The sequence below is a fragment of the Labedaea rhizosphaerae genome, assembly GCF_004362825.1.
GTDB classification, from domain to species: Bacteria; Actinomycetota; Actinomycetes; order Mycobacteriales; family Pseudonocardiaceae; genus Labedaea; species Labedaea rhizosphaerae.
On the sequence record NZ_SNXZ01000003.1, the window covers coordinates 661,839 to 718,384 of the forward strand.

Annotated in this window: 54 protein-coding genes, 2 tRNA genes and 1 pseudogene (2 of these 57 cut by a window edge); 29 read left to right on the forward strand and 28 right to left on the reverse strand. The window is 71.3% G+C overall.

Features of this window, described 5'->3' with window-relative positions:
- Positions 1–626, reverse strand: partial view of a glycosyltransferase family 4 protein gene (locus EV186_RS20240; RefSeq protein ID WP_133850883.1) — the 5' portion only. The gene continues 541 nt to the left of window position 1, outside the view; 626 of the gene's 1,167 nt are visible here — the first part of the coding sequence; its start codon is at positions 624–626; the stop codon falls past the left edge of the window.
- Positions 623–1,897 carry a serine hydroxymethyltransferase gene (locus EV186_RS20245; RefSeq protein WP_133850884.1) on the reverse strand — a complete coding sequence of 425 codons (1,275 nt, stop codon included), beginning with the start codon at positions 1,895–1,897 and terminating at the stop codon, positions 623–625. The genes EV186_RS20240 and EV186_RS20245 overlap by 4 nt, the downstream gene beginning before the upstream one ends.
- Before the next feature lie 101 nt (positions 1,898–1,998).
- Here EV186_RS20245 and EV186_RS20250 point away from each other — a divergent pair, with 101 nt between their 5' ends.
- From EV186_RS20250 to tsaD, 5 genes are all read left to right on the forward strand, one after another.
- The gene (locus EV186_RS20250) at positions 1,999–2,658 is read left to right on the forward strand and encodes an L-threonylcarbamoyladenylate synthase (RefSeq protein ID WP_133850885.1); all 660 of its coding nucleotides are present in this window, start codon (positions 1,999–2,001) and stop codon (positions 2,656–2,658) included.
- 71 nt (positions 2,659–2,729) lie between these two features.
- Positions 2,730–3,215 (forward strand): tRNA (adenosine(37)-N6)-threonylcarbamoyltransferase complex ATPase subunit type 1 TsaE, encoded by a 486-nt coding sequence (tsaE, locus tag EV186_RS20255; protein WP_166659243.1) that lies wholly within the window; start codon positions 2,730–2,732, stop codon positions 3,213–3,215.
- Positions 3,212–3,862 carry a tRNA (adenosine(37)-N6)-threonylcarbamoyltransferase complex dimerization subunit type 1 TsaB gene (gene tsaB, locus EV186_RS20260; protein ID WP_133850887.1) on the forward strand — a complete coding sequence of 217 codons (651 nt, stop codon included), beginning with the start codon at positions 3,212–3,214 and terminating at the stop codon, positions 3,860–3,862. Before tsaE ends, tsaB begins: the two co-directional genes overlap by 4 nt.
- Positions 3,859–4,443: an L-threonylcarbamoyladenylate synthase gene (locus tag EV186_RS20265; protein WP_208115697.1), complete on the forward strand. Its 585-nt coding sequence runs from the start codon at positions 3,859–3,861 to the stop codon at positions 4,441–4,443. Before tsaB ends, EV186_RS20265 begins: the two co-directional genes overlap by 4 nt.
- Positions 4,440–5,432: a tRNA (adenosine(37)-N6)-threonylcarbamoyltransferase complex transferase subunit TsaD gene (tsaD, locus tag EV186_RS20270; RefSeq protein ID WP_133850888.1), complete on the forward strand. Its 993-nt coding sequence runs from the start codon at positions 4,440–4,442 to the stop codon at positions 5,430–5,432. Before EV186_RS20265 ends, tsaD begins: the two co-directional genes overlap by 4 nt.
- A 60-nt stretch (positions 5,433–5,492) precedes the next feature.
- On the opposite strand, the gene EV186_RS40530 is transcribed toward tsaD, so the two are convergent.
- Together EV186_RS40530 and EV186_RS20280 are read right to left on the reverse strand one after the other, a co-directional pair.
- Entirely contained in the window at positions 5,493–5,855 is a 363-nt protein-coding gene (locus EV186_RS40530; protein WP_133850889.1) for a ClpX C4-type zinc finger protein, read from the reverse strand.
- A 9-nt stretch (positions 5,856–5,864) separates the two neighbouring features.
- Positions 5,865–6,254, reverse strand: coding sequence for a winged helix-turn-helix transcriptional regulator (locus EV186_RS20280; RefSeq protein WP_133850890.1), 390 nt, complete (start codon positions 6,252–6,254; stop codon positions 5,865–5,867).
- Positions 6,255–6,327: 73 nt separating this feature from the next.
- On the opposite strand from EV186_RS20280, the gene EV186_RS20285 reads away from it, so the two are divergent.
- Complete coding sequence (locus tag EV186_RS20285; RefSeq protein ID WP_243754155.1) at positions 6,328–7,056, forward strand: SDR family NAD(P)-dependent oxidoreductase; 729 nt, start codon at positions 6,328–6,330, stop codon at positions 7,054–7,056.
- Between the two features lie 12 nt (positions 7,057–7,068).
- Here EV186_RS20285 and EV186_RS20290 read toward each other — a convergent pair whose 3' ends face one another.
- On the reverse strand, positions 7,069–7,902 hold the full coding sequence (locus tag EV186_RS20290; protein WP_133850892.1) for a tetratricopeptide repeat protein: 834 nt from the start codon (positions 7,900–7,902) through the stop codon (positions 7,069–7,071).
- Between the two features lie 123 nt (positions 7,903–8,025).
- Here EV186_RS20290 and EV186_RS20295 point away from each other — a divergent pair, with 123 nt between their 5' ends.
- On the forward strand, positions 8,026–8,787 hold the full coding sequence (locus EV186_RS20295) for a hypothetical protein (protein ID WP_133850893.1): 762 nt from the start codon (positions 8,026–8,028) through the stop codon (positions 8,785–8,787).
- On the opposite strand, the gene EV186_RS20300 is transcribed toward EV186_RS20295, so the two are convergent.
- Positions 8,784–9,848, reverse strand: coding sequence for a helix-turn-helix transcriptional regulator (locus EV186_RS20300; protein WP_133850894.1), 1,065 nt, complete (start codon positions 9,846–9,848; stop codon positions 8,784–8,786). The two genes, EV186_RS20295 and EV186_RS20300, sit on opposite strands and share 4 nt — an antisense overlap.
- A 71-nt stretch (positions 9,849–9,919) precedes the next feature.
- Between EV186_RS20300 and EV186_RS20305 the strand changes: the two genes are divergently transcribed.
- Complete coding sequence (locus tag EV186_RS20305) at positions 9,920–10,498, forward strand: dihydrofolate reductase family protein (RefSeq protein WP_133850895.1); 579 nt, start codon at positions 9,920–9,922, stop codon at positions 10,496–10,498.
- Positions 10,495–11,043: a YceI family protein gene (locus EV186_RS20310; protein WP_133850896.1), complete on the forward strand. Its 549-nt coding sequence runs from the start codon at positions 10,495–10,497 to the stop codon at positions 11,041–11,043. Before EV186_RS20305 ends, EV186_RS20310 begins: the two co-directional genes overlap by 4 nt.
- Positions 11,044–11,046: 3 nt before the next feature.
- Here the strand turns inward: EV186_RS20310 and prmC are convergent, their stop codons facing one another.
- The 10 genes from prmC to argS form a co-directional block, all read right to left on the reverse strand.
- Complete coding sequence (gene prmC, locus EV186_RS20315) at positions 11,047–11,916, reverse strand: peptide chain release factor N(5)-glutamine methyltransferase (protein ID WP_133850897.1); 870 nt, start codon at positions 11,914–11,916, stop codon at positions 11,047–11,049.
- Positions 11,917–11,925: 9 nt separating this feature from the next.
- On the reverse strand, positions 11,926–12,999 hold the full coding sequence (gene prfA / locus EV186_RS20320; RefSeq protein ID WP_133850898.1) for a peptide chain release factor 1: 1,074 nt from the start codon (positions 12,997–12,999) through the stop codon (positions 11,926–11,928).
- Positions 13,000–13,077: 78 nt separating this feature from the next.
- Positions 13,078–13,296 (reverse strand): 50S ribosomal protein L31, encoded by a 219-nt coding sequence (gene rpmE, locus EV186_RS20325; protein ID WP_133850899.1) that lies wholly within the window; start codon positions 13,294–13,296, stop codon positions 13,078–13,080.
- Positions 13,297–13,440: 144 nt separating this feature from the next.
- Positions 13,441–15,456: a transcription termination factor Rho gene (gene rho / locus EV186_RS20330; protein ID WP_133850900.1), complete on the reverse strand. Its 2,016-nt coding sequence runs from the start codon at positions 15,454–15,456 to the stop codon at positions 13,441–13,443.
- 550 nt (positions 15,457–16,006) lie between these two features.
- A complete protein-coding gene (gene thrB, locus EV186_RS20335; RefSeq protein WP_133850901.1) occupies positions 16,007–16,879 on the reverse strand; it encodes a homoserine kinase in 873 nt (290 codons plus the stop codon).
- A gap of 247 nt (positions 16,880–17,126) precedes the next feature.
- A complete protein-coding gene (locus tag EV186_RS20340) occupies positions 17,127–17,714 on the reverse strand; it encodes a hypothetical protein (RefSeq protein ID WP_133850902.1) in 588 nt (195 codons plus the stop codon).
- Between the two features lie 17 nt (positions 17,715–17,731).
- Positions 17,732–18,787 carry a threonine synthase gene (gene thrC, locus EV186_RS20345; protein WP_133850903.1) on the reverse strand — a complete coding sequence of 352 codons (1,056 nt, stop codon included), beginning with the start codon at positions 18,785–18,787 and terminating at the stop codon, positions 17,732–17,734.
- On the reverse strand, positions 18,784–20,082 hold the full coding sequence (locus EV186_RS20350) for a homoserine dehydrogenase (RefSeq protein WP_133850904.1): 1,299 nt from the start codon (positions 20,080–20,082) through the stop codon (positions 18,784–18,786). Before EV186_RS20350 ends, thrC begins: the two co-directional genes overlap by 4 nt.
- Complete coding sequence (lysA, locus tag EV186_RS20355; protein WP_133850905.1) at positions 20,079–21,506, reverse strand: diaminopimelate decarboxylase; 1,428 nt, start codon at positions 21,504–21,506, stop codon at positions 20,079–20,081. The genes EV186_RS20350 and lysA overlap by 4 nt, the downstream gene beginning before the upstream one ends.
- Positions 21,507–21,512: 6 nt before the next feature.
- Entirely contained in the window at positions 21,513–23,177 is a 1,665-nt protein-coding gene (gene argS, locus EV186_RS20360; protein WP_133850906.1) for an arginine--tRNA ligase, read from the reverse strand.
- 188 nt (positions 23,178–23,365) lie between these two features.
- On the opposite strand from argS, the gene EV186_RS20365 reads away from it, so the two are divergent.
- Positions 23,366–24,250 (forward strand): DUF3105 domain-containing protein, encoded by an 885-nt coding sequence (locus EV186_RS20365; protein WP_133850907.1) that lies wholly within the window; start codon positions 23,366–23,368, stop codon positions 24,248–24,250.
- A 6-nt stretch (positions 24,251–24,256) separates the two neighbouring features.
- Positions 24,257–25,018, forward strand: coding sequence for a DUF305 domain-containing protein (locus EV186_RS20370; protein ID WP_243754156.1), 762 nt, complete (start codon positions 24,257–24,259; stop codon positions 25,016–25,018).
- Between the two features lies 1 nt (position 25,019).
- Here EV186_RS20370 and EV186_RS20375 read toward each other — a convergent pair whose 3' ends face one another.
- A complete protein-coding gene (locus EV186_RS20375; protein ID WP_133850908.1) occupies positions 25,020–25,943 on the reverse strand; it encodes a cation diffusion facilitator family transporter in 924 nt (307 codons plus the stop codon).
- Between the two features lie 131 nt (positions 25,944–26,074).
- Here EV186_RS20375 and EV186_RS20380 point away from each other — a divergent pair, with 131 nt between their 5' ends.
- Positions 26,075–28,795, forward strand: a complete 2,721-nt coding sequence (locus EV186_RS20380; RefSeq protein WP_133850909.1) for an AfsR/SARP family transcriptional regulator — start codon at positions 26,075–26,077, stop codon at positions 28,793–28,795.
- 54 nt (positions 28,796–28,849) lie between these two features.
- On the opposite strand, the gene EV186_RS20385 is transcribed toward EV186_RS20380, so the two are convergent.
- Positions 28,850–29,323 (reverse strand): nuclear transport factor 2 family protein, encoded by a 474-nt coding sequence (locus EV186_RS20385; RefSeq protein ID WP_133850910.1) that lies wholly within the window; start codon positions 29,321–29,323, stop codon positions 28,850–28,852.
- A gap of 134 nt (positions 29,324–29,457) precedes the next feature.
- On the opposite strand from EV186_RS20385, the gene EV186_RS20390 reads away from it, so the two are divergent.
- The 4 genes from EV186_RS20390 (at position 29,458) to EV186_RS38995 (ending at position 34,582) form a co-directional block, all read left to right on the forward strand.
- Positions 29,458–29,724 carry a hypothetical protein gene (locus EV186_RS20390; protein ID WP_133850911.1) on the forward strand — a complete coding sequence of 89 codons (267 nt, stop codon included), beginning with the start codon at positions 29,458–29,460 and terminating at the stop codon, positions 29,722–29,724.
- A gap of 51 nt (positions 29,725–29,775) precedes the next feature.
- Positions 29,776–33,489, forward strand: a complete 3,714-nt coding sequence (locus EV186_RS20395) for an ATP-binding protein (protein WP_133850912.1) — start codon at positions 29,776–29,778, stop codon at positions 33,487–33,489.
- A 152-nt stretch (positions 33,490–33,641) separates the two neighbouring features.
- On the forward strand, positions 33,642–34,181 hold the full coding sequence (locus tag EV186_RS20400; RefSeq protein WP_133850913.1) for an acyl-CoA thioesterase: 540 nt from the start codon (positions 33,642–33,644) through the stop codon (positions 34,179–34,181).
- The gene (locus tag EV186_RS38995; protein WP_166659245.1) at positions 34,178–34,582 is read left to right on the forward strand and encodes a nuclear transport factor 2 family protein; all 405 of its coding nucleotides are present in this window, start codon (positions 34,178–34,180) and stop codon (positions 34,580–34,582) included. The genes EV186_RS20400 and EV186_RS38995 overlap by 4 nt, the downstream gene beginning before the upstream one ends.
- A gap of 139 nt (positions 34,583–34,721) precedes the next feature.
- On the opposite strand, the gene EV186_RS20410 is transcribed toward EV186_RS38995, so the two are convergent.
- Positions 34,722–35,342, reverse strand: a complete 621-nt coding sequence (locus EV186_RS20410) for a helix-turn-helix transcriptional regulator (RefSeq protein WP_133850915.1) — start codon at positions 35,340–35,342, stop codon at positions 34,722–34,724.
- Positions 35,343–35,503: 161 nt separating this feature from the next.
- On the opposite strand from EV186_RS20410, the gene EV186_RS20415 reads away from it, so the two are divergent.
- The 6 genes from EV186_RS20415 (at position 35,504) to EV186_RS20435 (ending at position 42,027) form a co-directional block, all read left to right on the forward strand.
- Positions 35,504–39,049 carry a BTAD domain-containing putative transcriptional regulator gene (locus EV186_RS20415; RefSeq protein ID WP_243754157.1) on the forward strand — a complete coding sequence of 1,182 codons (3,546 nt, stop codon included), beginning with the start codon at positions 35,504–35,506 and terminating at the stop codon, positions 39,047–39,049.
- A gap of 236 nt (positions 39,050–39,285) precedes the next feature.
- Entirely contained in the window at positions 39,286–40,002 is a 717-nt protein-coding gene (locus EV186_RS20420) for an HAD family hydrolase (RefSeq protein WP_133851372.1), read from the forward strand.
- A gap of 103 nt (positions 40,003–40,105) precedes the next feature.
- Positions 40,106–40,177, forward strand: a tRNA-Gln gene (locus EV186_RS20425).
- A 43-nt stretch (positions 40,178–40,220) separates the two neighbouring features.
- Positions 40,221–40,293, forward strand: a tRNA-Glu gene (locus EV186_RS20430).
- A gap of 633 nt (positions 40,294–40,926) precedes the next feature.
- Positions 40,927–41,076, forward strand: coding sequence for a hypothetical protein (locus tag EV186_RS39000; RefSeq protein WP_166659246.1), 150 nt, complete (start codon positions 40,927–40,929; stop codon positions 41,074–41,076).
- 96 nt (positions 41,077–41,172) lie between these two features.
- Positions 41,173–42,027 carry a slipin family protein gene (locus EV186_RS20435; protein ID WP_133850916.1) on the forward strand — a complete coding sequence of 285 codons (855 nt, stop codon included), beginning with the start codon at positions 41,173–41,175 and terminating at the stop codon, positions 42,025–42,027.
- A 26-nt stretch (positions 42,028–42,053) separates the two neighbouring features.
- Here EV186_RS20435 and EV186_RS20440 read toward each other — a convergent pair whose 3' ends face one another.
- From EV186_RS20440 to EV186_RS20455, 4 genes are all read right to left on the reverse strand, one after another.
- Entirely contained in the window at positions 42,054–42,257 is a 204-nt protein-coding gene (locus EV186_RS20440) for a DUF1707 SHOCT-like domain-containing protein (protein ID WP_243754159.1), read from the reverse strand.
- 588 nt (positions 42,258–42,845) lie between these two features.
- Positions 42,846–43,349 (reverse strand): DUF5994 family protein, encoded by a 504-nt coding sequence (locus EV186_RS20445; protein ID WP_166659212.1) that lies wholly within the window; start codon positions 43,347–43,349, stop codon positions 42,846–42,848.
- Between the two features lie 165 nt (positions 43,350–43,514).
- Positions 43,515–44,711 (reverse strand): hypothetical protein, encoded by a 1,197-nt coding sequence (locus tag EV186_RS20450; RefSeq protein ID WP_133850918.1) that lies wholly within the window; start codon positions 44,709–44,711, stop codon positions 43,515–43,517.
- A gap of 91 nt (positions 44,712–44,802) precedes the next feature.
- Entirely contained in the window at positions 44,803–45,066 is a 264-nt protein-coding gene (locus EV186_RS20455) for a hypothetical protein (protein ID WP_133850919.1), read from the reverse strand.
- 240 nt (positions 45,067–45,306) lie between these two features.
- Between EV186_RS20455 and EV186_RS20460 the strand changes: the two genes are divergently transcribed.
- Positions 45,307–47,364 carry a phosphocholine-specific phospholipase C gene (locus tag EV186_RS20460; RefSeq protein WP_133850920.1) on the forward strand — a complete coding sequence of 686 codons (2,058 nt, stop codon included), beginning with the start codon at positions 45,307–45,309 and terminating at the stop codon, positions 47,362–47,364.
- Between the two features lie 47 nt (positions 47,365–47,411).
- Here EV186_RS20460 and EV186_RS20465 read toward each other — a convergent pair whose 3' ends face one another.
- The gene (locus EV186_RS20465; RefSeq protein ID WP_133850921.1) at positions 47,412–47,702 is read right to left on the reverse strand and encodes a DUF6355 family natural product biosynthesis protein; all 291 of its coding nucleotides are present in this window, start codon (positions 47,700–47,702) and stop codon (positions 47,412–47,414) included.
- 355 nt (positions 47,703–48,057) lie between these two features.
- On the opposite strand from EV186_RS20465, the gene EV186_RS20470 reads away from it, so the two are divergent.
- Genes EV186_RS20470 through EV186_RS20490 form a run of 5 tightly spaced genes read left to right on the forward strand, consistent with a single transcriptional unit; the run spans position 48,058 to position 52,520 of the window.
- Positions 48,058–48,780, forward strand: coding sequence for a class I SAM-dependent methyltransferase (locus EV186_RS20470; RefSeq protein ID WP_243754160.1), 723 nt, complete (start codon positions 48,058–48,060; stop codon positions 48,778–48,780).
- Complete coding sequence (locus tag EV186_RS20475) at positions 48,777–49,928, forward strand: thiolase family protein (RefSeq protein WP_133850922.1); 1,152 nt, start codon at positions 48,777–48,779, stop codon at positions 49,926–49,928. The genes EV186_RS20470 and EV186_RS20475 overlap by 4 nt, the downstream gene beginning before the upstream one ends.
- Positions 49,929–49,931: 3 nt before the next feature.
- A complete protein-coding gene (locus EV186_RS20480) occupies positions 49,932–50,333 on the forward strand; it encodes a Zn-ribbon domain-containing OB-fold protein (protein WP_133850923.1) in 402 nt (133 codons plus the stop codon).
- Entirely contained in the window at positions 50,320–51,138 is an 819-nt protein-coding gene (locus tag EV186_RS20485) for a TIGR03084 family metal-binding protein (protein ID WP_133850924.1), read from the forward strand. Before EV186_RS20480 ends, EV186_RS20485 begins: the two co-directional genes overlap by 14 nt.
- Positions 51,135–52,520 (forward strand): MFS transporter, encoded by a 1,386-nt coding sequence (locus tag EV186_RS20490; protein WP_208115698.1) that lies wholly within the window; start codon positions 51,135–51,137, stop codon positions 52,518–52,520. Before EV186_RS20485 ends, EV186_RS20490 begins: the two co-directional genes overlap by 4 nt.
- Before the next feature lie 39 nt (positions 52,521–52,559).
- Here the strand turns inward: EV186_RS20490 and EV186_RS20495 are convergent, their stop codons facing one another.
- Positions 52,560–52,946, reverse strand: a complete 387-nt coding sequence (locus EV186_RS20495) for a hypothetical protein (protein ID WP_243754161.1) — start codon at positions 52,944–52,946, stop codon at positions 52,560–52,562.
- 197 nt (positions 52,947–53,143) lie between these two features.
- On the opposite strand from EV186_RS20495, the gene EV186_RS20500 reads away from it, so the two are divergent.
- Positions 53,144–54,193, forward strand: a complete 1,050-nt coding sequence (locus EV186_RS20500) for an aldo/keto reductase (protein WP_133851377.1) — start codon at positions 53,144–53,146, stop codon at positions 54,191–54,193.
- Positions 54,194–54,256: 63 nt separating this feature from the next.
- Here the strand turns inward: EV186_RS20500 and EV186_RS39490 are convergent.
- From EV186_RS39490 to EV186_RS20515, 3 genes and pseudogenes are all read right to left on the reverse strand, one after another.
- Positions 54,257–54,697 (reverse strand): annotated as a pseudogene (locus EV186_RS39490) (transposase); the annotation flags it as partial.
- Positions 54,687–55,820 (reverse strand): HNH endonuclease signature motif containing protein, encoded by a 1,134-nt coding sequence (locus tag EV186_RS20510; RefSeq protein WP_133850925.1) that lies wholly within the window; start codon positions 55,818–55,820, stop codon positions 54,687–54,689. The gene EV186_RS20510 and the pseudogene EV186_RS39490, both read right to left, overlap by 11 nt.
- 255 nt (positions 55,821–56,075) lie before the next feature.
- Positions 56,076–56,546, reverse strand: the 3' portion of a protein-coding gene (locus tag EV186_RS20515; RefSeq protein ID WP_133850926.1) for an SDR family oxidoreductase. Its footprint extends 210 nt past the window's final position; the window shows 471 of its 681 coding nt (coding positions 211–681); its start codon lies beyond the right edge, outside the window; the stop codon is at positions 56,076–56,078.

A 56,546-nucleotide genomic window follows, 5' to 3' on the forward strand; every position in this document is an offset into this window, starting at 1 on the left:
TTCAAGGCGAACGCGCACGTGGCGATGGCGGCGATCAACCCGATCCCGGCGGCCAGACCGTCCAGGCCGTCCACGAAGTTCATCGCGTTGATCATCGTGACGACGAGCAGCACGGTGAGCAGGCCACCCTGGTTCTGGTCCAGCGAGAGCAGCGAACCGAGGCTGCCGTTGTCCCCGCCCCACGGCACCCAGAACAGGAACCACTGCAGGCCGAGCAGGACCAGCACGCCGGCCGAGGACGTCTGCCCGGCGAGCTTGGTGATCGAGTCCAGCTCGAACCGGTCGTCGAGCATGCCGATGATCACGACCATGCCGCCGCCGATGAGCACGGCGACCGGGTCGAGGGTGTAGTCGAACGCCCGGCGCAGCACCGGCAGCTGGTGGGCGACGAGCATGCCGCCGCACACGCCGAGGTACATGGCCAGCCCGCCCATGCGCGGCATCGGCACCACGTGCACGTCGCGGGTGCGCGGGTACGCGACCGCGCCGATGCGGATGGCCAACAGTCGGACCGGGCCGGTCAGCAGGTAGGTCAGCGCCGCGGTGATCAGCGCGACGAGCAGGTACTCGCGTACCGGCAGGCCCTCGCCGATCGCGGTCGCGGGGAGCGGGTTGGCCGGGTTCACGGGTACGCCGGGAAGTTCTCGGCCAGCGCGCGCACCCGGTCGCCGACGGCCGCGACGGCATCGGCGGCCTCGGCGGCCTCGTTCTCGCCCCGCACCGCCGCGCCGATCAGCTCGGCGATCACGGTCATCTCCCGCTCGCCCATGCCCTGGGTCGTGACGCACGCCGAGCCGACCCGGATGCCCGAGGCCACCGACGGCGGCGCCGGGTCGAACGGGATCGCGTTCTTGTTCAGCGTGATGCCGGCCTTGCCGGCGCGTGCCTCCGCGTCGGCGCCGGTGATGCCCAGCTCACGCAGGTCCAGCAGCGCGAGGTGCGTGTCGGTGCCCCCGGAGACCGGCCGCATCCCTTGTGCGGCAAGGCCTTCGGCCAGGGCGGTGGCGTTGCGCACGACGCGTGCGGCGTAGTCGGCGTACTCGGGCGTCGACGCCTCGCGCAGCGCGACAGCCTTGGCCGCGATCGCGTGCATGAGCGGTCCGCCTTGCGTGAACGGGAAAACCGCGCGGTCGAGCGCCTTGGCGTGCTGCTCGCGGCAGACGATGCCGCCGCCGCGCGGGCCGCGCAGCACCTTGTGCGTGGTGAAGGTGACGACGTCGGCGTGCGGCACCGGCGACGGGATCACCCCGCCCGCGACGAGGCCGATGAAGTGCGCGGCGTCGACCATGAGGATCGCGCCGACCTCGTCGGCGATCTGCCGGAACGCGGCGAAGTCCAGCAGCCGCGGGTACGCCGTCGCACCGGCGATGATCATCCGCGGCTGGTGCGCCAGCGCCAGGTCGCGCACCTGGTCGTAGTCGATCAGCTCGGTGTCCTCGCGCACCCCGTAGGGCACCGGCTCGAACCACGCGCCGGAAAAGCTCACCTTCGAGCCGTGCGTGAGGTGGCCGCCCTGTTTCAGGTCCATGGCCAGTACTACGTCGCCAGGCTCGCAAAAGGCCGCGTAGGCGGCCAGGTTCGCGCTCGCACCCGAATGCGGCTGCAGGTTGGCGTGCTCGGCGTCGAACAGGTCCTTCGCCCGCTGGATCGCCAGTTCCTCGGCGACGTCGACCTGGTCGCAGCCGCCGTAGTAACGCCGTCCCGGGTATCCCTCGGCGTACTTGTTCGACAGCGTCGAGCCCAGCGCGGCCAGCACCGCGGGGCTGGTCAGGTTCTCGCTCGCGATCAGCTGCAGCCCGCCACGCAACCGGCTCAGCTCGCCGAGCACGACCTCGGCGATCTCCGGATCCGCCTTCTCGAGGGCGGCGAAGTCCGGCCCCCAGAACGGCGTCGGCACGGTGGTCGCTCCTTCACGGACTCCGGCTGCTGTGCCGTGCAGCGTAGTCCCGTTGCGGTCCCGCTGATCCGCGACCCGCACGGCATGCCAGGATGCCGTGCGTGACCACGGTCTTCGACTGCCGCGCCCAGGACTCCCGCCTCGACGGCCTCGCGGCGGCCGCAGGGACGGTCCGCTCCGGGCGGTTGGTGGTGTTCCCGACCGACACCGTCTACGGCATCGGCTGCGACGCGTTCTCGGGCTCCGCGGTGCACTCGCTGCTCAATGCCAAGGGCAGGCCCGCGGGCACGCCCGTCGGCGTGCTGATCGGGTCGTGGGCCACCGTCGACGGGCTGGTGCTCTCGATGCCGCCGACCGCGCGGCTGCTGATGGAGGCGTTCTGGCCGGGCAGCCTCTCGATGGTGCTGCCGCAGGCGCCGAGCCTCGCGTGGGACCTCGGCAACGCCCGCGGCACGGTGACCGTGCGGATGCCGTTGCACCCCGTCGCGCTGGAACTGCTGCGCGAGGTCGGGCCGATGGCCGTGTCGATGGCGTCGCACTCGGGCTCCGGGGTGACCGGGCCGACCGCGACGTGCCAGCAGGCCCGCGAACAGCTCGGCGACACGGTGTCGGTCTACCTCGATGCCGGTGAGCTCACCGGCGAGGGCACGTCGACCGTCGTCGACATCACCGGCACCGAACCGCGGCTGCTGCGGGAGGGCCCGATCACCGCGGCTCAACTGTCCGAGGTGCTCGGCTGGGACATCAGTGCAGGGTCGTAGCTCCGCGCTCCGGCTCGATCGCCTTCCAGCCGATGTCGACGCGATCGAGGCAGGTCGTAGCATTGTTTGCCATGACTGAATCGTTCGTCGTCAGCGTGCACGGCGCGGACGGCACCGCGCGGGTGGCGGCGCGGCTCGCGGGGCGGCTGCGGCCCGGCGACGTCGTGTTGCTGACCGGCGACCTCGCTTCCGGCAAGACCACCTTCGTCAAGGCGGTCGCCGAGGCCATGGGCGCCACCGACGTGGTGACCAGTCCGACGTTCACGCTCGCGCAGTTCTACGACACCCCGACGACGAAGCTGCTGCACGTCGACACCTACCGCATCGACGACCTGGCCGAGTACCGCGACCTCGGGCTCGCCGACTTCGTCGACACGTCGATCAGCCTGATCGAGTGGGGCGAGCTGGTGGCCGCCGAGTTCCCCGAGCCGTTGACCGTCGGCCTCACCGTCGCCGCGTCCGGCCCCGAGGACCGCGACATCACGTTCACCGGCGCCGGCCGCTGGGCCGACGACCTCGCGGCGCTGCGCGACGAACTCGCGGGAGCGCGCTCATGACGCTGGGGATGGCCGTCGAGTCGACCACGGTGACCTACGGGGTCGCCGTCTTCACCGGCCGCGAGGTCCACGCCCACCGCACCGTGCGGCGCGACGACCCGGCGTTCGCGAGCATCGGCGCGCTCGCCGAGACCGTGCTCACCGACGCCGGTCGCGCGTTCACCGACCTCGGCCTGCTGGCCGTCGACGCCGGGCCGGGCAACCTGACCTCCGTGCGCGCGGGCGTCGCCTACGTCAACGGGCTCGCGTTCAGCGTCGGCGCCGAAGTCGTGTCCGTCGACGCATTGACGTTGCTGGCAAGGGAAGTCTCGCCGGAACTGGACGAGCCGGTGCTGGTGCTGCGCAACGCGGGCACCGGCAACGCCTACGCCGGGTTGTTCCGCGCGGACGCCGAACCGGTGCTGCGCCACGGGCAGTTGGACGCCGTCGTCCGCGAGCTCGCCGGGTCGCTGCCCTCGTTGTACTGCGCGGGCGTGTTCCGCGAGCAGGTGCGCACGCTGCTGCCGGACGCGGCGGTCAAGGACAGCGGCATCGACACGTCGTCGGTGCTGACCCTGCACGACCTCGTGACCACAGCGACGTCCGCGGACTTGCCGCGGGCCGCGTTCGCCACGCCCATCACGGATTCCTCGGCGGTGTTCCAATGACCGACCCGGCGCTGATCGCCAAGACCCTGCGCGACGGCGGCGTCGCGTTGCTGCCGACCGACACCGTGTACGGCCTGGCCGTGCACCCCGAGCACGACGCCGCGGTGGACCGGCTCTTCGCGCTGAAAGCCCGGCCGCGCACCAGGAACCTGCCGATCATGGTCGGCTCGGTCGACCAGATCTCGTTGCTGGGCGCCCTGGTGACCCCGCAGGCGGCGAAGCTGCTCGCCGCCTTCGCCCCCGGTCCGCTGACCGTCGCGTTGGGACTCGGCGACCGGGCACCGTTCTGGTTGGACGGACGCGTCGAGATCGGCGTGCGGATCCCGGCCGAGCAGCTGATGCTCGACGTGCTCGCGCTGACCGGCCCGCTGCTGGTCACCAGCGCCAACGCGCACGGCAACGACACCCCGGAGACGGTGCCCGAGATCCTCGAGCAGCTCGCCGGTGAGCCGGACATCGTGGTGGACGACGGAAAACGGCCGGTCGTTCCGTCCACTTTGGTCAACTGCAACCTGCCGGAACCGCGCATCGAACGCGAAGGCGTGCTCTCCGCCCAGCAGATCGAGGAGGCCCTGCTATGACCGAACTGGTCTTGGGCATCGAGACGTCCTGCGACGACACGGCGGTCGCGCTGGTGTCTCGGGACGGCCAGGTCGTCGCGTCGGCGGTGGCGTCGCAGACCGAGATCCACAACCGCTACGGCGGCGTGTACCCCGAGGTCGCGAGCCGCGCGCACGTGGACAAGATCCTGCCCACGGTGCGGATGGTGCTGGAGGACTCGGGCGTGCGGCCGCAGGACCTGCGGGCGATCGGCGTGACGCGCGGGCCGGGCCTGATCGGGTCGCTGATGGTCGGCCTCGACACCGCGACCGGGCTCGGGCAGGGCTGGGGCGTGCCGGTCGTCGGCGTGAACCACCTGCGCGGGCATCTGCGCAGCGCGGACCTGGAGGAGAAGCGCGTGGACTACCCCGCGCTGATCCTGCTGGTGTCCGGCGGGCACACGCTGCTGGCCCGGATGAGCTCGCCCGGCGAGATCAAGCTGATCGGCACCACCAAGGACGACTCCGTCGGCGAGGCCTACGACAAGGTCGCGCGGATGCTCGGCCTCGGCTACCCGGGCGGCCCGGTGATCGACCGGATGGCCAAGACCGGCACGCCGTCGATCCCGTTCCCGCGCCCGATGCTGCACGACGGGCTGGACTTCTCGTTCTCCGGCCTGAAGTCGGCGGTTTCGCGCTACCTCGCGGCCAACCCGCAGACGCCGCACGAGGACGTGGCGGCGTCGTTCGTGGCCGCTTGCCTCGAGGTGCTGCTCGCCAAGTGCCGCACGGCGTTGACCGACTCGCCCGCCCAGTCGCTGGTGATCGTCGGCGGGGTCGCGGCGAGCCCGCAACTGCGGGCCGAGGCGGCGGCGTTGTGCGAGGACCTCGGTGTGGAGCTCTGCCTGCCGCCGCTGAAGTGGTCCACGGACAACGGCGCGATGATCGGCCTGGCCACGTGGGACTACCTGGCGGCCGGGTTCACGGCGCCGCTGCGCCCGCAGACGTCGCTGACCATCGAGCAGTACTAGGCGCTGCGCCTGGTGCCTCGTCGCAGAAGGTTCAGCCCTTCTGCGACGGGGCACCAGCCGTCACTTCTCGCCGGCGAAGCGTTCCCAGGCCGACTGGCGCGTGATGCCCATGGCCTCGCCGATGCGGGCCCAGGCGACACCACGCGTGCGCAGGAGGTTGACCAGGCTCTGCACCCGCCCGTCGAGCTGCGCGCTCACGAACGCCATGCGGGGCAGCGTGTCGAGCAGTTCCTCATCGGACTGCTTCTCCCACACGGACAGGTCCGTCTCCTGCGGGTCGGCCCCTTCCTGGTCGAGGATGTCGTTGCACAGGCGCACGCAGCCGTCGCAGATGTAGGTGCCGGGCCCGGCGATCAGCTTGTTGACCTGGTCGGCGGGCTTGGCGCAGAACGAACAGCACAGCTGGCTCTTGGTGTCAGGCATGCCCTGACACTAGGACGTCAGGGATTCCCTGACAACCCCTTCGGTCGCCCAGTCCGCGATGGCCGAGATCGGCCCCAGCAACGACCGCCCCGCCTCGCTCAACGCGTACTCGACGCTCGGCGGCGTCGTGGCGAGCACGGTCCGCGTCACCAGGCCGTCGGACTCGAGCGTGCGCAGCGTGCGGGTGAGCATGCGCTGGCTGATCCCGTCGATGCGGCGGTTCAACTCGTTGAACCGGTGCTTGCCTTGACCGAGCAGAACGAGCACGCCCAGCGTCCACCGCTCGCCGAGCCGCCGGAAGACCCGGGCCACCGGGCAGAGGTCATAGTCGACGACCGGCATCACCGCGGGCAACGGGATCGCGAGCACCGAGGGCACACCGGTGTTCCCATCTGACATGAAACTGCCTTCTTTCCGGCCGGGGGTCCACCCGCAAGGCTGGCAGAAACACCCCGAGCACAGGAGCAACCCTTTGTCCCCCAACAATGGACCCGTTCTCGTCCTCGGCGCAGGCCCCGGGCTCGGCATGGCCGTCGCGCGCCGGTTCGGGCGGGCCGGGCAGCCCGTCGTCCTGGTGTCGCGCTCCGCGAACCGCCACGCCGGCTACGTGCGGCAGCTGACCGCGGCGGGCATCGACGCGATGGCCATCGCCGCCGACCTGCACGACCTGACCGCGATCGCCGACGTCGTCGCCCGCGCGACCGATCGGTTCGGGCCGATCGAGACCGTCTACTACGGACCCGGCGCCGCCGACCCGACCGCGCGTCCCGCTCCCATCGAGGAGACCACGGTGGCCGACGTCGAAGCCGCCCTGCGCGCCATGCTGTTGCCCGCGGTGGCCGTGACCGAACTGGTCGCACCCGGGATGCGGCAGCGCCGGTCGGGCTCGCTGTTGTTCGCCACCGGCCTCGCCAGCGTCGTGCCGCTGCCCATGCTCGGCGCCTTCGCGCCGACCAGCGCGGCCCTGCGGACCTGGGCCCTCACCCTGCACACGTCGCTGGCCGACGACGGCGTGCACGTCGCCGCGCTGGTGCTGGGCGGGCTCATCCGTGGCGGCGACATCCACCGGCACGCGGTCGCCGCCGCTCCCGAGGCGATGACCCTCCCGGAGCTCGACCCCGAAGAGATCGCCGAGGCGGCGTGGCGGCTCACCGTCGAACGCGATCAGGCCGAGGCCGTGTTCAACGCCCTGACGGCGTGAGCTACTCCACTGCTACTCGACACCGGGCTTCGCGATCGAGTCCTCGGTGAGCTCGGCCTGCAACCGCCACACCTGCCGGCGGAACCGCTGCACGACCGCGAACAACAGCCCGCCACCGGCCAGCACGCTGAGCACCACCACCGGCACCGACCCGGTCATCCCGCCCGCGATCGCACCCGCCACCCCGCACACCACGATCACGATGGCGAGCGCCTCGGCCACCACCGGCCGGATCCACGTCCAGCGCCGCAGCGCCGCGATCTCGGCCTGCAGCAGCCGCGCACCGCGGTTCAGTTCGCGGTCGTCCACGTGGAGCTGCAGGATGCGCTCGGCGGCGTGCGTGCAGATCGCGAGCTGGCGCTCGGTGGTCATCACCAGGCGTTCGTCGCCGGTCTGGCTGCGCACCTGCTCGGTCACCGAGTACAGGGTGCTGGCCAGGTAGTAGCGGGCGACCGGGTCGTCGGGGTGGGCCGCGACGAGCTTCTCCAGCTCGTCCACGGCCGAGGCCGCCTCCCCCGCCGCCACCCGCAGCTGGGACACGGCGATCACCGTCAGCTCGTCGGTCGGCGCGGCTTCCACGGCCTTGCGGTAGTGCACCAGCGCGAGCCGCAGGCCGCCGCGGGCCAGGTAGACGTCGCCGATGCCGATCTGGTCGAGGTGGTGGTCGCGCAGCTGCGCCGCCGCCTCGAACTGGCGCAGCGCCTCGTCGAGCCGCCCGTCCTCCAGCGCGTCGAGCGCCTCGCCGAACACCTTGTCGGCCTCGCAGGGGCCTTCCTGGGCAGCCTTCGACGCCGCCCGTGGCACCAGTTGCCACTTGGCCACGACGTCCTGCCAGGAACGCAGCATGGGATCACCTCGACGCGCAACGCTAGCGTCGCCGGCCATACCCGGGCCCTACGACACCTACCGATCTTGGTTGATGACCGGAATAGAGTAGCCCCGACGCCAACTAGTCGGGGTGAGTAGAGCATGGGCGGACGGTTTCGCCAGCCGACCTCTCGCTGGGTCGGGTTCGCGGTGGCCGGCGCGTACGTCGTGATCACCGCGATCACCGGCACCGCGCTGCTCGTCGCGGGCCAGCGGATCAGCGCCGCGGACGCTCAGGCCGGGCCGCCGGCGGGCGCGTTCGCGCAGTACACCGACACGATCACGGTGACCAACGACCCGCAGACCCTGCCCCGCACGCACACCAGGACCACGACCCCGAGCCCCACCACGGTCACCACCCGGGTCACGACGCAGCCGCCGCGTACCCAGCCGCACACGACGACGCCCAAGCCGACGCAGACCCACGCCAGGTCCGCGTACGACCACGTCACCGGGCCTGCCGGCCTGCGCACGGTCGTGCCGGACGGCTGGGCGCAGGCACGCAGCACCGGTCCCGGCGCCGAGATCGCCGTCGACCCGTCGAACAGCCAGCGCTACGTGAAGTACGGCGGGTCGGCGATCGACGGCAGCGACATGCTGGCCACCCACCTGATGTACGAGGCGAGCTACGCCGCCCGCAGCGACGGCTACCACCGCGTGGCGCTGCTGGACGCGACCTTCCGCGAGGCCGACGCCGTCGTCTGGGAGTTCCGGTTCACCGGCCCGGGCGGCACCCAGCACGCGAAGTCGCTGTACTGGCGGGTCAAGGGCGTCGAGTACTTCGTGCTGGTGTCCGGTCCCGAGCGCGACTGGTCCCGGATGTCGGCGGTCTACGACCAGATGGTGGCCGCTGCCCGGCCTTAAAGCGCGGTTGCTCGCTGGTCGAAGAAGAGCCGGGCGACGAGGTCGCCGCGGGATCCGGTGCCGGTCTTGGCGAAGATCGACTTGAGGTGGTCCTGCACGGTGTACGTGGACATCCGCAGCTCGTTGGCGATCTGACGGGTCGGCAAGCCGCGGGCGACGAGTTCGGTGACCCGGCGCTCCTGGCGGGTCAGGCCGTACGCGTCGGCGAGCAGCGGCGCCAGCTCCGCCGGCCGGGCCGCCTCGAGCAGCACCGCCACCGACGTCTCGCCCATGAGCGAGCCCCGGACGATCACCCAGCGCCCGGTCCGGGTGCGCACCCGCGCGCGGGCCGGGCCGGTCGTCTGGTGGTTGCCGACGGCCCGGGCCTGGCGCGCGACCGCACGGATCACCAGCGGCAGCTTGGTGCCCGCGCGCGTGCCGGTGCCGAGCTCGTCGACCCACTGCTGGGCGGCCAGGTTGACCATGTCGATCTCGTCGTCGGGGTTGAGCACGAGGATTCCGGCGTCGTCGCGGTCGGCGCGGGCGTCGTCGAGCAGCAACGACCGGCGCAGCCCGTCGGAGATCAACCCGGTCAGCGAGGTGACGAGCCTGACCTCGGCCGCGGTGAAGTACGGGCGGTCCAGTTCGCGGAACACGGTCAGCGCACCCCAGGTGCCCGTGCTGCTGGACAGGACGACGCGCAGCTCGTCGGCATAGCCCTCGGGGCGACGGACCTCCCGGTGCCGCCGGCTCAGGTCGAGGTCCCCCACCGTGACGCCGCTCAGGCTCGCCGCGGTCTGGCCGAGGCGTGCCATGTCGACCCACTTGGTGTAGTCCGGTTCCCGCAGCTCGATCTCGACGAGCCTGCTGATCGCGTCCGCGGGCATCCCGTTCTCGACGAATTCGGCGGTCGGCAGCATGGTGGCCGGGTCCATCGTCATCAGGCACGAGCCCTCGGAGGGCACCGCCGCGTCGAGCGCGGCGCTCATCGCGCGCCAGTAGTCCTCGACGCCGAGCCCGCGGTGGACCAGGCGCGTCATGGTGTCGTGAAGCCGTTCGTGCATCCCCAGGGCCGAAGCCATGGCTCAACATAACGCGCTCCCCCAGAAAAGTGGGATACCCGCGACGACCCGGTCGCGATGATGCTGTGCCCATGACGATCAGGCTCTACATGACGGTGTCCGTCGACGGCTACGTCGCCGGACCGGACGACCGGCCCGGCCAGGAGCTCGGCGTGCACGGCTTCCGGCTCTTCGACTGGCTCGACGACCGGATGTCCGACGGGGTCAACGGGCAGGTGTACCGCGAGGCCATGGCCACCGGCGCGATGCTGTCGGGGCGCCGCACGTTCGAGCTGGCGAACCGCTGGCACGGCGATCACCACGACGGCGTGGCCATCCACGTGCTGACCCACCACGCCGACCCGGACGACGTGCCGGCCGGCGGGCGCACGACGTTCCACACCGACGTCCACGAGTGCGCGGCTGCGGCCCGGGCCTCCGCGGGCGAGCGCGCCGTGATGGTCCACGGCGCGGCCGCGGCGCAGTCCTTGCTCGCGGCGGGCGAGCTCGACGAGCTCGAGCTGCACGTCGTGCCCGTCCTGCTCGGGGCCGGGCGGCGGCTCTTCGACCCGGAGGTGTTCGGCCGCGTGGAACTGGAACCGGTTCGCGTGCTGGAGGGGCCGGGCGTCACCCACCTGCGTTACCGCGTGATCCACTCGGAGGAGAAATGACCGCCGCCCTGACCGTCGACGTTCCCGCAGGCACCTGGACGATCGACCCGGCGCACAGTTCCGTCGGCTTCTCGGTCCGCCACCTGATGGGCAGGGTGCGTGGCCGGTTCGAGGAGTTCTCCGGCCAGGTCACGACCGCCGAACAGGCGGACGGCTGCACCGCGACCGCGACGATCGCCATGGCGTCGGTGAACACCGGCAACCCCATGCGCGACGACGACCTGCGCTCGGCCAACTTCTTCGACGTCGCGCAGTTCCCCGACATGACCTTCGAGAGCACCGGCCTCGCGGGCGGGGACGACCAGTGGGAGCTGCGGGGCCGGCTGACCATCCGCGGCGTCACCCGCGACGTCGTCCTGGCGGTGGAGTTCCTCGGCCTCGACGAGACCGGGTTGATGGGCGAGCAGCGGATCGGCCTGTCGGCCACCACGACGATCCTGCGCTCGGACTACGGCGTCGGCGCCACCGGCCTCGAAGGCCAGAAGATCGTCGTCGGCGACAAGATCACCGTCCAGCTGGACGTCCAGGCCGCGCTCGGTGCGTAACCGCTAGAGCGGGCGGCGCCGGGCGGTGACGAAGCGCGGCCGGCCCGCCAGGTCCGCGTGGTCCTCCACGTCGCTCAGCACCCGGCGCAGCGACAGCAACGCGGGCACGGACTTGCCCTGCGAGTCGTCGTGCTCGATGCCCATCCAGCCCTCGGGCCGCAGCAGCCGGGCCGCCAGCGTGACCACGTGGCGGATGGTCGCCAGCCCGTCGTGGCCGCTGAACACCGCCTGGGGCGGGTCGTGGTCGGCCACCTCCGGCGGCACGACCGTGTGGTCGGGCACGTACGGCGGGTTGCACAGGACGAGATCGACCCGGCCGTCCAGTTCGGTCAGCAGCGTCGGGTCGGCCACGTCGCCGGAGTAGAGCGTGATCGGCGTGTCACCGGCCTGCGCCCGCAGATCGGCGTTGCGCCGGGCCCAGGACAGCGCCGGCGCGTCGTTGTCCACTCCGTACACAACGGCGTCCGGGCGGGCGTTGGCCACGGCCAGCGCGAGCGCACCGGAGCCCGTGCACAGGTCGATCACGGTCGGCTCGGACAACGTCTTGATCGCCCGCAAACCCCAGTCCAGCAACAGTTCCGTCTCCGGCCGGGGCACGAAGACCCCCGGCCCGACGGCCAGCGTCACCGGCCCCAGCTGGGCCCAGCCGAGCAGGTGCTGCAACGGGATCCGCTTGGCCCGCTGGGTGACCAGCTGCCCGATCGCGTCGACCACCGGCGGGTCCACCAGCGGCACGAGCGGCAGCCGGGTCCGCTCGACGCCGAGCACGTGCGCGGCGATCAGCTCGGCGTCCGTGCGCGGCGACGCCACGCCCGCGGCCGCGAGGATCCGCTCGCCCTCGAGGATCGCCAGGCGCAACGGCTGTCGGGTCATGGGCGAAGCTTATGCGGAGGTGCCGGCCAGGCGTTCGGCCCGGTCGGCGGCGGCGAGCGCGTCCAGCACCGCGTCCAGGTCGCCGTCGAGGACCTGGTCGAGGTTGTAGGCCTTGAAGTTCACCCGGTGATCGGAGATCCGGTTCTCCGGGAAGTTGTACGTGCGCACCCGCTCGGAGCGGTCCACCGTCCGCACCTGCGAGGCCCGCGCCTGCGAGGCCTCCTGCGACGCCTTCTCCTCGGCCGCGGCCTGCAACCGGGCCTGCAGCACCTGCATGGCGCGCGTCTTGTTCTGCAGCTGCGAGCGCTCGTTCTGGCACGACACCACGATCCCGGTCGGCAGGTGCGTGATCCGCACGGCCGAGTCGGTGGTGTTCACGCTTTGCCCGCCCTTGCCCGACGAGCGGAACACGTCGATGCGCAGGTCCTTCTCGTCGATCTCGATCTCGACGTCCTCGACCTCGGGGTAGACCAGCACGCCGGCCGCCGACGTGTGGATGCGGCCCTGCGACTCGGTCACCGGCACCCGCTGCACGCGGTGCACGCCGCCCTCGTACTTCAGCCGCGCCCAGACGCCCTCCGGCCCTTCGACGTGCTTGGCCTTGATCGCGACGGTGGCCTCCTTGAAGCCGCCGAGGTCGGAGTCGGTGGCGTCCAGGATCTCCGCGTGCCAGCCGTGGCGCTCGGCGTAGCGCAGGTACATGCGCACCAGGTCGCCCGCGAACAACGCGGACTCCTCGCCGCCCTCGCCGGACTTGACCTCGAGCACCACGTCGGACGCGTCGTGCGGGTCGCGGGGCAGCAACAACTCGGTCAGCCGCTCCTCGAGCGGCTGGACGCGCGCGGCCAGCTCGTCGGCCTCGGCCGCGAACGCCGCGTCCTCACCGCCCAGCTCGCGCGCCGCGGCCAGGTCGTCGCGCACCTGGTCGAGCTCGGTCGCGGTGCGGGCGATCGGCGTGAGCTGCGCGTAGCGGCGGCCCAGCTTGCGAGCCCGCTCCTGGTCGGCGTGCACGCCGGGGTCGGCGAGGGCCTGCTCGAGCTCCTTGTACTCGCTCAGCAGCGCGTCGAGCGCACCCGAATCCACCTGCACACCTCCCGGTTGCCGTGCCATGACACGCAAACGGCGCCCACCCGCACTCGCGGATGGGCGCCGTGGGCGTAGCTACTTGTTCTTCTGACGCTTGCCGTAACGCGCCTCGAAGCGGGCAACGCGGCCGCCGGTGTCCATGATCTTCTGCTTGCCCGTGTAGAACGGGTGGCAGTTGGAGCAGACCTCGACGTGGATGCTGCCCGAAGACTTCGTGCTGCGGGTCTCGAAGGTGTTGCCGCAGCCGCAGGTCACCGTGGTGGTGACGTACTCGGGGTGGATACCGGTCTTCACTGTGATCGCCTCTCGTCGTGGCCGCCGGGTCCCCAAGTGGTGACCGGGGTGAACCGGAGCCGTATTCGATCCGACAGTTTGCCAGACGCCTTCTGAAACACCGCCTGCCGGGGGTTTGTTCCCCCGGCAGGCGGTATCGCGGCGTCAGTCGTCGTTGCCTTGACCAGGCGTGGTCTTGGCCACCTGCATGAGGAATTCGATGTTCGTCCGCGTCTTGCGCAGCTGGGTGAGCAGCAGCTCGATGGCCTGCTGGCTCTCCAGGGCGTGCAGCACCCGGCGCAGCTTCACGGTGATCGCGAGCTCGTCCGGGGACAGCAGCAGCTCGTCCTTGCGCGTGCTCGACTGATCGACGTCGACGGCCGGGAAGGTCCGCTTGTCGGCGATCTTGCGGTCGAGCTTGAGCTCGGCGTTGCCGGTGCCCTTGAACTCCTCGAAGATCACCGTGTCACCCGCGGACCCGGTTTCCACCAGCGCCGTGGCGAAGATGGTCAGCGAGCCGCCGTCCTCGATGTTGCGTGCCGCGCCCAGGAACCGCTTCGGCGGGAACAGCGCCGTCGAGTCGACACCACCGGAGAGGATCCGGCCGGACGCCGGGGCCGCCAGGTTGTAGGCGCGGCCGAGGCGGGTGATCGAGTCGAGCAGCACGACCACGTCGTGACCCATCTCCACCAGGCGCTTCGCGCGCTCGATGGAGAGTTCCGCGACGCTGGTGTGATCCGACGGCGGGCGGTCGAAGGTGGAGGCGATGACCTCGCCCTTCACCGACCGCTGCATGTCGGTGACCTCTTCCGGCCGCTCGTCCACCAGCACCACCATGAGGTAGACCTCAGGGTTGTTGACGGAGATCGCGTTCGCGATCGACTGCAGCACGGAGGTCTTGCCGGCCTTCGGCGGCGACACGATGAGCGCGCGCTGCCCCTTGCCGACCGGCATCACCAGGTCGATGACGCGGGTGGTCAGGATGTGCGGCTCGGTCTCCAGGCGCAGCCGCTCATTGGGGTAGAGCGGGGTGAGCTTGGTGAACTCGGGACGCGCCTTGGCCTGCTCGGGGTCGAGGCCGTTGATGGTCTCGACGCGGACGAGCGGGTTGAACTTCTGCCGCTGCTGCTCCCCTTCGCGCGGCTGGCGGACCAGGCCGGTGATGGCGTCACCACGGCGCAGGCCGTACTTGCGCACCAGCGAGAGCGAGACGTAGACGTCGTTCGGGCCGGCGAGGTACCCCGACGTGCGCACGAACGCGTAGTTGTCCAGCACGTCCAGCACACCGGCGACCGGCAGCAGGACGTCGTCCTCGCGGATCTCGGTGTCGCCACCGCCGCTGCTACCGCCCCCGTCGCCACGGCCACCACGGCGCCTGCGGTCGCGGAACCGACGTCCGCGACGGCCACCGCGCTCGTCATCGTCGTCGTCCGGGCCGTTGTCCTGCTGGCGGTTGTCTTGCTGACGGTTGTCCTGGCGGCGGTTGTCCTGACGGTCCTGCCGGTCCTGGCGGTCCTGGCGATCCGGCCGGTTGTCCTGACGGTCCTGACGGTCCTGGCGCGTGTCCTGACGACCGTTGTTGTCCTGGCGGTTGTTGCGCTCGCCGCGTTGCTGGCGCTCGCCTTGCTGGCGCTCACCCTGCTGACGTTCGCCCTGCTCAGGACGGTTGCGGGTGGTCGTCTCGGTCGCCTCGGGGCTGCCCGCGGGTCGTCCCGCGCGGCGCCGGCGCCGACCGCCGTCCTCGCCGTCACCCTTGTCGCCCGGCTCGGCCTTGTCCTCGGCGGGCTTCTCGGCCTTCACGGGCTTGTCGGCCTGCTCGACCTTCGCCTTGTCCTGCTTGGCCTTGACGGGCTTCTCCTCGGCCGGGCCCGCGTCGAGCGGCAGTGTCGCCGGGGCCTCGGCCTTCTTCTCGGCCTTCGCCTTCGACTCGCCCTTGGCCTCCTTCGCGCCGCCGGAGCCTTGACGCTCCTTGATGGCCGCGATCAGATCGCCCTTGCGCATCCCGGTGGTGCTGGAAATGCCCAGTTGAGCTGCGAGTTCCCGCAGTTCGGCCAAGACCATGCCGGACAGCCCCGCGCGTCGCTTGGGACCACCGTTGGTGGTCGGCTGACCGGTGTCCGCGGCAGGGTCCGCAGCGACTCCGGCAGCGACGTCGCTGCTCAACAGATCGGTGTTGCTCACTAATGTCCTTCCTGACCGGTCCGCGCCTCCAACGCGGCCCAGCGGACCGCCGTCCGGCGGAACGCGGGACGGCGTACGTGCCCGCTGGCGGAGCCCAGTCACGGCGTCGGCCATGGTTTTGGCCAGCCGGACGACTCGGTCGCCTACACGGAGCATCTCGGTCACCACAACCATCGGGATCCACCGACATGGACTCGGACCGATGCGGCCGAGCCAACATCTCAGCAGCGGATGCGACCCGGAAAAGAATCCCCGGGAACGACACCGGCGCCCGAAGCGCGCGGTGACTGAACGACCCCGAGGGTAGACGGCCACAGGATCGGTTGCAAGAACCGCCCCCTTGGCGTGGCGACACTATGCACAACCATTCCCACCTCGGCTTTGTTCCTCGGCGCCGTACCTCATCTTCACCCGATCCAGCGATCGAACACCCGTTCGACCCGTGGCAGGATGGACCCATGCCGTACAAAACGCGAACACCGTTGCCCTGCAACCGAATCCGCTCGACGAGAGGGTTCTGCGCCCTGGTCGCCGACCCTTGATCGCGGCCCTAGTCGCAGCGGACGCCGGTCCGGTCGACCGGCAGTTCGAGCACCCGGTAGTCCGCGGTGTCGACTCCAGGCGGCAAAGTGCCGTCGGACGTGAAAGCGAACACAGTCGGCCCCGCACCGGACACCGTCGCCGGGACACCCGCGTCCCGCAGCTCCCGCACGAGCCGCATCGTGTCCGGCCAAGCCTGCTCCCGGTAGTCCTGGTGCAGCCTGTCCTGTGTGGCCGGTAGCAGCAGGTCGGGCCGGGTCGTGATGGCCTGCACCGCGAGCGCGCACCGCGCCGCGGCGAAGGCGGCGTCCACGTGCGGCACGCGTTCGGGCAGCAAGCCGCGCGTGGTGGCCGTGGCCGACGGGTGCTCGGGGATGCACACGACCGGCCGGACCGACTCGTGCGGTTCCAGCCGGAGCGCCTCGAACTGCTCGTTGTCCTGCCACGCAAGCACAAGGCCGCCGAAGAGGCTCGCGGCCACGTTGTCCGCGTGCCCCTCGAACCGCGCGGCGAGCTGCAACGCGCCCGGCTCCTTGCGCGCGTCCAGCCCGGCCAGCGCATAGGCGGCCGCCACCCCGGCGACGATCGCGGCGGCCGACGAGCCGAGCCCGCGTGCGTGCGGGATGGCGTTCGCGCACCGCACGGTCAGCCCGGGCACCGCCATCCCGAGCTGCGCGGCGCCCGCGAGCACCGCCCGCACGACCAGATGTCCCTCGTCCAACGCAACCTCGGAGGCACCCTCGCCATGGACCTCGATCCGCAACCCCTCGTCCGCGGTCGCCACCTCGACCTCGTCGTAGAGCCCCAGCGCGAGCCCCAGCGCGTCGAAACCGGACCCCAAGTTGGCCGTAGACGCAGGCACCCGAACCCGCACCACAGTCATGCCACCACCGTTCACCAGGTGTTCGTCATCGGCCCACACCCAACCACCTGGTCCCGGGTTTCGCCGCCCCCGTTCCACCCACCGGACCACGCGACGGCCAGAACCGATCGGTTGGGTTCACGGCCAGAGCCACCTACGTTGCGTCCCTCCCAGCACCGGCAGACCGGCGCGGCTCAGCGGCACCCGTCAAACCAAGCAACCGCCGAAGCCGAAATCCCGGCGCACAACGATCAAGCGGGCAGCGAAATCAGGCGGGCCACTCGTCGCCGGTCGAAGAACCGAGCTCCGCGCGCCGGGTGGCGACCAGGTCGGCGCAGGACCGCTCGTCCGCCGCCACTCCGTCCAGGGCCGCCTGCCGCGCGTCGTCAACCTCGGAACCGAACCGGGCGACCACCGACCACGGCAACCCCGTGACCGCATCGACCGAATCGGAGGACCGCAACCACGACACGATCAGATCCCGGCGCGCGAGGTCGACCTCGACGAAGCGAGGATTCGCGTCCGCCGCCCCGGCCCGCTTCGCCACGGTGATCAGCTCGACCCACAGGTCGTCATCGCTGGGCGGGCGGTTGGCCAGCACGGTCAGCCGGCCGAGCAGGCCGCCGTGCGCACCGAGCTGGAGTTCGCCGCTGGCCACCCACTCCGTCAGGGCGGACTCGACCGCGACGGCGTCCACTGCGGGCTGACCCTCGCGCAGCGACGCGTCCTCGGCCCGCCACGACTCGAGCGGCAGCCGGCCCGACCAGGCCTGGCGCTGCAGGAAGAGCAGGTGGTCCAGCACCTCGACCGGCCAGCCCCACAGCTGGTCCGCCTCGACGGCTTCCGCCAAGTCCATATCAGCCCCGTTCCATGTCAGGCCAACTCCAATGCCGCGGCCACGGCGGTCGGGTCCACGGGCACCGGCTCCACTTCGGCCAGGCCCTGCAACGCGGTGTCGGGATCCTTCAGCCCGTGCCCGGTCACCGTGCACACGACGACGGACCCGGCCGGCAGCCGGCCATCGGCGGCCACCGCCAGCAGGCCGGCGACGCTCGTCGCGGACGCGGGCTCGACGAAGACGCCCTCACGGCTCGACAACAACCGGTAGGCCGCCAGGATCTGCTCGTCGGTGACGGCTTCGAACAAGCCACCCGACTCGTCGCGGGCGGTCACCGCACCGGCCCACGACGCCGGGTTGCCCACCCGGATCGCGGTCGCGATGGTCTCCGGCTCGCTCACCGGCTCCCCGCGCACCAACGGTGCCGCACCCGCTGCTTGAAAACCGAACATGCGTGGCGTCGAGGCCACGACGCCGTCCGCGGCGTACTCCTGGTACCCGCGCCAGTAAGCCGTGATGTTGCCCGCGTTGCCGACGGGCAGGCAGTGCACGTCCGGCGCCCGGCTGAGCACGTCGCAGACCTCCCACGCGGCGGTCTTCTGGCCGAGCAACCGGATCGGGTTGACCGAGTTGACCAGTTCGATCGGGTACTGCGCGGCGGTCTTGCTCGCGAGCTCCAGGCAGTCGTCGAAGTTGCCGTCGATCTGCAGGATCCGGGCGCCGTGGGCCACGGCCTGGGCCAGCTTGCCGAGCGCGATCTTGCCGCGCGGGACCAGCACGGCCGCGGTCAGCCCGGCGCGGGCGGCGTAGGCGGCGGCCGACGCGGACGTGTTGCCCGTCGACGCGCAGATCACCGCCTCCATGCCGTTGGCCTTGGCGTAGGTCATGGCCCCGGTCATGCCGCGGTCCTTGAACGAGCCGGTCGGGTTCATGCCCTCGACCTTGAGGTGCACCTGGCACCCGGTCAGCTCCGACAGGTGCGACGCGGGCAGCAACGGCGTGTTGCCCTCGCCGAGGGTCACGATCTGCGCGCCCGCGGGCAGCGGAATCCGGGCGGCGTAGGCGGTGAGGATCCCCGGCCAGCCGGTCATGACTCCTCGCCTTCCACCCGCATCACGCTGACGACGTCGTGCACCACCGGCAACCCGGCGATCTTGTCCACTGTGGAACGCAAGGCGGCCTCCGGGGCCGAGTGGGTCACGATGACCAGGCTCGCGTCACGGCGCCTGCCTTCCTGGCGCACGGCGGCGATGCTCACGTCGTGCTCGGCGAACACACTGGCCACTGTGGACAGCACGCCGGCCCGGTCGGCCACGTCGAGGCTCACGTGGTAGCGGGTCGAGGCCTGGTCGATGGTGCGCACGGGCAGCGCGGCGTACGCGGACTCGCGCGGTCCGTGGCCGCCGCCGACCAGGTTGCGGGCCACCGCGACCAGGTCGCCGAGCACCGCGCTCGCGGTCGGTGCGCCACCGGCGCCCTGGCCGTAGAACATGAGCTGGCCCGCGGCATCGGCCTCGACGAACACGGCGTTGAACGCGCCGCCGACGGTGGCCAGCGGGTGGCTGCGCGGGATCATGGCCGGGTGCACCCGCACGGCGACGCTCTCCGCGCCGTCCTCGCCGGTGACCCGCTCGCAGATGGCCAGCAGCTTGATCGTGCGGTTGAGCCCGCGGGCCGCCGCGATGTCGGTCGGCGTGACCGAGGTGATGCCCTCGCGGTACACGTCGGTGGCCGTGACCCGGGTGTGGAACGACAGGGACGCCAGGATCGCGGCCTTCGACGCGGCGTCGTAGCCCTCGACGTCGGCGGTCGGGTCGGCCTCGGCGTAGCCCAGCCGGGACGCCTCGTCCAGGGTCTCGGCGTACCCGGCGCCGGTCTCGTCCATGGCGGACAGGATGAAGTTGGTGGTGCCGTTGACGATCCCCATCACCTTGGTGATCCGGTCGCCGGCGAGCGACTCGCGCAGCGGTCGCAGCAACGGGATCGCCCCGGCCACGGCGGCCTCGAAGAAGAGGTCGGCGCCGGAGGCGTCCGCGGCGGCGAATAGGTCGGCGGCGCTCTCGGCGAGCAACGCCTTGTTGGCGGTGACCACGGACTTGCCCGCGGTCAGCGCGTCCAGCAGCAGCCCGCGCACCGGGTCCAGGCCGCCGATCACCTCGACCACGACGTCCACATCGGACGCCACGAGGGCGGCCGCGTCGGTGGTGAGCAGGTGGGCCGGCACATCGGGGTGCTTGTTGGGCCGGCGCACCGCGACCCCGGTCAGCTCGATCGGGGCACCGACGCGGGCGGCGAGGTCGTCCGCCTGCTGGGTCAGCAGCCGGATCACCTCCGTGCCGACGGTGCCGCAGCCGAGCAGGGCGACCCGGATCGGGCGGTGACTCATTCCACCTCCAGGCGCAACATGTCCTCGACGGTTTCCCGGCGCAGCAGCGTGCGGGCGGCGCCGTCGCGCACGGCGACCACCGGCGGGCGCGGCAACCGGTTGTAGTTGCTGGCCATCGCGTAGCAGTACGCGCCGGTGGCGGCGACCGCGATCAGGTCGCCGGGGGCGAGGTTCGCGGGCAGCCAGCAGTCGCGGACGACCACGTCGCCGGACTCGCAGTGCTTGCCGACCACGCGGCACAGCACCGGCTCGGTGTCGCGCTCGCCGTCGCCGGCCGAGCGGGACACCAGGCGGCAGTCGTACACCGCGTCGTACAAGGCCGTGCGGATGTTGTCGCTCATCCCGCCGTCGACGCTGACGTAGCGGCGGGCGCCGTGCTGGCCGAGCGTGAGGTCCTTGATGGTGCCGACCTCGTAGAGGGTGATCATGCCGGGGCCGACGATGGCGCGGCCCGGTTCGACGGCCACCTTCGGCTGCGCGAGCCCGGCCAGCTCGCACTCGCGAGCCACGATCTCGTGCAGCTGCTTGGCCAGCCGCGCGGGCGAGGGCGGGTCGTCGTCGGGGGTGTAGGCGATGCCCATGCCGCCGCCGAGGTCCACAACGGACAGTTTGGCCAGTGCCTCGGCACCGTGCTCTTCCTTGAGCGCGGCCAGCAGGCCGACCACGCGGTGCGCGGCGATCTCGAAGCCGTCGGCGTCGAAGATCTGCGAGCCGATGTGGCTGTGCAGGCCGATCAGCTCGAGCGAGCCGGACTTCAGCACCCGGCGGGCGGCCTCGGCCGCGTCGCCGGAGGCCAGCGAGAAGCCGAACTTCTGGTCCTCGTGCGCGGTCGCGATGAACTCGTGGGTGTGCGCCTCGACGCCGACCGTCACGCGGATGAGCACCTGCTGCACGACGCCGCGCTCGGCGGCGCAGTGTTCGAGCCGGGCGATCTCGTGGAACGAGTCGAGCACCACCGTGCCCACGCCCGCGGCCACCGCCTCGTCCAGCTCGGCGACCGACTTGTTGTTGCCGTGCAAGGTGATCCGCTCGGGCGGGAACCCGGCACGCAGCGCCACGGCGAGCTCGCCGCCACTGCACACGTCCAGGCTCAGGCCCTCCTGGGCGACCCAGCGGGCGACCTCGACGGACAGGAACGCCTTCGACGCGTAGTGCACGAGCGCCGGGTCGCCGAACGCCTCGGCGTGCTCGCGGCAGCGTGCGCGGAAGTCCTGCTCGTCGAGCACGAACAACGGCGTGCCGTGCTCGGCGACCAGCTCGCGGACGTCCACATCGGACACCCGCAGCGCGCCGTCGGCACCACGGCCGGCGTTGCGCGGCCACACGGCGGGGTGCAGCAGGTCGAGATCCTCCGGCGGCAGGCCCGCGGTGTTGCCGGGCGCGACGACGTCGGCGTGCCGTGGGCCGGCCGGGTGTGCCCTCATGGTCCGTTACATCCGTTCTGGTGCGGTGACGCCGAGCAGCGCCAGGCCGTTGGCCAGCACCTGGCGCGCGGCCATGCACAGTGCGAGGCGCGCCACGGTCAGCGGCGTCGGCTGCTCGTCACCCTGGGGAAGCACCCGGCACGAGTCGTAGAACTTGTGGTAGGCACTCGCCATGTCTTCCAGGTAGCGGGCCACCCGGTGCGGTTCGCGCAACTCGGCGGCGGTGCGCACGACGCGGCCGAACTCGCCGATCGTGCGGATCAGGTCACCCTCGCGGTCGTGGGTGAGCAGGCCGACCGCGATCTCCGTGCTGTCGGTGGGCACGGTGATGCCGAGGTCGGCGGCGTTGCGCGCGAGCGAGCACAGCCGCGCGTGCGCGTACTGCACGTAGAACACCGGGTTGTCGTTGCTCCGCTTGCGCAGCAGGTCGAGGTCGATGTCCAGCGTCGAGTCCGCGCTGGAACGCACCAGGGAGTAGCGGGCGGCGTCCACGCCCACCGCGTCCACCAGGTCCTCCATGGTGATCACGGTGCCCGCGCGCTTGCTCATCCGCACCGGCTTGCCGTCGCTGACCAGGTTGACCAGCTGGCCGATCAGCACCTCGACGGCGTCGGGGTCGTCGTCGAGGGCGGCGGCCGCGGCCTTGAGCCGGGCGATGTAACCGTGGTGGTCGGCGCCGAGCATGTAGATGCAGAGGTCGAAGCCGCGGGCCCGCTTGTCGCGGAAGTAGGCGATGTCCCCGGCGATGTAGGCCGGGGCGCCGTCGCTCTTGATGACGACGCGGTCCTTGTCGTCGCCGAACTCGGTGCTGCGCAACCACCACGCGCCGTCGGCGAGGTAGAGGTGGCCCTTGGCCTTCAGGTCCTCGACGACCTCGCTGACCACGCCGGAGCTGTGCAGCGAGTCCTCGTGGAAGAACACGTCGAAGTCGGTGCCGAACTCGTGCAGCGCGCGCTTGATCTCGTCGAACATGAGGCCGACACCGAGGCGCCGGAACACCTCGTCGCGCTCGGCTTCCGGCAGCGACAACGCGTCCGGCTCGGACTTCATCACCTCGACGGCGATGTCGGAGAGGTACGCGCCCGCGTAGCCGTCCTCCGGCGCGGGCTCGCCCTTCGCGGCGGCGATCAAGGACCGGACGAACCGGTCGATCTGCGCGCCCGCGTCGTTGAAGTAGTACTCGCGGGTCACCGCGGCGCCCTGCGCGGTCAGCACGCGGCCGAGCGCGTCGCCCACGGCGGCCCAGCGGGTGCCGCCCAGGTGGATCGGGCCGGTCGGGTTGGCCGAGACGAACTCGAGGTTGATCTTCCGTCCGGCCAGCAGGTCACCCGTGCCGTAGGCCGTGGTCGCGGCGAGCACGTCGCGCACGATCTCGCCCTGCGCGTCGGCGGCCAGGCGCAGGTTGATGAAGCCCGGCCCGGCGACCTCGGCGGTCGCGACGTCGTCGGCCTGCGCGAGCGCCTCGGCCAGCCAGCCGGCGAGCTCGCGCGGCGCGACGCCCACTTTCTTCGCTACCTGCAGCGCGAGATTGGTGGCATAGTCGCCGTGCTCCGGGTTGCGGGGCCGCTCGACGGTGACCGTTTCCGGCACGGCGGTGTGATCCAGCTCTCGACTGGACAACACCCGCAGCGCGGTGGAACGGACCAGGTCGGCGAGCACGGCTGGGGTCACCCGGGGAAGTCTAGGTAGCGCACGTCCGGCGCACGGCGCAGGCCCCTGGACGGAGTGCCTAGACTGCCCGACGGCCTGCGCGCTCGGGGCCCGGTCAGCACCAGGTGGCAACCGTTTGACAATGAGCAGACACCGCCTACTTAAACTCAACAAGAGCACCCAGTAGCGAGACGAGGTCCGAGTCCGGCATGGCCAGTGGGACTAAGAGCAACAAGACGCCCGCGAAGTCCGCGGCAAAATCCGGCAAGTCCGGCAAGGCGCGCCCGTCGGTCGTCGCGACCAAGCCGAAGCCGTGGGGCACGATCATCGCGGTCGTCGTCGTGGTCGCGCTCGCCGGCGTCGTGTTCGGCTACGCGTACAACAAGATCTCGGCGAAGAACGCGGCTCAGGCGGCGGTCGAGAAGTTCGTGCCGTCGGACACGAACAAGGACCCGTCGACGCAGATCCCCGGCGTGGTGGTCAAGCAGTACCCCAACGGCCTGCACGTCAAGGCGAACCAGCGGGTGGCCTACGACCAGAGCCCGCCGTTCGGCGGCCCGCACGACCAGGCCTGGGCCGACTGCGAGGGCGTCGTCTACCCGACCGCCGTGCGTAGCGAGAACATGGTGCACGCGCTCGAGCACGGCACCGTGTGGATCGCCTACAACCCCGACCAGGTCAAGGGTGCCGACCTGGACAAGCTCAAGCTCAAGGTCGACGGCAAGCCGTTCATGATGCTGTCGCCGTACCCCGGGCTCGACCACCCGGTCTCGCTGCAGTCCTGGGGCCACCAGCTCAAGGTCGACAAGGTCGACGACGAGCGCATCGACCAGTTCATCACCGCGTTGAACCAGAACAAGTACGAGTACCCCGAGGTCGGCGCGAGCTGCGGTTCGCTGGCCGCCGAGGGTCTGTTCGACCCGGCCAACCCGCCGAAGTTCGACCCGAGCAAGCCCGGCAAGGACGCCATCCCGATGAGCGGTGAGGGCGCGACCAACCAGGGTGCGGCCGAGTCGCAGGGCAAGGCGACCCCGACCGCTCCGGCCTCGGGCAAGTCCTCGGCCAAGACCACGACCACCAAGCCGTCGAGCTAGGCCGCCGTGGTCGAGCGGGAGATGGTGCACCCGGACGACGATGAGGTCGACGAGGTCGTCGAGGTCGTCGAGGAGCCGCAAGCCGCGGAAGACGACGGTCACGGGGCGCCTTCGGCGCAACGGGCCCTCGTCTTCGCGGCGGCGGCGCTCGCGGTGCTGCTGGTCGGCGCGGCGATCGGGATGCTCATCACCCGCGCGACCATCGACGAGCCGTCGGTGCCCACCGCCGGTTCGGTGGACGTCGGTTTCGCACAGGACATGGCGGTGCACCACACCCAGGCCGTCACGATGGCGACCATCGAGCTCGGCCGCTCGTCGGATCCCGAGGTGCGCAACCTCGCGTTCGACATCCAGACCAGCCAGCAGAACCAGGTCGGTCAGATGAACGGGTTCCTGGCGGTCTGGAACCAGCCGCTGTTCGGCTCCGGCACCTACATGAAGTGGATGGCCGGGCCGGCCGGGCACGGCGGCATGGGCGGGATGGACATGTCGGCCGACGGCGTCAAGAAGATGCCCGGCATGGCGACCACGGCCGAGCTCACCAAGCTGCGGACGCTGTCGGGCAAGGAGCTCGACGTCTACTTCCTGCAGCTGATGATCCGCCACCACGAGGGCGGGGCCCCGATGGCCCAGTACGCCTTGGACCACGCCCAGACCGACGCGGTCCGCACGCTGGCGGACTCGATCATCAAAACCCAGGGTGCCGAGGTCACGACCATGACCGAGATGCTCGCCGCACGGGGCGCCAAGCCGCTGCCCGCGCCCTGAGTCACCAGGACGTCTCGCCGCACTCGCCGGCCGAACCACGCGGTTCGAGCTGCAGCGTCGCGTGCTCGAGCTGGTAGCCGTCGGCGAGCACGGTGCGGGCCGCCGCGAGCACCTTGCCCTGGTCGGCGTCGCCCCGCACGATCAGGTGCGCGGACACGACCTCCATGCCCGAGGTCAGCGTCCACACGTGCACGTCGTGCACGGCGCACACCCCCATGACGGCGGCGAGGTCGGCGGTCAGCGTGCCGACGTCGACGCCCTCGGGCGCGTGCTGGAACAGGATCCGCAGCGACCGCTTGGCCAGCGTCCACGTCCTCGGCAGCACGAACAGCCCGATGGCCACACCGATCAGCGGGTCGGCGTAGCGCCAGCCGGTCAGCAGCGTGATGGCCCCGCTCACCAGGACGCCGAGCGAGCCGATCAGGTCGGCCACCACTTCGAGGTAGGCCCCGCGGATGTTGATGCTGTCCTGTGCGCCGCCCCGCAGCAGCGCGAAGGACACGACGTTGGCGGCGAGCCCGAAGGCGGCCGCGACCAGCACCGGCAGCCCCGGCACGGCCGGTGGCGACGGCAGCCGCCGCACCGCCTCGATCAGCACGTACGCGGCGACGCCGAAGAGCAGCACGGCGTTCGCGAGGGCGGCGAGCACCTCGGCCCGGTAGAGCCCGAACGTCCGGCCGCTGCCGGTTCCGGCGCGACGGGCGGCCAGGATCGCGGCCAGGGCGAGGCCGACGCCGATCACGTCGGTCAGCATGTGCACGCCGTCGGACAGCAGGGCCAGCGAGGAGGTCAGGATCCCGACGGTCAGCTCGACGAGCATGAACGCGGCCGCGATGCCGAAGGCGGCCCACAGCCGCCAGGCGTGCCGCGCACCCGCGCTCAGCCCGCCCGGTGACCGCACGGCGTGGCCGTGACCGTGACCCATCGTCTGCCTCCCGATGACCTAACATATTGCGATTCGTGCATGGGTGCAATCGGAGTGGCCGACGTCTCCGGTCCGTCACGATCGAAGCTCCAGGACGCGGCGGCGGGCCGAGTTCGGGTTACGTTGCCGACGTGGAGTTTCGCCTGCTGGGACCGCTGGAGGTCGTGCGCGACGGTCGTCGCGTGTCGCCGGGCGGCCCCCGCCAGCACCGGCTGCTCGCCGCGCTGCTGCTGGCCGTCGGCCGGACCGTGACCGTCGACGCGCTGATCGACGCGGTCTGGGACGACACGCCGCCCGCGACCGCACGCCACCAGCTGCACAAGGCCGTGGCCGCTCTCCGTGAACGCCTGCGCTGCCGGATCGAGACCGAACCGGCCGGCTACCGGCTCCCGGTCACCGCCGACACGCTCGACCTTGCCGCCTTCGAGCACCACCTCGCGTCGGCCAAGCAGGCAGCGGCCGCCGACCACCTCGCTGCCGCCGTGGCACTCTGGCGCGGGCCCGCGCTCGACGGGGTCGACGGCACCCGGCTGCGGGCCGCGGCGCACGCACTGGACGAACGCCGGGCCGGCGCCGTGGAGCGGCTCGCCGCGCTGCGGCTGGCCGACGGCGACACCGACGGCCTGGCCGACGAGCTGGCCACGCACCTCGCCGAGCACCCCTACCGCGAAGAGTTGCGCGCGCTGGTCATGAAGGTGCTGCACCACGACGGGCGCCAAGCCGACGCGCTGCGCGTCTACCACCAGGGCCGCACCCTGCTGGCCGAGCAACTGGGCGTCGACCCGTCGGCCCAGCTACGTGCCCTGCACCAGCAGATCCTGCAAGGGGAAGTCCGGGGCGGAGAACCGGGCGAGGCACCGCTCAACGCGCTCCCGCACGACATCGCCGACTTCACCGGGCGCACCGCCGAGCTGGACTGGCTGCGCCAGGCCGCGACGCCCGGCGCGGTGATCGCCGTGGACGGCATGCCCGGCGTCGGCAAGACCACCCTCGCCGTGCGGGCCGCGCACCGGCTCGCCGCCGACTACCCCGGCGGGCGGCTCTTCCTCGACCTGCGCGGCCACACCCCAGGTGCGACACCGATGGACGCCACCACGGCCCTCGGCTTGCTGCTGCGCATGCTCGGCGTCGCGCCCGCGGCCATCCCCAGCGAGCCCGAGCACCGGGCCGCGCGCTGGCGCAGCGAGCTGGCCGGCCGGCGGGTGCTCGTCGTGCTGGACAACGCCGCGGGTGCCGCCCAGGTCCGGCCGCTGCTGCCGGCCGCGCCGGGCTGCCTGACCATCGTCACCGCGCGGCGCCGGCTCGGCGCGCTCGACGGCGCGGCCACGCTGACCGTCGACATCATGCCCGCCCTCGACGCGCGGCGGCTGTTCGAGAGCGTGGCCGGCCCCGGCCGGGTCGCGGCCGAACCCGACGCCGTCGTGGAATCCGTCGCCCGGTGCGGACAACTGCCGCTGGCCGTGCGGATCGCGGCGACCCGGCTCGCCCACCGTCCCGCGTGGACGGTCGGGCACCTGGCCGGGCGGCTGCGCGACGAGCACCACCGCCTCGCCGAGCTCGCCGTCGACGACCGGACCGTGGCGGCCGCGTTCGCCTTGTCCTACAAGCAACTTCCGGACGACACCGCGCGGTTGTTCCGGTTGCTCGGGGTGCACCCGGGCCTGGACATCGACGTGTTCGCGGCGGCCGCGCTGGCCGGCGCGCCGGTGCGCGCGACCGAGAAACTGTTGCAGGACATGGTCGACGTGCACCTGGTCACCGAGCACGTGCCGGGCCGCTACGGCATGCACGACCTGTTGCGCCAGCACGCCCGCCGACTCGCCCACGAGGTCGGCGAGCCCGGTTCCGCGCTCGACCGGCTGGTCGACTACTACCTGGCCGCGGCCACCGTCGCCGCCGACCAGCTCGACTCCGGGCGCCGGTTCACCCCGGCCGTCGACCACCAACCCGCGGCGGTGCCGGAGCTCACCACGCGCGGGCAGGCGCAGGCGTGGTTCGGCGCGGAGCTGGCGAACCTGGTCGAGGCGGTCGAGCAGGCGAAGCCCAGCCAGGCCTGGCAGCTGGGTTGCGTCGTGCGGCCCTGGCTCGAGCAGCGCGGCCTGCTGACCGAGTGGGCCCGCACGCACCACCGCGCGCTGGACGCGGCACGCGCGTGCGGCGACCGCGCGGGGGCGGCCGTCGCGTTGTGCGGGCTGGGCGCGTTGCACCTCTGGTGCGGCGAGCAAACCCTTGCCCGGCAATGCTTCCACGACGTGCTCGACGCCGAGGCCAACGCCGCGCTGCGGGTCAACGCGCTGACCAACCTGGGCATCCTCGCCCTGCGCGCGGGCGACTACCGCGCGGCCATCGACTGGAGCGAACGCGCGCTCGCGATCACCGGCAGGCATGGCGAGCACGGCGCTCGCGAGCGCCGCGACGCCGCCGCCACCCGCACGACGATCGGGCTGGCCCTGGGCCGGCTGGGCGATCCCGAGCGCGCGCTGCGCGAACACCGCAGCGCGATCACGATGGCCCGCCAGGCGGGCGCGGTGGCCACGACGTGCCAGGCGGTGCTCGGGCTGGCCGAGACGGCGTACGCCCTGGGAGATCTCGCGTGCGCCGCCGCGAACTTCCGGGAAGCGCTGGACACGGCCAACGCCAACGGGTTGCGCTTCCACCAGGCCATCGCGCTGGAGGGCCTGGCACACGCGTGCGCCGAGGCCGACCCCCAGTCGGCCTCGGCGCGGTGGGCGGCGGCCGCTCGGATCCTCGGGGAGCTGGGCAGCAGCTACGAAGCGCAGCCGCTGGCCCACCTCGACTCACCGGACGCGGACTGCGACCTCTGCCGCGGCGTCCCGGTCAGAACGGCTTAAGGCGCTGTCCTGTGGATCTCGGTCGACCGCGACCACGGATCCGCAGGACAGTGCCTAGGGCGAAACCTGGGTGCTGGCGTCGGTGACCACCTGCCAGCGGCCGTGCTCGCGCACGAGCGTCATGTCGATGGTGATCTTCAGGTCGAGGCCCTGGGTCTCGTCGAGCCAGTTGGCGTCGACGATCGTCACGCCGGAATCGCAGCCGTAGAGCTCCGAGGTGCGGATCGTGTACGGGAAGCGCCACGTCTTGACCGCGAACATCCGCTTGGCGTCGGCGAGCACGGCATCGCGCCCGGCGGTCACCTTCCCGTTGGTCACGCCGATCACCCGCGGGTGCAGGATCCGGGTGTAGCGGTCGACGTCGCGGGCGTTGAACGCGTCCATGTCCTCGTGGACGGCCGCGTCGAAGGAACGGGCGCAGCTGTGGTCCTCACGCTGGCTCGCCGACGCGGACGCGACGGTGGTGGGCACGGCCACGCCGACCCCGAGGGCCAGCGCGACCAGGGCGATGATCTTCTTTCTTGGCATGGGCCCACGGTGCCGCCCGCCGCTCCCCGTTCGGTCCCCGATCTCCACCGGCGCTCCAGCCGGGCGCGACGAGAGGTCGACGGACCGGGCGGACAGTGGCTTGCATCACATTGTTGCCACGAAGGACCGGCATCATGTCATCACCGGAGCTGAACGACCGAGAACACGCGATCCTGCGCGCGATCCGCGACGGCCGCGGCGAACTCAGCGGCCACCGCTGCTCCGAATTGCAGGTCGACGGCTGCTGGTGCGACACCGTGGCCACCTGGCACCTGCTCTTCGAGGGGCTGATCGCGCCCGTGCGCCCCGCACCACCCGGCGGCCGGGTCCCGGCCACCCTCACCAGCCTCGGCGAGTTCCTCGTCGGGGAAGGTCCGCTGGCGGACAAGAACCGTCCGTAGCTCGGCCGACGGGGTCCCGGCATCGTATGGTCTGCGATGGACGGGAGTGACATGCCGAACGCTCAGCGCAACGATCTGCGGGTCGACCTGCTGGGACCGGTTCGCGCGCGGGCGCAGGACGGCGGCGAACTCGCCCTGGGACCGGCCCGCCAGCGCGCCGTGCTCGCCCGGCTCGCCGCGGTCGCGGGCGCGGTGGTCACCCGCCGGGAGCTGATCGCGGCCGTCTGGGGTGAGCAGGCCCCGGCCAGCGCCGAGGGCAACGTCTACACCTACATCTCCGGCTTGCGTCGCCGCCTGGACGCCCGGCGGCTGGTCTCGGAAGGCGGCGGCTACGTGCTGCGGGGCGCCGAGGTCGACGTCGCCGAGTTCGAAAGCCGGTGCGCGCGGGCCGAAAGCGCCACCGCGGCCGAGGCGGCCGAGCACTACGCGAAGGCGCTGGCGTTGTGGCGGGGCGAGCCGTACGCGGGCATCCCCGGGCCGTTCGCCGAGGAACAAAGGGCCCGGCTGTCCGAGCTCTGGCTGGACACCGTCGAGCGGCGCGCGCGGGTCCTGCTCGACCTCGGCCGGCACGCCGAGGTGGCGCCGGAACTCGTGCCCCTGGTGCGGGACAACCCCTTCCGGGAGTCGCTGCGGACCGCGTTGATGCTCGCCCTGTACCGGGGCGGGCGGCAGGCCGAGGCGCTCGAGGTCTTCCACGACGCACGCCGGGTGCTGCAAGCGGAACTGGGCACCGAACCCGGCAGCGCGCTGAAGGAACTGCACGAGCGGGTGCTGGCTCGCGACCCGTCGCTGGACCTGCCGAAGCCGGAAGGCGTCACGGCAGGCGTCACCGCATTGGCCGAGCCCGTGCCGCCTTCGGTCGCCGTCGCCGGCCCGCCGCCCGGCGGGTTGATCGGCCGCGACCGCGAACTGGGCGTGTTGCGTGCGCTGCTCGCCGACGTCGCCGCGGGCACCGGGCACTCGGTGTGGCTGGAGGGACCGTCCGGCGTCGGCAAGTCCGAGCTGCTGACCGCGGGCCTCGCCGACGCCCGCAAGCACGGCTGCCAGCTCGCCTGGGCGGCCGCCGACGAGCTCTCCCAACGGTTTCCGCTGCGGGTCGTGCTCGACTGCCTCGGCATCGACGCCCGCTCCCCCGATCCGCGCCGCGCCGAGCTGGCGCGCCAGCTGCAAGGCGACGGGTTCGCCGGCCTCGACGAGGTGTGGCGCGGCGGCGACCCGATGCTCGCCGCCGTGGACCAGTTGCTGTCGCTGGTCGACGACCTGTGCGCGGGCTCACCGCTGGTGCTCGTCATCGACGACATGCAGTGGGCCGACGAGGCCAGCGTGCTCGTCTGGCACCGCCTCGCCTCGGCCACCCGCCAGCAGCCACTGCTGGTGGTCGGTTCGGCGCGACCGGCCCCTGGGCGGGCCGAGCTGGACCAGGTCCGCCGCGGCGTCGTGGCCCGTGGCCACACCGTGATCCCGGTGTCACCACTGGATTCCGAGGGCACGGTGGCCATGCTCACCGGCCTGCTCGGCGGGCGGCCCGGCCGGTCCGTGCTCGAGGTGGTGGCCCGCGCCGACGGCAACCCCATGTACCTGCGCGAGATGGCCGACGCGTTGGTGCGCTCCGGCAGCGTCGAGGTGGTCGACGGGATCGCCGACATCGACGAGGCGTCCGCCTACGATCCGCCGACCTCGTTGGTCGCCGCGGTCAACCTGACCCTGGACGGCATCTCCGACGGCACCCGCGAGGTGCTGCGGATGGCCGCGCTGCTCGGCCCGGACTTCTCCGTCGCCGACGTCGCCGCGGTCACCGGCCGCACGCCGGGCTCGCTGCTGCCGGTGTTCGACGAGGCGGTGGCGGCCAAGGTGCTGGTGGACGCGGGCACCCAGCTCTCCATCCGCCACCCGTTGCTGCGCCACGCGCTCTACAGCGGCATCCCCGGCCCGATGCGGGCCGCGTTGCACCGGCACGCGGCGCAGGCGCTGGCCGAAGCCGGCGCGCCCGTCCGGCGGGTGGCCGAGCAGCTGATCGCCGCGCCGACCGCGTTCGACACGTGGGTCGCGCAGTGGCTGGTCGAGCACGCCGCCGAACTGTCCAACAACGCGCCGCACATCTCGGCCGAGTTGCTGCGCCGCGTCGTGAACACGCGCACGCTCAGCCCCGCGCACCGCGCTGCGCTCACGACGGCGTTGGTGAAGGTGCTGTTCCGGTTGTCGCGCAACCCGGAGGCGGAGGCGCGTGAGGCGATCGCGATGGCCACCACGCCCGCGCAGGCCGCCGAGATGCGCCAGATGCTGGCCGCGATGCTGCACCAGCGCGGCGAGACCGAGTGGGCCAAGGAGGTGCTGACCGAGTCGCTGGCCGACCCGGGGGTGCCCGGCGAGTGGCGTTCGCGGCACCTGGCCCTGCTCGCGAACTTCCAGCGTGGCGACATGAACGACGCCGACGACCTGGCCGACGCCGAGCGCAGCGCGCTCGCGTCGGTCGACGAGGCGGTGGCCGCGGCCGACGCCTACTCGGTCGCACACGCCCACCAGACGCTCTGGCAGGTCAACTCGATGCGCCGCCACCACGACGCCGCGCTGCACCACATCGACCAGGCGCTGACCGCGGTCGCCGACCAGCCCGAGCTCGCCGACATCCAGTTCGACCTGCTGGACAACAAGCTCTTCACGCTGCAGAACCTCGACCGGCTGCCGCAGGCGCGCGCGACGCTGCGCGCGGCGCGCGAGCTGACCGTGAAGCACTCGCTGCCCAGCGGGCTGCAGGTGTCCGCGGCCGTGCACTACTACTGGGAAGGCCGCTGGGACGACGCGCTGGTCGAGCTGGACACGATCACCGAGGACGGCCCGGCCATCACGTTCTACGGGCTGCGTGAGCCGGGGCCGGCGGCGTTGCTGCTGCACGGCGTCGGCGCGTTGATCAGCGTGCGCCGCGGCGACCGGGCGGCCGCGGTCAACCACCTGGACGCGGCCGAGGTGCACGCCCCCGCGACCCGGCCCGAACGCGAGGCGTTCGACTTCCTGATGGTGGCGCAAGCGTTTGCCGCGGTACAAGAAGACGACGTCGACCGCGCATTGGAGATCCTGTCGCCGCTGCTCGACCCCGGGTACGCCCGGATGATGCTGCGCCACCAGTGGCTGCCCGACCTGGTGCGGATGGCGTTGCGGGTCGGCGACCGCGACCGGGCCCGGCGCGCGCTGACCGCGTGCGAGCAGGAAGCCGACATGGAGACTGTCCCGGCGCGGGCGCACGCGGCCCTGCTGCACTGCCGCGCGCTCGTCTACTCCAATGTGGACTCGGCCTTGCGCACCGTCGAGCACTACCGGCACCTGGACCGGCGGGTCGAGCTGGCCGCCGCACTGGAAGACACCGCGGAGCTGCACGCGCTGGCCGGGCGCGCCGGCGACGCCCGCCAGGCCCTGGCCGAGGCCGTCGAGCTGTACAACGAACTCCTTGCGGCGTGGGACATCCAGCGGGCCCTGGGACGCCTCGCCGCGCACGGCATCCGGCCGCAGGTCGCGGTCGCGAAGCCCGGCGACGGCTGGGCCGCACTGTCCACAGTAGAGGTGCGGATCGCCGGGCTGGTGGCCGAGGGGCTGTCCAACCCGCAGATCGCCCGGCTGCTGCTGTTGCCGCGCCGGACGGTCCAGGCCCACGTAGCACGCATCATGCGCAAGCTCAGCGTCGACTCGCGCGCGCGGCTGGGTGAACTCGCCGCGCAGCACCAGAAGGACACCGGCGTGCTCAGCCGCTACATCCGCCCCCAGCAGGTGTGACGATCCGTTACTGAATCGCCCAAGACGGCTCGATGCGGCCTGGTTGGCACAGCCGACCGGAGTGATCGTTTAGGCTGACGGTGCGGTCCACATTGATCGTCCTTTTCGGACCGTGTCCACGAAACCCTTTCTATCGAAAGAAAAATACTTCGATGATGCACGACGACCACGCCCGAGGCGTTGCCGTCCTCGATCGTTCCGCGCACTCGCAGAAGACCATGAGCGAGTCGCGCTGCGACCTGTCCAGGGTCGTCTGGAAGGCCGACGAGAACATGTTCGGCTCCGGCCGCGGCACCCTCGTCCTCGAACTCGTCGACGACGTCGCGTGGGCAACCGCGACGCGCCACGCCGGCGGTCACGCCGTGACCGTCGCGATCGACCACATGAGCTTCGGCGGGCCGACCTGGCCCGGCGACGTGGTCACCGCCACCGCCCAGGTCGAGGCCGTGGGCACCACCTCCATGAGCATCGGCGTCTACGTCGTGGCGCAGCCTGGCGCCACCGGCCGGCTGGTGCCCACGCTGGTCGCCGAGGCGCACCTGGTGTTCGTCGCGGTCGACGACACCGGCTCGCCGCGCCCGGTGCCCGCCGTGGTCCCGGAGACCGCCGAGGAGCACACCCGTGCCGCGGCCGCCGCCGCCCGTCGGAGCCTGCGGTCGGCCCTGCGGGCCACGCTGCGGGAGAACCGGTGACCGGCGTCCTGACCCGGCCGGCGGCGCGGGAGATCGCGTTCGCGCTGGTGGCCGAGGCGTTGAACGAAGGCGACTACACGATCGTCCGCGAGTGCGTCGCGGACGACGTCGTCGACCTGTCCGAGCAGCGGGTGTTCCGCGACGGGCGGGCCGGGTTGATCGCGGCGATCGACGACGTCCGCACGATCTGGCCGGACGTCTTCGGCCGGGTCACCGCGCTGGACGTGCTCAGCGACGAGGACGGCCGGACCACGGTCGCGCTCGCGGTCACCACGACCGGCACGCGTGCGCACCGCAACCTGCACCCGCACCCGTCGGCCGGGCAACAGCAGCGCTGGCGCCACCACCACGTGCTGGTGCTCGAGGACGGCCTCGTCCGCCGCCACCACGGCTGGTGCTGAAGATCCAGCCGCTCGGGCGCACCTTCCATTCCTTGCGAACGCGGGCATGCCAGGAGCCGTTCCCGGGGTGCACCGAAAGGTTGAGGTCCTGGGAAGCAACCGCAGGACACCGGCGCGTCGGACTCCCGGCGCGCCGGTTTTAGATGATCCCGGTGCGCAGGGCGTAAGCGACGGCGTGCGCGCGGTTGCGCAGGTTCAGGCGGCTGGTCACCCCGTAGATCACGTTCTTCACGGTGCGCTCGGAGTAGCACAGCTTGGAGGCGATCTCGGCGGTGTCCATGCCGTCGGCCATCAGCCGCAGCACGTCGATCTCGCGCGTGTTGAGCCCGGAGCCGTTCAGCCCGCGCGGGCCCAGCACCTCGCGTTGCATCTTCTCCACCTGCTTGAGCAGGTCGCCGAGCATCTTGCTCGGCAGCAGGCCACCGCCCGCCGCGACCGTCTTGATGCTGGCGATCAGCCGGTCACCGGTCGCGGCGGCGCGGGGCAGCACCGCGGCCACCCGGCACTCGACGACGGTGAGCAGCTCCTTCTCGGACAGCTCGCCGATGATCAGCACGACCGGGACGACCGCGGCGCCGGCCCACCGGCGCAGCGTGGCGAGGACGTCTGGAGTGATGCGATCGACTGCGAGCACGATCACGTCGGTGTCCAGCGGCGGACACGTCACCACCGTGGTCTCGGGCCGGGACTGGAGGTAGCTCGTGAGCCCCGCGCGGGTCAGGGGATCCGGGACCTGGACGGCAACCCGCGTGACACTCATTTTCGAACCTCCCCGAACACCATTGACCGGTTCAGAGAACAGTGTGCGTTCGGTGACCTACACAGAGACTCCAGGCACTCCGTTCGGACCTTCATTTCCGGGTAGCCCCATGGGTACGGTGGGTGCTCGCGCACTGGATCGGTACCGAAGGACCTGCGCAAATGGCGGATGACGGGCACCAAGCGTCCTTACGCATCCGTGTCCTGGGGCCGGTGCGGGCGTGGCGCGGGGACACCGAACTCGACCTCGGGTCGGCCCGGCGCAAGGCCGTCTTCGCCGTGCTGGCGTTGCAGGCCGGGCACGCCGTGTCCAAGGCGCGGCTGGTCGCCGGGGTGTGGGGCGACGACCTGCCCGCGACCGTCGAAGGCAGCCTGCACACCTACGTCTCCGGGTTGCGCCGCGTGCTCGAGCCCGGCCGCTCCCGCTGGTCGGGGGGCGAGGTGCTGGTCTCGGCGGGCGACGGTTACGCGTTGCACGTGCGTCCGGAATGCCTTGACGTGCACCGGTTCGAGCGGCTGCGGACCGAGGGCGCCTACGGCGAGGCGCTCGCGCTCTGGCACGGCACGGCGCTCGACGGCGTGAGCGGCCCGTACGCCCAAGCCCAGCGCGACCGGCTCGGCGAGCTGCGCATGCTCACCGTCGAGCAGCACGCCCAGGAGCTGCTCGCCCGCGGCCGCGCCGAGGAAGTGGTCGCCGACCTGGTCCCGCTGGCCGCCGAGCACCCGCGCCGGGAAACCCTGCACGGGCTGCTCATGCTGGCGTTGCGGCAAAGCGGGCGGCCCGAGGAGGCGCTGGCGGTCTACGCGGCCATCAACGCGAGGCTCGGCGACGAGCTCGGCATCGAGCCCGGCGCGGCGCTGCGCCAGATCCGCGACCAGGTGAGCGACCGGATGAGCGACATCCCGGCCGTGGTCACGGCGCGCAAACCCGCCGGCCCCGACGTGGTGGCCGGGCGGCACCACGAGATCAGCGACCTGCGCCGGTACGTGCGTGCGCTGGCGGCCGGGCGCGGCGGCACCGTGTGGCTGGAGGGCGAGCCGGGCATCGGCAAGACGACCACCGTGTCCGCGGCGTTGGCGGAGGCACCGGTTCCCGTGCTGTGGGGCGCGGGCGACGAGCTGAACCGGCGCTTCGCCATGCGCACCATGCTCGAATGCCTCGGCGTGGACGCCCAGGCCGCCGACCCCCGGCGCGCGGCCGTTGCCGCCTCGCTGCGTGAGGACAGCTCCCCCACCCTGATCACCGAGCGGCTGCTCGCGCTCGTCGAGCAGTTGTGCGCCGACGGCCCGCTCGCCCTCGTCGTGGACGACCTGCACTGGGCCGACCCGGCCAGCCTGCTGCTGTGGCGGCGCCTGGCCGTGGCCACCCGGCGGCTGCCGTTGCTGCTCGTGGGCGTCAGCCGCCCGGCGCCCGCGCACGACGACTTCGCGCACGTGCGGTCGGCGGTGCTGGCCGCGGGCGCGGACCTCATCCGGCTCGACCCACTGGACGAGGACGCGGTCGCCGACCTCGCGCACGCGTGGTTCGGCGCCGAGCCCGGGGCGAGCCTGCTCGAGCTGGCCGAACGGGCCGCGGGCAATCCGCTCTACCTGCACGACGTGTTCACGGCGTTGCGCCGGCACGGGCTGGTCGAGATCGACGACGGCATCGCCGAGGTGCCCGAAGGTGCCGCCGACCAGCTGCCCCGCAACCTGGCCACGGCCGTGACCCGCCGGCTCGGCTTCCTCGGCGAGCCGGCCCGGGAGGTGTTGCGCTGGGCGGCGTTGCTCGGTACGGAGTTCGACCTCGCCGACCTGGCCGCCGTGCTCGGCAAGGCCGTGTCGGAGCTGCTCGGCGGGGTCGAGGAAGCGCTGGCCGCCGCCGTGCTGTGCGAGGCGGGCGAGCGCTTCGCGTTCCGGCATGCGTTGGTGCGCCAGGCTTTGTACGAAGCCATGCCCACGGCGGTCCGGCTCAGCCTGCACCGGCAGGCCGCCGAGACGCTGGACCGCGCGGGTGCCGCCCCGCACCGGGTCGCCGAGCAGTTGCTCGCCGCGCCGGTTCCGGTCGACGCGTGGGTGGCGCGCTGGCTGATCGCCAACGGCAACGCCGTCGCCGACCGCGATCCGGACGCGGCCGTCCGGCTGCTGGAACGGGCCGTGACGGAGCCCGCCGTCCCGCGCGACGCGCGCGAGGACCTGACCGCGCGGCTGGCCCGCACCCGGTTCTGGCTCGGCGGCCGACCCGAACCGGAGGCCCGCGCGGTGCTGGAGATGACCGCGGATCCGGGTCGGGCGGCGGAAATGCGGCTGATCCTGGCCTACCTCGACTACCACCGCGGCGACGTGACCGGCGCGCTCGCCGCGTTGCGCGAGGCCGTCGCCGACCCGACGATGCCCGAACGCTGGCGCGCCCGGCACCAGTCGCTGCAAGCCATGATCGAACGGCTGGGGCTCGACGACCTCCCGCTCGCCGAGGCCACCGCGACCGACGCGCTGGCCAAGGCTCGCGCCGCGGACGACCCGTGGGCCGCCGCGCATGCCTTGCAGGACTTGTGGCAGATCGAATCGGTGCAGCGCGCACACGAAGCCGCACTGGTGCATGTGGACGGTGCGCTGGAGGCCGTGCGGGGCGAGCCCGATCTCGGTGACCTCCAGCTTTCGTTGCTGGACAACAAGGTCTTCACGCTGCAGAACCTCGACCGGCTCGACGAGGCGACCGCGACCCTGACCATGGCGCAGGACCTGATCTCCCGGCGCGGGCTCGACGGCGGCATGCACATCCCGGCCGCGGTGCACTGGTACTGGCTCGGCCGCTGGGACGACGCGATGACCGAGCTGGACGCGGTCGTGCGCGACAGCCCGGAGATCACCTTCTACGGGTTGCGCCAGCGTGGCGCGATCCTGTTGCTGCACGGTGTTTCCGCGTTGATCGCCGGGCTGCGCGGGGACGGGGCGCAGCTGGCCGCGCACCTGCGCGACGCCGAGGAGTACCCGCTGGCCAGCGTGGAGGACCGCGAGCACTGCGACTTCCTGCTCGCCGCCGCGGCAATCGCGGCCGAGCAGCACGACCGGCCGGATGAGGCGTTGCGGGTGCTGGCGCCCACGCTGAACCCGAAGTACGCGCGGATGATGTTGCGCCACCAGTGGTTGCCGGTCGTGGTGCGCCTGGCGTTGACCGTGGGCGACCGGGAGACCGCGCGGCAGGCGCTCGAGGTGTGCGAGTCGGAGCGGGCGATGGAGGCCGTGCCCGCGCGTGCGGCGAACGCGACCGACTGGTGCCGCGGGCTCGTGGACGGCGACGGCGAACTGGTGCTGGCCGTGGCCGGCCGGTTCGGCACGGCCGGGCGGCGGGTGGAGCAGGCGCTGGCGTTGGAGGACGCGGCCGTGCTGCTGGCCCGTGGCGGTTCGGGCGAGCGGGCGCGGGCGACGTTCGCGACGTGCGTCGCGCGGTACTCGGAGCTCGGCGCGTCGTGGTGCGTCCGTCGGGCCGAGAGCCGGCTCTTGCCGTTCGGCATCGACCGGACGCAGGCCGTCGCTGGGGCGCGGCTCTCGCCGGTGCAGCTGCGGATCGCCGAGCTCGTCGCCGACGGCTGGCCGACCACCGACATCGCCGCGCAGCTGATGCTGTCGCGCTCGAGCGTCGAGACCCACGTCGCCCGGCTGGTCGACCGGCTCAAGGTGAGCTCACGACTCGGTATCACCCGGGAAGCAATCGAGCGAAACCTGTAACACGGCCACCACTTACCGCGATAGGACGCTTTCTGACCTGCGGTGACGCTCTACTCCGCTTGATCGAAAAAGATGACCCAGGATCACCTGGCTAGAGGAATCGACCGCGTCCGGATGGCACCTAGCCTCTCGGGGTGCCTTCCCCGTTCGCCCCGCGCCCGGCGACCCCCGCGCCGACCGCCACCGCTCAAGCACGTCCGTGCCCGCTGCTGTCCGGGCTGCCCGCCCTGAACGCGGTGTGCCTGGACATCGACGACACCTTGATCGACTTCACCGCGTCGGCCCGCACCGCCCTGCACGGCATGATCGGCCGCGACGACCTGTGGCCGCGGTGGCAGCAGCTGACCGACGAGTTCGTCCGGCGCGTCGTGGCGGGCGACCTCGACTACCAGCAGATGCGCTGCGCACGCACCAAGGCGTTCTTCGCCGACCTCGGCAACCACCTCGCCGACGACGAGGTGGACGCGATGGAGCAGCGCCGGCTCTCGGAGATGAACCGCGCCTGGACGCTGTTCGAGGACGCGCTGCCGTGCCTGGACTGGCTGCGGGCGGCCGGGCTCGCGATCGCCGCGGTCACCAACGCCTCCGGCCCGCACCAGCACGCCAAGCTCGCCGACACCGGCCTCACCCGCTTCTTCGACGCCGTGCTCATCGCCGGCGAGTGCGGTGTCGCCAAGCCCGACCCCGGCATCTTCCACGCGGCGTGCGCGCAACTGGGCACGACCCCCGCGACCACCGCCCACGTCGGCGACCGGTGCGATGTGGACGCCCACGGCGCGCGCAACGCCGGTCTGCACGGCATCTGGCTCGACCGCAGCGGCGCCGGCGTCGCGACCGCACGCGCCGAGGGACTGCTCGCCATCACCGGGCTCGACGAACTGCCCGAACTGCTGGTCAGCGAGTACCGCCTCGGTCCGGCCGGGGGCGCGTCACCCGTGCCCGCACCCCGCTGAGACCCCGCTGAAACGCCGCTGTCCGCGGTGGTCTACTATCTTCTCCCGGCAGCCGATACGGCGTTTCGGAGCCCATCCGAAGGCGTCAAAGCGGTGAAGCCATTGGGGTATGGTGTAATTGGCAGCACGACTGATTCTGGTTCAGTTAGTCTAGGTTCGAGTCCTGGTACCCCAGCGGAGCAGCCAAGCTTCTAGGTTGTAAGGTTTGCTCTGGTCGCGGCCCCGTCGTCTAGCGGCCTAGGACGCCGCCCTCTCAAGGCGGTAGCGCGGGTTCAAATCCCGTCGGGGCTACGGAAAGTCCCTGGGAGCCCCCTGTCTGCGGAACGCGCAGACGGGGGGCTTTCCGGTGTTTTCTGGGGGCCAAGCCCCCAGGCCCCCGGCCGGAGGGCTTCGCCCCCGGACCCCCATCAGCGGGCCGGGGAGTACCCATGCGACCTGTCGCATGGGCTCAACGTCGAACGCCGCAGACAGGAGCTCTCCGGTGTTTTCCGGAGACCAAGCCCCAGGCCCCCGGCCGGAGGGCTTCGCCCCCGGACCCCCATCGGGCGGGCCGGGAAGAGCCCGTGTGACGTGTCGCATGGACTCAACGTCGAACGCGCAGACAGGGAGCTCTCCGGTGTTTCCTGCGGGCCAAGCCCCCAGGCCCCCGGCCGGCGGGCTTCGCCCCCGGACCCCCACCGGGCGGGCCGGGGAGGGCCTGTGCGACGCGCCACTCGAGTCGCTCCGGCGAGCGGGGCGCGTCCACAAGGTGCAGACCGGCGGGCGGTGGCGCGTGTAGTGTCGGTGTTACCGAGAGCACCTCGCACGCCGGCTGTTGCGTCGGCGTCGTCCTCGGCGCATGCCCACCACCAGTCGCCAGGCGACCGGAGACGGGAGCACCGGCATGATGTCGGGCTCGCACGCCGACCCCCACCGCAGGACGCAGTGAACTCACTGCGGCTCAAGCCGAACGACCCGCACACGGATTCGTCGACGGCCGCACGTGGTGGCAGTGGTCCAGTGTCCGAATCGGACGGACGGCTGCTCACGTTGTCCGTGGTGCGCAAGAAGTCCCGCAGCGGACCGACCGGCTGACACCCTGACCGTCTCGGGCATGCGGCCCCGGACGCGCACCCGGCGCCGATAGCAGCGGTCGCCTCCCTCTCCCCCTATGTCCCGTTTGGACACATCATGGTTGTTCTCCTCGTCATCGCCTTGGCAGCACTGATCCTGCTGGCGTCCGCCGTCCGTCTGGTGCAGCAGTACGAGAAGGGAGTCGTGTTGCGCTTCGGTCGGCTGCTACCGGACATCCGGCAACCCGGGCTGCGGCTGATCATCCCGATCGCCGACCGGATGCGGAAGGTCTCGATGCAGACCATCGTCATGCCGATCCCCGCGCAGGGCGCCATCACGAAGGACAATGTGACGCTCACGGTCGACGCGGTGGTCTACTACCGCGTGATCGACCCGGTCCGGGCCATCATCAACGTCCAGCACTACCCGACGGCCGTCTCGCAGGTCGCGCAGACCTCACTGCGGTCGGTGATCGGCCGCGCCGACCTGGACACCCTGCTGTCGGACCGGGACCAGATCAACGCCGAGTTGCAGGCCGTCATCGACACACCCACCGAAGGACCGTGGGGTCTGCACATCGACCGCGTCGAGGTCAAAGACGTGTCGCTGCCCGAAGGCATGAAACGCTCGATGTCACGGCAGGCCGAAGCGGAGCGGGAACGCCGGGCGCGGGTCATCGCCGCCGACGGTGAGTTCCAGGCGTCGGCCAAGCTCGCCGACGCGGCCCGCGCGATGGCCGACACCCCAGGAGCCCTGCAACTGCGCTTGCTGCAGACAGTGGTCGACGTCGCCGCGGAGAAGAACAGCACCCTCGTCATGCCGTTCCCGGTCGAACTGCTGCGCTTCTTCGAGCACGCAACGCAGACCACCGGGGAGACCACTTCGGCGGAAACCAACGGTCACGCGAAGGATGTCGTGCTGAGCGCCGGCACCGTCGCCGCGCTCGACGCGATCGCAGACGGCAAGCACTGAGCCGACGAGCTGACGGCCGACCTGCCTCACCACAGACTGCGCGGCAGGTCGGCCGTCAGCTCGTCCAGTTCACCACGAGTCCGGGCCCGATGGGCCGCCCCAACGCGTTCCTCGAACTCCGCCAAGGAGATCCTGCCTTCACCCACCGCGTGCTCGAGGCGCTGCACGGCCGCCGCGCGCTCGGCATCCGAAGCGCGTAGTTCCCGGTGCATGGTCACCACCTCGATCATTCGACGGCAGGCGGATCGATCCTGCGCACCACGCTGTCCATAGTGGACAAAATGACTACGCGGCGCGATAGCGGCTTCGCGCCGAGTTCCTCGTGTTGCCGCCACGGCGAGGAGCGGGCCGGACGACGGCGGCGGACGGCACTTCGTCCCGCTCGGTGCCCGGCGTCAGGGGCGGCTCCAGGAAGAGAACTCGGCGGATCGGCGGGTGACCGGAGGACGGGTGTCGCTCCGGTGCACTGAGGGGATGGCTGAACTGCACGACGGTGGACGGTCTTGTGGCGATGACGAAGTTCCCTTCGAAGATTGTTGATCCTTCGCCTTGATCGGCGGAGGGCGGGGCTCGGCCTGTTCGGACAGCTCGATCGCTGCATTGGAACGCCGCGCGCGCAGAACGTGTGCACGCCAGTGGCCCTGACTGCTTCCCACGGTACACCCCACAGCTTGTTCCGCTGGTGGCACCACCGAGAACTCGTTCACCCGGCACCAGCCCATCGACCGCGATCGCAGTGGCCTGGCACCGCGGACACGATTTCCGTTGTACGAACGCCAGTCCGATCAGGACATTGTCCTGCCGCTCCACCCGACCCGCTACCGGGCGTGCGAGCCGGCCGGGCCGCCATCGCTTTCCCGCCGGTCCGACGCTGGGTCGTCGGTCGCGCGCGCCACCGGCGGGCCGGGCTCGATGCCCATCGCCGCGAGGATGTCCGCGCCGCGCGGGACCACACCGGGGCGCGCGGCCCTCGTCATCGCCTCGTCCGCCGCCCGCGCGGGCGCGGTCGGCGGGATGACCAGCAGCGTGAGACGTTGCCGGTCGGGTCCGGAGAGGTAGAGCAGCGCCGGGTCCTGCAAGGCGAAACCGTCCAGCCGGACGGTGTGCCCGTCCGCCTTCATCAGCCGTGGCGCGGGTTCCCAGACCTGATCGGCGTAGGCGACCCGGGCGAGGTACCGCAGCCGGGTGGCCACCTGGCCGGACAGCACCCGAAGTTCCGCGACGAGGTCGAGCGACCGCGGCCACCACGCGCCGTCGACCGTGCCCGTCACCGGGGCGACCGGCTTCCACCGCAGTCGCGGATCAGCGGAGTCGTTGGTCACGAAATGGTGCGAGACCGACATCGTGTCGGCGCTCCAGTCCCCGGACGACCGGCGTCCAGCCCACAGTGCCGAGGACGGCACCCACTCGACCGCAGGCGCACGGAGTGCTCCCGGCACCGTCAACTCTACGCGTGCGCGGGGCCGTCACGAGCGCCCGAGCTCGCCTCAGGGTGTCGCCGGGAAGTTCAAGCCTTCCAGCGCCGTGCGGCGCACGACCACCTCGTCGGGGTCGTCGCCCAGCACGAGCAGGTTGAGGGTGCTCAGCCCAACGGGGTGGTCCGTGCGGGTGGTGTCGTGGGCGCTGGTGAGCAACAACGTGCCGGCGGCCAGGGCCGGGTCCAGCTCGGCGAGCAGGTCGGCCAATGACGCGGCGGCCACGACCAGTTTCACCGACTCCGCGGGCCGATCGAGGGCGTCGGGGCGGACCGATTGCAGCGCCAGCAAGGGAATGGACCCGCTGGTGAGCCGGAAGTTCAGGTCCAGCACGACGAGTTGACCATCGAAGGTCTGCGCACAGTCCAAACTGCACATACCGCGGTAACCGACGTCGGCCGCGCGCTGGGTGATCGCCACGCACTCGGCGATCAACTCCGGCGGCGGCGAGGCGACCTGGCCGAACCGGCCGCCGCGGTAGAGCCCGGCCTCGTCGACGCGTTGCTCGGTGACGGCCAGCAAGTGCGCACGCGCGTCCGGACCGACGTAGAGTTGCAAACCCCAATTCTGGTCGATGCGCAGGTATTCCTCGACCACGAACTCGCTGAGCACGTCGGTGAAGGCGGGCAGCAGGACCGGCTCACCGGCCGGGTGCAGGTACACGTCGAGGCTGCCGCCGTGCGCGTCGTCGGTCGCGCCTTTGAGCACCCACGACTTCTCCGGCGGCGCGGCTTCGGCGAGCTGTCCGCGGGTCACCACGTCGCGGCGCGCCCGGTAGTGCGGATCGACCAGCGTGCCGATGCTCGCCTTGTTGTTCAGGTGACCGACGAGCTGTGCGCTTTTGACCGCCCGCTCGTCGGGGCAAAGCGCGACCGGGTGCGGGTATTCCATCGAGATCAGCAGCCCGTCCGACACCGCCTGCGCCACCCGCGCGCCGAACTCCGCCTCGGTGCGGAACTCACGCAGCTCGCCGCCGACCGGCAAGCCGCCGTCGCGCAGCCGCGCCAGCAGTTCCCGATCGGTGCCGCCCGCGCTGCAGATGACCGGCGTATCCGCGGCAACGGCGATCGGGCGGGCGGAGACCACGTCCCGGGTGTGCCGGTTCCGGCCGGCGGGCTCGGCCGCCTCCAGGGCAGGGCGGGCGCAGACGGCGATGTCCGGGCCGTAGACGTCGGCGAGGGATCGAGGGGCGCGGACTGCGGACGGCAACAGGACGGGAACGGTGATGGAGAGCCTCCGGTGGGGGGTGAGCTGTTCTTCCGTGACGTGTCTGTTCGGCGGAGGAGAAACGCCCCGAGGTTCAAGGACCAGCACGGTGCCGGCCGGGCCGACCGGCCGAGCTCGACCCGTGCTCGGTGCGGGCGAGGTGCATGAAGCACTTGGGACAGATCACCTCGTCGCTGCTCTCCTGGGTGGCGACCATGGCCGAGTCCCGTGAGCGGTCGCACACCGCGCACCGGTAGACCGCGACGATCACGAGGCTGTGCAAGGCAAATCCGCGCCAACTGGCATGGGAAGCCAGGACCGGCAGGTCGGTGAGGTTCGCGGCATCGGTCGTCGACATGTGCTGCTCCCTGGTCGTCTCGCGTGGGACGCCACCAGGGTCTGGGAGCAGCATCGACATGTTCGGTACCTCAACAGTAACCCGGCGGCGCTTCTTCTGGCTGTGCCGTCCAGGCGACAACCGAGCAGAATCTGAACGTCCAATGCTTGAACACGACTAAAAGTCGGATGTTTCGTGCAGCTTCGATCAGTTACGCTGCGGGTGCCGTTACCCGACGAGGCCCCGTGGAGGCTCCCCGTGATGGCCGACCCGAACCGACTCACCCGCCGTGACTTCCTCGGTGGGGTCGCCGCCGCCGGCGGGGTCGCCGCCGTGGGCGCCCTTGGCGGGCTGGCGTCCGGCATGGCCGAAGCCCTCGCCGCACCCCGCGTCTCCGGCAGCCTGTCCGACGTGGAGCACGTCGTCGTGCTCATGCAGGAGAACCGGTCGTTCGACCACTACTACGGCACGATGAAGGGTGTCCGCGGCTTCGCCGACCGGTCGGCGATCGTGCTGCCGAACGGTCGGGACGTCTTCCACCAGCCCGACTCCGGCCGGTCCGACGGCGGGTACCTGCTGCCGTTCCGGGTCGACACGTCGGTGGTGGACGGCCAGGACTTCGGCGACCTCGGCCACGGCTGGGCCGACCAGCACCAGGCGATCGCCGGTGGAGCGAACAACGCATGGATCGCCGCCAAGAGCGAGATGACCATGGGCTACTTCGCGCGCGCCGACCTCCCGTTCCACCGCGCCCTCGCGGACGCGTTCACGCTTTGCGACCACTACTTCTGCTCGGTGCAGGGTCCGACGACGCCCAACCGGCTCTACCTGTTCACCGGCACCATCGACGCCGACGGCACCGCGGGCGGCCCGGCGAACTACAACCCGGCCGACTACCGGCCGGTGTTCAACTGGACGACCTACCCCGAACGCCTGCAACAGCACGGGATCTCGTGGAAGGTCTATGCCAACAAGGAAGTCGGCGACGCGGCCGGCTCGTTCGTCGGCGACTACGGCGACAACCCGCTGTGGCTGTTCCACGCCTACCACCAGGACTACTCGAGCGAGCTGTCGAGGCGGGCGAGCGTGTTCCGGACCTGGGCGCCGGATTCGGGCAAGGGCAAGGATGTCAGCCACGTGCTGGCCGAGTTCACGGCCGACTGCGCGAGCGGGTCGCTGCCGCGGGTGTCGTGGATCGTGGCGCCGTACGGGTACTGCGAGCACCCCGCGGCGCGGCCGGTGGACGGCGCCGCGTACACGCAGACCGTGCTGAATGCGTTGTGGGCCAACCCGAAACTGTGGGAATCCACCGTCGTCCTGATCAACTACGACGAGAACGACGGCTTCTTCGACCACGTCGCACCGCCGGTGGCGCCGCCCGGGACCGCGAGCGAGTACATCGGCGGACAGCCGATCGGGCTCGGCGCGCGCGTGCCGCTGACCGTCATCTCGCCGTGGAGCCGCGGCGGCTGGATCAGCTCCGAGGTCGCCGACCACACCTCGGTGATCCGGTTCCTGGAGCGCTGGACCGGTGTCGTCGAGCCGAACATCAGCGCGTGGCGCCGAGCGATCTGCGGCGACCTGATGAGCTGCTTCGACTTCGGCGTCCCCGACGTCCGGATCCCGCTGCTGCCGGACACCGCGGTGCTGCGCAAGCAAGCCGACGACACCGAGCCGACGCTGCCGCCACCCGCACCGCCCGCGACCGGCGAGCAGCAGGTTCCCGCGCAAGAGCCGGGTACCCGGCCGGCCCGCGCGCTGCCCTACCGGCCGCTGGTCACCACGGCACTGAGCGCGGACCGTCAGATCCTCACCACGACCTTTGCCAACCAAGGCACCGCGGCGGTGCAGTTGATGGCCTACCGCAACGACGGGCAGACCGACGGGCCGTGGCCGTACGACCTCGCTCCCGGTGCGCAGGTCGCTGACACCTGGCGGATCCAGCGCTACGGCGGCGGGAAGTACGGCATCGCGGTGCACGGCCCCAACCGGTTCCGCTGGGTCTTCGCCGGGGACGCGAACGGCGCGGGTGCGGGCGTCGACGTCATCGCCGGCTACACCACCGAGAACAAGCTGCGGCTGACCCTGCGCAACACCGGAACGACGGCCGTCGAGATCACCGTGACCGCCAACCACTACCGCACCGACGGGCCGTGGCGGTATTCGTTGGCGGCAGGCCAAACCGTGACCGACGACTGGAACCCGGTCGCATACGGCTCCGGCTGGTACGACCTGTCGGCGACGGTGAACGTCGACTCCGCATTCCTGCGCCGGTTCAGCGGCCACGTCGAAACGGGCGCACCGAGCGTCACCGGGTAGGACTCAGCCGTGGTCCGGCGGATGCGACCACGGGAAGCGTTTGCCGGTCAGATGTTGCACCTACCGGTGCTGAGGTAGTAGGCGTTGAGAATCTGGCCGGAAGCACCGAGGGGATTCAGGCCAGGGTGAACGATCGCGCAGTAGTCGTTGCCGGATCCGCCGCCCGCGACGTCGACCCGGACCAGAACATTGGTTGTGCCGCAATGGTTGTACCAGGCGGTTGCGGAACTCACGTAGAAACCGCAGGTCTGCACGGACGACGGTGACGCCGGGCCGGCCTGGGCGGTTCCGACGAAACCAGCTACAGCGACGACCACCGAGGCCGTCACGGTCAGCATCCTACGCAACATTTTTTGCCCTTCTGCCGTGATTCATGAGATCGCTTCAACCTTGGCAAGCCATACCGTGAGGGATCGCGTAGCTGGACGTTTCTGGACGAAGCTGGACGCGGGCTGGCCGGCTCCTGGCCGGCGCTCGTATCGGGCCTGCGTTCAAGTCGACCCGGCACTCCTTGTTCGCACCGAACGGTGGTTGTCCAGATGCCGCAAGGGATCCTCGCCTGCGGCCGGCGTGGCGGGAGAGCACGCCGCCGTCGTGCGGCGTCCGGGAAGCCGGGTTGTTGCACGACCGTCACGCAACCCATAGCCTCGATGGCGGGGCTGTCGTCCGGCGACACGGGGAGGGACACCGGCGGTGGGGGAAGATGCCAAGGTAAGAGCACGCGCCCGTCAACGGTTCGAGGACGAGAACTACGCGGAAACCCTTGCGCACCAACACAGGCAGCACGTCGTCGGGAAAGACCTGGAGTCGGTCTTCGGCTACATCTACCGCCACAACCTGTGGGAGGGCGGCGAATCCGCCGCGGGTGAGGGCTCCGACCGGGCGGCCACGCGCAACGTGCGCGACCAGTTGCCCGGCCTGCTGCGCCGGTGGGGCGTGCGCAGCATCCTCGACCTGCCCTGCGGCGACTCCGCCTGGTTGGCCTCGGTCCCGCTCGACGGCGTGGACTACCTGGGCGGCGACATCGTCGACGAGATCGTCGCGCGCAACCGTGGTCGTACCGGGGCGCGGTTCGACGTCCTCGACATCACCAAGGACGACTTGCCCGCCGCGGACCTGCTGCTGTGCCGTGACTGCCTGGTCCACCTGCCGACGAGCGACGTGCTGGGCGCACTGGCCAACATCGCCCGCAGCCGGTGCAAGTACCTCCTGACCACGACCTTCTCCCGGCTGACGAGGAACGTGGACATCCCCGCCGGTGACTGGCGGCCGCTGAATCTCCGGATGCCCCCGTTCGGCCTCCCCGAACCCCTCGACACCATCGTCGAAGTGGATCTCTCCGCGATCGGTGACCTCCCGGTCAAAGCGTTGGGACTGTGGGAAATCAGCAGTTTGCGCGACGTGGGCAAGCCATGACGGCCGCACCCGCGATCGTCGGGCTCGGGATCACCGAGGTGGGCAAGGTCTACGACCGGACGGCCCGCGACTTCGCGGCGGACGCGGTGCGCCGGGCGTGCGCCGACGCAGGGATCTCGACCGGCGAGCTGGACGGCTTGCTGGTGCTCCCGGGACTGAGCGACGACCTCGACCTGGGGCTGGCCGAGGACCTCGGCGTGCGCGATCTCAAGCTGCTCAACGAGATCCGTGGCGACGGCACCTCCGCGTGCACGGCGATCACCTTCGCCTGCCTGGCGATCGGGTCGGGCATGGCCGGCATGGTGGCGTGCGTGTTCGCCGACGCGCCGCTGCGCCGGGATCGCCGCGCCGGTGCGGCCTACACGCCGCAAGAGCCGCCCGCCGGTTTCGATGGCCTGATCGCCGATGCCGGGCTCGCCGGCGGCCACGCCCAATACGCTTTGGCCACCCGGCGGCACATGGCGGCCTTCGGTACCACTTCCGAGCAGCTCGGCGCGATCGCGGTCGCCCAGCGGGCGTGGGCGCGCGGCAACCCGCTGGCCCAGCAGCGGGACCCGATGACCCTCGCCGACCACCAGAACTCCCGGCTGATCGCGGATCCGTTGCGGCTGCTGGACTGCTGCCTGGTCAGCAACGGCGGCATCGCGGTGATCGTGGCGTCGGCGAGCCGCGCGCGGGCGCTGGCCCAGCCGCCGGTGCACGTCCTCGGCCACGCGCAGTCCCACCCGATCCACCCGGAAGGCAGGGGCAGCGGGTTCGGTCTCGTCAGCGGTGCGGCCCGGTCCGGACCGGCCGCCCTGCGCATGGCCGGCGCCACGATCGAGGACGTGGGCGTCGCCGAGCTCTACGACTGCTTCACGTTCGCGGTGCTGCTCACCTTGGAGGACTACGGGTTCTGCGCCAAGGGCGAGGGCGGCCCGTTCGTCGAGGAGGGGCGCTTGCTGCCAGGTGCGGGCCGGCTCGCCGTCAACACCGGCGGCGGTCAGCTGTCTGGCTACTACCTGTGGGGGATGACGCCGGTGGCGGAGGCCGTCATCCAGGCGCGTGGCGCGGGCGGTGACCGGCAGGCCGACGACCACGAGCTGGTCATGGTCAGCGGCAACGGCGGTGTGCTCCACCACCACAGCACCCTCGTGCTGGGCGCGTAGACGATGGTTCTTCGCGACGACCGCTCGGCGCCGTTCTTCGACGCCGCGCGCCGGGCCGAACTGGTGGTGCGGCACTGCACCGGGTGCGGTGAACTGGCCGCGCCGCGGGTGCGGGCGTGCCCGACCTGCTCGGCGACCGCCCTCGACTGGGCGCCGGTGTCGGGCGCCGGGACGCTCGTCAGCTGGACGGTGCTACGCGACCGGGCCGGTGGCGTCACCGCTGTGGGCGGGATCGTGGAGCTCGCCGAGGGCCCGTGGCTGCGGGTCCGATTGGCCGCCGACCCCGAGACGCTCGAGGCCGGGCTCGCCGTGGCCGTCGCCTTCGAGCACCAGGACGACGGGGAGCCGGTCCCGGTCTTCGTCCCTCGTGAGCGCGCCGAGGAGGGTGTCGATGGCCGACGTTGACGCGATAGTGGACGACCTGCAGGCCGAGCGCGCGGAACTGGACGCCGCGGTGTCGGGCGTGGACGCCGACCAGTGGCACCGCCCCACCGCCGCGCGCGGCTTGCGGGTCGTCGACCAGATCGCGCACCTCAACTGGACCGACGAGCTGGTGATCCGCGCGATCCGCGCGCCCGACCGGTTCGCCGAGGAGGTCGACGGCGTGCTCGCCGCACCGCACGCCACCGAGTCGATCAACGCCGGCTCGGCGTTCGTCAACGCCGGCACCGTGCAGCGCTCGACGTGGCCACGCAGCCGGCTCCTGGCCACCTGGCGGCGCAGCGCCGACGAGTTGTCCGCCATCCTGCGCGCGCTCCCCCGCGGGACACGGATCCCTTGGTTCGCCCCGCGTCCGCTCTCGGCCGCCGCCATGGCCGCGGCCCGGGTGATGGAGACGTGGGCACACGGTCAGGACGTCTTCGACGCCCTCGAGCGCCCACGGCGGCCGACCCGCAGGCTCGTGCACATCGTGCGGCTGGGGGTGCGCAGTCGCGACTTCGCCTACCAGCTCCGGGGGATGGAGCCGCCGTGCGCGGAGTTCAGGATCGAACTGCGGGCGCCCGACGGCGAGCTCTGGACCTGGGGACCGGCCGATGCCCCGGACCGGGTGACGGGGTTGGCCCTCGACTTCGCCCTGGTCGTCACCCAGCGGTTGCACCGCGACGATGCCGATCTGACCACCGAGGGGTGCGCGCCCGAGCAGTGGCTCGGCATCGCCCAGGCTTACGCGGGTCCCGCGGGTGCGGGCCGGGAGCGCATCGGTTCGTGAGCGCCCACCGCACGGTCGTCCTCGCCACGATGGCGGCGGCGTTCATCGCGATGATGGACTCGTCCATCATCAATGTCGCGGTCTACTCGATCGGCTCGGACCTGCGTGCCTCACTGCCGCAGATGGGCATGATGATCAGCGGCTACGTGCTGTTCTACGGCCTGTTCCTGGTCACCGGCGGGCGGCTGGGCGACATCCACGGGCACCGCAGGCTCTTCCTCGTCGGGTTGTCCGCCTTCACCCTGGTGTCCGCCGCGTGCAGCGTCGCACCCGATCCGGAGTCGTTGATCGTCCTGCGGTGCGCCCAGGGCACGGCCGCGGCGTTGTTCTTCCCGCAAGTCCTGTCGATGGTGCACACCACGCTGCCGGGGCCCGAACGCGAACGGGCGCTGAGCCTGTTCGGCATGGTGATCGGGCTGGCCGGGGTCGTCGGCCAGGTCCTCACCGGCGTCCTGCTGCACGCGAACATCCTCGGCCTGACCTGGCACCAGGTGTTCCTGATCAACATCCCGGTCGGCCTGGCGGCGATCATCGGCGTCGCCGTTGCCACACTACGAAAGCCACCACGAAAGCGCCGTGCGGCTCGGTCCGAATTGGACGTTCGCGGGGCCGCACTGCTCGCCGCCGGGATGCTGTTGTGCGTGTTCCCGATCACCGAGGGCCGGGTCCTCGGGTGGCCGTGGTGGTGTTTCTTGTTGCTGGGTGGTTCCGTGCCGGTCCTGGTGCTCTTCTGGGTGTGGGAGCGACGACTGGCGGCGCGGGGCGGTCAACCGCTTGCGACACCGGCGTTGTGGCGGCTGTCCGGTTACCGGCTCGGCAATGCGGTGCTGGTGACCCTGTTGGGCGCGAACGCGGCCTTCTTCTTCGTGCTGGTGATCCAAGTCCAAGGCCCCCTGCGGTATTCGCCGCTGGCCGCGGGCCTGCTGCTCACCCCGCACGCGATCGCCTTCGGGGCGACGTCCGTGCTGGCGCGCAAACGCACGGGGGCCGCCGTGCTCGTGCTCGGCTGCGCGCTCAACGTCCTCGGCTACGCGCTCGCGCTCGTCGCCGCCTTGGCCGGCCCGAACGGCATCGCGCTGATTCCCGCACTGCTCGTCACCGGAGTCGGCCAAGGCCTGATCGTGGCGCCACTGGTCGGCCGAATCCTCGCCGACGTACCGGAAGGGCATGCCGGCGCCGCGTCCGGCGTGATGGAAACGTCGATCCAACTGGCTGTTTCGTTTGGCATCACCGTGATCGGCTTGGTGTACTTCGCGGGACACAGCCCGAAAGCCGCCTACACGGTGTCGCTGGCCGTGATCGTGGGTCTGGCCGTGACGGCGTTGGCCCTTGTCGTGGCCCTGCTACGGGCTCCGTCGGCCGAGAGAACAACGACCCGGTGATCACCATCCGCTGCGCGAAGTGCGCGGCCGCGGCTTGGATCAGGCCCGACCGCTCCACGCGGCGAGTTCCTTCTCCCACGACTTGTTGTCCGTGGTCTCCATGAACTCCTTGCGGTCGATCAGCAGGTAGATCTCGCCGTTGGTCGCCGTTTCGAGGATCAGCGGTTTCCCGCTGTCCAGCAGGCCACCGATGAACCGGCCGTAGAGGTTGGTGAACTCGCGCCGGACCGCGGTGACGTCGCCACGGCCAAGCCGCAGATCCCCGCCGTCCGACCAGCCGCGCAAGGTGAGCGTGTCGCCGTCGAACTCGACTTCGCCGTGCCGCCGGAACAATGCCTTCTGGCTGACCCCGCCGGCCACCTTGTCGCCTGCGGTGCCGGCCGCGAGTTCGTCGGCGGTGGCCGCGATGTACTTGCCTGACCTCACGGTGTCTCCCCTCACTTGGTGAGGGCCACCGTATGAACATCGCGCATGACCGATCATCGGCCGCAAGGGCGACCTCGGCGTCCGACTCGAGGATGATCGTCCGACAGGTTCAGCGCCCGGGCCGGCCGCACGCTTGACCTGGAGTCCACTCCAGCTCCTAGCATGGCCGCTTCGCACCAATGATCACAGGGGGAATGTTGCGTTACCGCACGCTCGGCGGCACCGGCATCCAGGTCAGCGTCCACTGCCTCGGCACGATGATGTTCGGCGCGGTCGGCAACGCCGATCACGACGACGCGGCGCGGGTGATCGGCACCGCGCTGGACGCCGGGATCAACTTCGTGGACACGGCGGACATGTACTCGGCGGGTGAGTCCGAGGAGATCGTCGGCAAGGCCCTGGCCGGTCGCCGCGACGACGTCGTGCTGGCGACCAAGGTCCACTTCCCGATGGGTGAGGGCCCCAACCGAGGCGGCAACTCGCGGCGCTGGATCGTCCACGAGGTGGAGCAGTCGCTGCGACGCCTGCGGACCGACTGGATCGACCTGTACCAGATCCACCGCCCGGACTACACGACGGACATCGAGGAAACGCTGTCCGCGCTGACGGATCTGGTGCGGGCAGGCAAGATCCGAGCGTTCGGCTCGTCGACGTTCCCGGCCGAGGACATCACCGAGGCCTACCACGTCGCGCAACGCCTTGGCCTGCAAAGGTTCCGCACCGAGCAGCCGCCGTACTCGTTGGTGGCGCGGGGAATCGAGCGGTCGGTGCTGCCGACGTGCCGGCGGCTGGGGATGGGGGTGCTGACGTGGAGCCCGCTCGCGTCGGGCTTCCTGTCGGGCAAGGTACGCGCGGGGCAGCCGGTGGACATGACGACGGGCCGCGCGGCGCTGAACCCGCAGCGGTTCGACGCGTCGCTGCCCGAGAACCAGCGCAAGTTCGAGGCCCTGGCGCAGCTCACCGCCGTGGCCGAGGACCTCGGCTGCACGCTGGCGGAGCTGGCGATCGCGTTCCCGGCGGCGCACCCGGCGGTGACGTCGGTGATCACCGGCCCCCGGACGATGGCGCAACTGGAGGCCACGCTCAAGGGCGCCGCGCTGGTGCTGGACGACGAGACCCTGGACCGCATCGACGCGATCGTCCCGCCCGGCACCGACCTCTACCGTGCCGACGGCGCGTGGACGCCGCCTTCCCTGACCGAGCTGACCGCCCGCCGCCGACCGCCGGCCGACCGCGCGGCCGAGTGAACGGCGGGTCGCCGGTCCCTGCCGCGATCGGCCGCAGCCGAAGGTGCCCTGCCGTGGCAGGCAGCCGAAGAGCCAGGCGATGGAGCGTTCGGTGTGCGCCGAGTTCTGGCTGGACTCGGCACCCTTGCGCGCGATGCGCACCGCGATGCCGTGCGCGCGGAACCACGCGCGCAACACGGCCTGGTCGTAGGCCTGGTCACGTGCAGCTTGGCTGGTCGTCGTCGGCGGCGGGGTCCGCGTCGGGACTTGACCGCGGGAATGGCCATCACCAGCGGCTTGAGCGCGCAGGAGTCGTTGGAGTCGTTGGTGTTGGCAGCGGAAACCGCTACCACAGGCCCGCCTTGGTCCACTCGGTGAATCTGCGATGCGCGGTGGGAACGGTGACCCGAACGACGGCGGCACATCCGCCAAGCACAGCCACTGGTCAGCGAACACGATCGCGGTGAACACCGCGCGGTCATCCACCGCAGCCGTGCCACCACCCCGAGATCTTTTACGCGGTGCGTTGTAGCCAGGGTGGGGGCGTGAATACCGGCAGCCCGTCATCCATATGCACCGACCATTCGGTGTGATGGATCAGCCGGTGGTGATATGGGCATACCAGGACCAGGTTATCTAGCGTGGTTAGTCCGCCGTCGGCCCAATGTTTGATGTGGTGGGCGTGGCATTGATGCGGTGTTCGTGCGCACCCCGGTGCAGCGCAGCCTCCGTCTCGGATGGCGAGAGCTCTACGCAATCGTTTGTCGGCCAGGCGGCGGGTTTCCCCGATATCCAGTGGCTGGGATTGGCCGCCGAGGACGACCGGGATGACTTTCGCTTCGCAGGCCACCCGGCGGGCCTGCTCCGGAGTCAGTGTGCGGGCATCGTCGAGGATGGCGCGACCGATGCGGGTCTGCAGGGTCTCCAAGGAGACCGTCACCGCGATGTGCGGACGCTCGCCACCCTCGGCCGGGGCGTGGCCGGAGTCGGCGGCGAAGCCGATGATCTCCGCCAGCGCGTCACCCTGCCGCTCGGCCAGGGTGCGGTCGTCCTGAGCCTGGGGCTTGGCCAGCGGCGACAGCAGCGCGCGCAGCACACTCGCGTCCTCCCCGCCGAGCCGGAACTGACCTGACAGCGAACCATCGCGGTGCTCGTACAGGTCCAGCGTGTTCTGCGCATCCACCACCGTCGGCTCGATGGGTTTGCGACCGTCCGGGTTGAGGGCGTCGACGATGCGCTCGCCCAGGCGGATGAGCTGGGTCGGGTTGAACTTCCGAGCCAACCCCGTCATGTCCGCCTCGACCTGCTCGGCGTGCTCGACCGGGACCGACTCCACCGTGGTGGCGATCTTGTCCACATGCGCGCCGGAGATCTCCCCGGCCGCCATCGCAGCACGGGCGGCTGGTAGCCGCGGCGGGATGGGCTGTCCGGTGATCCCGATCTTCGGACACAACAACTCAACGTGGCGTTCGAGGCGCTTGGCCTCCTTGGCGGTCACGTGCAGGACATCCTGCAAAAACCGCCACAACTGCGGATACCCCGACTCTTTCCACTCGAGGCGGGAAATGTCGTCGAGCAGCTTCAACTCCAGCCGCCGCAACTGCGCGACAGTCGAGTTAAACTCCCCCAGTTCCATACCCCCGATCATACCACGCCATTCGAACAAATGGCCTAACCCGAACGTGGGAACAATCGCCGGAATATTCCAGTTCTTCCACGCAGCCCAGCCACCAACGGGACCACCCAACAAACGGCACGGAACAGCGCGGCGCAACCATTCAACCCAGCCACCTACGCACCGCAAACCGCCGGCACCGGTGGCAAGGGTGTTCGCCGCCTCAACCCCGAGACCAACCCAACCACCCGGCGGCGAACACCCGCGGCAGCCGCCCCTAATAGTTCCTCAGGGGTGCCGGGAGCCGCCGTCGACGTGGATCGTTTCGCCGGTCACCCAGCCCGCACCCAGCAACCACAGGGCGGCGTCGGTGACGTCCTCGAGCGTGCCGACCCGGCCGGCGAGCGAGGCCGCGGCGGCTTTGTCGTACAGAGCGCGGCGGCGTTCGTCCGCGAGCCGGTCCCAGGTGCCGGAGTCGGTGACGCCGGGCGCGATGGCGTTGACCCGCAGGGGCGCGAGCTCGACGGCCAGGTGGGTGACCAGCGCGGCCAGCGCGGCGTTCGCAGTCCCTTTGACGACGGTGCCGGGCTTGGGCTGCCAGCCCACGATGCCGGAGAAGAACAGGAACGACCCGCCGGCCGGCATCCGTGGGCCGAAGTGCTTGGCCAGCAGCAGCGGGCCGACGACCTTGGCGGCGAACGCGGCCTGGATCTTGTCGTGTTCGAGGTCGGGCACCGGCACGTCGTGGTGCGCCGACGC

Bases quoted from the DNA above. Each gene is read 5' to 3' on its own strand.
- EV186_RS20350 (WP_133850904.1), bottom strand. From the start codon at position 20,082: ATGAGTCACCGCCCGATCCGGGTCGCCCTGCTCGGCTGCGGCACCGTC.
- lysA (WP_133850905.1), bottom strand. From the start codon at position 21,506: ATGAGGGCACACCCGGCCGGCCCACGGCACGCCGACGTCGTCGCGCCC.
- EV186_RS20510 (WP_133850925.1), bottom strand. From the start codon at position 55,820: ATGATCGGGGGTATGGAACTGGGGGAGTTTAACTCGACTGTCGCGCAG.
- EV186_RS20375 (WP_133850908.1), bottom strand. From the start codon at position 25,943: ATGGGTCACGGTCACGGCCACGCCGTGCGGTCACCGGGCGGGCTGAGC.
- EV186_RS20310 (WP_133850896.1), top strand. From the start codon at position 10,495: ATGACCGCCGCCCTGACCGTCGACGTTCCCGCAGGCACCTGGACGATC.
- EV186_RS20395 (WP_133850912.1), top strand. From the start codon at position 29,776: ATGCCGAACGCTCAGCGCAACGATCTGCGGGTCGACCTGCTGGGACCG.
- EV186_RS20410 (WP_133850915.1), bottom strand. From the start codon at position 35,342: ATGAGTGTCACGCGGGTTGCCGTCCAGGTCCCGGATCCCCTGACCCGC.
- EV186_RS20480 (WP_133850923.1), top strand. From the start codon at position 49,932: ATGGTTCTTCGCGACGACCGCTCGGCGCCGTTCTTCGACGCCGCGCGC.
- thrC (WP_133850903.1), bottom strand. From the start codon at position 18,787: ATGACCGGCTGGCCGGGGATCCTCACCGCCTACGCCGCCCGGATTCCG.
- EV186_RS20265 (WP_208115697.1), top strand. From the start codon at position 3,859: ATGACCGACCCGGCGCTGATCGCCAAGACCCTGCGCGACGGCGGCGTC.
- EV186_RS20415 (WP_243754157.1), top strand. From the start codon at position 35,504: ATGGCGGATGACGGGCACCAAGCGTCCTTACGCATCCGTGTCCTGGGG.
- EV186_RS20390 (WP_133850911.1), top strand. From the start codon at position 29,458: ATGTCATCACCGGAGCTGAACGACCGAGAACACGCGATCCTGCGCGCG.
- tsaD (WP_133850888.1), top strand. From the start codon at position 4,440: ATGACCGAACTGGTCTTGGGCATCGAGACGTCCTGCGACGACACGGCG.
- EV186_RS20365 (WP_133850907.1), top strand. From the start codon at position 23,366: ATGGCCAGTGGGACTAAGAGCAACAAGACGCCCGCGAAGTCCGCGGCA.
- EV186_RS20280 (WP_133850890.1), bottom strand. From the start codon at position 6,254: ATGTCAGATGGGAACACCGGTGTGCCCTCGGTGCTCGCGATCCCGTTG.
- thrB (WP_133850901.1), bottom strand. From the start codon at position 16,879: ATGACTGTGGTGCGGGTTCGGGTGCCTGCGTCTACGGCCAACTTGGGG.
- EV186_RS20290 (WP_133850892.1), bottom strand. From the start codon at position 7,902: ATGCTGCGTTCCTGGCAGGACGTCGTGGCCAAGTGGCAACTGGTGCCA.
- EV186_RS20475 (WP_133850922.1), top strand. From the start codon at position 48,777: ATGACGGCCGCACCCGCGATCGTCGGGCTCGGGATCACCGAGGTGGGC.
- EV186_RS20455 (WP_133850919.1), bottom strand. From the start codon at position 45,066: ATGTCGACGACCGATGCCGCGAACCTCACCGACCTGCCGGTCCTGGCT.
- prmC (WP_133850897.1), bottom strand. From the start codon at position 11,916: ATGACCCGACAGCCGTTGCGCCTGGCGATCCTCGAGGGCGAGCGGATC.
- EV186_RS20435 (WP_133850916.1), top strand. From the start codon at position 41,173: ATGGTTGTTCTCCTCGTCATCGCCTTGGCAGCACTGATCCTGCTGGCG.
- tsaE (WP_166659243.1), top strand. From the start codon at position 2,730: ATGACTGAATCGTTCGTCGTCAGCGTGCACGGCGCGGACGGCACCGCG.
- EV186_RS20440 (WP_243754159.1), bottom strand. From the start codon at position 42,257: ATGATCGAGGTGGTGACCATGCACCGGGAACTACGCGCTTCGGATGCC.
- EV186_RS20340 (WP_133850902.1), bottom strand. From the start codon at position 17,714: ATGGACTTGGCGGAAGCCGTCGAGGCGGACCAGCTGTGGGGCTGGCCG.
- EV186_RS20400 (WP_133850913.1), top strand. From the start codon at position 33,642: ATGATGCACGACGACCACGCCCGAGGCGTTGCCGTCCTCGATCGTTCC.
- EV186_RS40530 (WP_133850889.1), bottom strand. From the start codon at position 5,855: ATGCCTGACACCAAGAGCCAGCTGTGCTGTTCGTTCTGCGCCAAGCCC.
- tsaB (WP_133850887.1), top strand. From the start codon at position 3,212: ATGACGCTGGGGATGGCCGTCGAGTCGACCACGGTGACCTACGGGGTC.
- EV186_RS20295 (WP_133850893.1), top strand. From the start codon at position 8,026: ATGGGCGGACGGTTTCGCCAGCCGACCTCTCGCTGGGTCGGGTTCGCG.
- EV186_RS20300 (WP_133850894.1), bottom strand. From the start codon at position 9,848: ATGGCTTCGGCCCTGGGGATGCACGAACGGCTTCACGACACCATGACG.
- EV186_RS20385 (WP_133850910.1), bottom strand. From the start codon at position 29,323: ATGCCAAGAAAGAAGATCATCGCCCTGGTCGCGCTGGCCCTCGGGGTC.
- EV186_RS20465 (WP_133850921.1), bottom strand. From the start codon at position 47,702: ATGCTGACCGTGACGGCCTCGGTGGTCGTCGCTGTAGCTGGTTTCGTC.
- EV186_RS20485 (WP_133850924.1), top strand. From the start codon at position 50,320: ATGGCCGACGTTGACGCGATAGTGGACGACCTGCAGGCCGAGCGCGCG.
- EV186_RS20460 (WP_133850920.1), top strand. From the start codon at position 45,307: ATGGCCGACCCGAACCGACTCACCCGCCGTGACTTCCTCGGTGGGGTC.
- EV186_RS20305 (WP_133850895.1), top strand. From the start codon at position 9,920: ATGACGATCAGGCTCTACATGACGGTGTCCGTCGACGGCTACGTCGCC.